Origin of the sequence: Polaromonas sp. CG_9.7 (genome assembly GCF_015752205.1) — a bacterium.
Taxonomy (GTDB): domain Bacteria; phylum Pseudomonadota; class Gammaproteobacteria; order Burkholderiales; family Burkholderiaceae_C; genus Polaromonas.
In genome coordinates this window covers 1-57406 of sequence record NZ_JADOVG010000019.1, presented here as the reverse complement: position 1 = coordinate 57406, position 57406 = coordinate 1, and the positions used below count along the sequence as shown (strand labels likewise).

Here is a 57406-nt window from a genome sequence, read left to right as displayed (position 1 = left end):
GTCGCCCATTGCCAAGATGGACTCCATCACCGAAAACGGCGGCGACGCATCAAGTATCTTTCGCTTCACGGCCACCGGACGCCTTTTCAATGTGGCTTCGGCCACGTCGCTGCAGTTTGGCGGCAGCGCCTATGCCCCTGATGTGCAGCGTGTCTTGTGTGTCAACCCCGGCGGGCGCGCCCGGATTGCCGGCAACGGGGCGGCGTCTTGCGGCGCCGACAGCGGATGAAGCCCGTCCGTTGTCGCCGCCAGCGTCAAGGCGGAGCTTTGCTAATCGAGGTGTTGGTCGCCATGCTGCTGCTGTCGTTTGGCATGCTGGCACTTGGGGCCATGCTGTCTTTTTCGGTGCAAATGCCCAAGCTGTCGGGTTATCGTTCGGCCGCCGTCAACTTGGCAAGCAGTCATATCGACCGCATGCGCGCCAACCCGGGTGCATTTGACCGTTATAAAACGCCCCTGCATGAAACAGCCTGGTCGTTCGAAAAAATCGAGTCCATAGACTGCCAATACCCCAACTGCAACGAAGCCACTTTGGCTGCCATGGACGACGCCGCCACCCGGCAAGCAGTCCGCAATGCGCTGCCTGCCGGCGACCTGCTTGTCACGTGCGGCGACACCACACCGTGCAATAAAGACTCGCATGGCAATTTGTGGATCGTCTGGCAGGACGCTTCCACGCATGAAAATCTTGACACCTCATCCTGGGACAACTGTCCGGCCGAGGCCACGAAGATTTATACCCAGCCCAAGCCGCGCTGTCTGTATGTGAGCTTCAAGCTATGAAAAGCCATCGCCATCTACACGCCTCGCGTTACCGCAAGGGCTTTTCGCTGATCGAGCTGATGCTTGCCATGGCCATCGGCCTGGTGATTGCCGCGGCGTCCTTTTCGGTCTATCTGGCGGCTTCGGGAACCAGCCGGATGGCCGAAGCGCAAGGCCGCATGAATGAAGACGCGCAGGCGGCGCTGAGCATTTTGACCCAGCAATTGCGCATGGCAGGAAGCAACCCCAATCAATCAGACCGCATCAATGATGCCAGTCGCCGCAACCCTGTTTATGGCGCCACCAGCTATCCAACCGGTGCCTACACCATGAGCAATTTCATCCTTCGTGGCTGTGACGGAAAGTTCAAGCCTACCGCAGGGTCAGGGCCTGAACGTCTTGACAACTTGGTCTGTGACGACCAGGTTGCCGAGCCCGATTCCCTTGCGGTCAGTTATGAAGCGGATCGCTTCAACACCATTCCCACGGCCTTGGGCGACCTTCCAAGCGACTGCCTTGGAAGCAGATTGAGCACGATCGTTGCGACGCTCCCGGCGCCTGGGGTTACGGTTCCCAAGGACTTTTCCTACGCCGTGGCAGTCAACCGGTTTTATGTGGATGTTTCCACCGCCCAAGTGCCCAGCCTGTACTGCAAGGGCAGCGGTCTCAATGACGACGGCAGCGCCAGCACGCCAAAACCGCTGGTCGAGAACATCGAGGATATTCAGCTCAGTTACGGCGCAGTAAAGGCTTCGACGGCCGCCGCTGATGTGGCGTCGGCTGTGATGGCCGGCTACTTGACGGCTCATGAAGTGGTGACCCAGGTCAACATGGCCGCATTGGCCAATGACGCCGAGCGCTGGGCCAAGGTCGTCACGGTTCGAATTTGCATCCTGGCACGCAGCGAAACAGCGGTTGTGTCCGACGCCGCGTCGGCACGCTACCTGAAGTGCGACGGGACGCTCGAAACCAACCCGCCAGACCTTCGGTTGCGGCGCGCTTACTTCGCCACAGTGGTCTTGAGGAACCGGCGGTCTCCATCATGACTGGCACGCGCTTTTTCAGTGCGAATGCTTGCCGTACAGCGAAAAAAAGGCATGCTCCAACGTCTGGATTCCCACGGCGCCAGGAAGGCGTGGTGCTGGTCATTGCCCTGATCCTGCTGGTGCTGATGTCGCTGCTGGCCGTGAGCAGCGTGCGAAATGCCGGTTCATCGGAAAGCGTCGCGGGCAACGTGCGAACCACCGAGCTGGCCACCCAGGCCGCTGACATAGCCTTGCGGCATTGCGAGGCTTCGGTTTTGATGCTTAAGGGCGGAACTGCCTACACCACCACTTTTGCGAATGTGAATATCCTGGCGGCCCAGGACCCGCCAAAGTGGAAGGACATGTCGCACGAGACCGGCTGGGACAGCAGTGCGAGCACGGCCTATCCCTTGTTACTGGCGTCAGTCAACCCGCCTGGCATGACCTATGACACCTACCAGCGTCCCCCTGAATGCATGGTCGAGAAACAGGCTGCCGTGACGACAGGCACATCGACTTTTTATGTCGTCACTGCACGCGGATTTGGCCCTGAAGTGGCGAAAGCCGATGCCGCGCGCAGTCGTCCGGCGGGCAGCGAGGTCTGGCTGCAGTCACATATTGAAATTCAATAGCCAAAATAAATGCTGCATGACTGATATTCACGCAGTGCCGGCATACCCACATCGTTACTTGCCATTAAGGGCAGACAGGAAGTTCATCATGATCAAGCACTTGAAGGCTTTTGAGTCCCTCACGGCCCACGAGGACTTGGCGGGACATTTCGGCGCTGGTTTACAGCGATCCACAGGACGGTTCAAGGATTGCTGGCTCAGGGTTGCCCGAGTGCGTTCATGGATGTCGGTGTTGGCGCTGCCTTTGTTGTTGCTGGCCGGGCTGCCTGCACAGGCAGCGAATTACACCTTTCCGGACGGTAAATTGCCTTCAAGTTGCACTGCGCAGCTTTTCAAGCCCAGCAGCTTCACCTGCCGGACGCTCACGCTTGGAGAAGGCGACACGATCAGCATTTCATCGCCCGTCACCATCATGGTGCTTGGCGCGCTCACGACAAGCGCTTCCAGCCGCATCAACGCAACGGGCTCATCCAACCTGACTCTGGTGGTTATTGGGGTAACGACCTTGGGCAAGGGCACACTAGTCAAGGCAGACCTGAGCAGCCCGCTTGGTGCGATCACCCTCGGGGAAGACAGCAGCTTCACCGGCACGATCGAGACCAGCATTGGTGCCATCAATGTGGAGAAAGGCAGCACCATCACAGGGTCAATCACCACGACTGCGGGAGCCGTGACCACATCCCCAGGCAGCTTGGTGAAAGGCGATATTGTCACCCAGGCAGGCGTCATCATGATTGGGGGGGAGGTAGACGGAAAGATTAACAGCCTGGGCAGCAGCCTGGCAGGCGCCGTGACGGTCAATGACGGCGGAGTCATCAACGGTTCCGTTGTGACTGGCGTCGGTGCCGTGCTGGTGGGGAGCAACTCAAGCATCAGCGGCTCCATTGTTACTGCCGCCGGTAGCGTCACGGTGGGGGTTGGTTCGAGTACAGGCGGCATCGCCACGAACGGCGGTGCCATCCTGGTAGGCCCTGACAGTAACGTGAGCGGCTCGCTGTGCAGTGGCACGGCAGGTGCCATTACTGTAGGGAACCGCACCACAGTCTCTGGTAATGTCACGAGCAAAAATATCGGTGTCGTCACCATTGGGGCCAATGCTCAGGTGGCCGGGGCAGTAACCGTTGTAAAGCACGGGGTCAAACTTATCTTTGATGGTGCGGTTGTTGGCGTATCTGAAAACAGCTCTCAATGTGCCGACGATGTTGTCGTCACGCCCCCAGTCCCAGATCCAAGCATCCAATCCCGCGAATGGCGCCAGATTTACATGCGCAAGCCTTAACTAAGCCGCTACAGGAAAAAATCGAGTGACCTCCAAATCCTCTCCCCGGGTCTCCGGCTTCACGTTGATTGAACTCATGGTCACCGTCCCCTTCGTCGCCGTGCTGGCCGCGATTGCCCTGCCTTCCTACGCAAGCTATGTTGCCCGGGCGAGGCGGGCCGATGCCAGAGGCCAACTGGTTCATGCAGCGCAGTTCATGCAGCGCTTTTATGCGGCCAATGACAGTTTCTCGAAGGATCGCGCTGGAAACGACGTAATCAACCAGGTTCCGGCAAGCCTGAAGCAGTCACCCTCGGACAGTCGTCCGGTGGGCCGCGAGGTCTGACTGCAGTCGCACATTGAAATTCAATAGCCACAAAAAATGCTGCATGACTGATATTCACGCAGTGCCGGCATGCCCTCCATCGTCACTTGCAATCAAGGGCAGACAGGAAGTTCCATCATGATCAAGCACTTGAAGGCTTTTGAGTTCCTCACAGCGCGCGAGGGGTTGGCGGCAGATTGCGACGCTGGTTTGCAGCGATTCACCGGAGGGTTCAAGGACCGCTCGTTCAGGATCGCCCAAGTGCGTTCATGGCTGCCGGTGTTGGCGCTGCCTTTGCTGCTGCTGGTCGGGCTGCCTGCACAGGCGGCGGACTATACCTTTCAGGGCGGTAACCTGCCTTCGGGCTGTACCGGTGGCAACGGCAGCTTCACCTGCGTGTCGCTCACGCTGAATGCAGGCGACACGCTCAGCATTTCATCGCCCACCACCATCACGGTCATTGGTGCGCTTACGGCTGGCGCTTCCAGCCGCATCAACGCAACTGGCTCATCCAGCTTGAACCTGGCGGTCAATGGGTTGACAACCCTGGGCGCCGACACCGTGGTGAAGGCCAACCTGAGCAGTACCGCTGGTGTCATCACCATCGGCGCACGCAGCAGCGTTACCGGCACGATCAAGACCGACAATGCCGCTATCAACGTGGGATTAGGCAGTACTGTCACAGGGTCGATCACTGCCACCATGGCGGGTGCCATTACCCTCGGGGCTAACACAGTGGTCAACGGCAACATATCCACTACTGCGGGCGTTGTCACCATTGGAGCCGACGCAGTGGTTAACGGCAATATCTCTACGGTTGTAGGGGCTGTGACCACGGGTGCGGGCAGCACAGTGACAGGCAGTGTGGTGACCCAGGTAGGGGCCATCACGATTGCAGGAAACGTGGGCGGAAAAATCAATAGCCTGGACACCAGCCTGGCGGGCGCTGTGACGGTCAGTGCCGGAGGAAGCATCAGCGGCTCGATCATCACTGGCGCCGGTGCCGTCACCATCGGGGCGGGTTCAAGTGCAGGCGGCATTGCCGCAAACACCGGTGCCATCACCGTGGGTGCCGACAGCAATGTGACCGGCTCGCTGTGCAGTGGATTGGCAGGCGCTATTACCGTCGGCGCTCGCGCCAAGGTCTCGGGCAATGTCACAAGTAAAACCGCCGGTGCCATCACCATCGGAGCCATGGCTCAGGTGGCCGGAGCAGTGACCGTCGTGAAGGCCGGGGCCAAAGTGATTGGCGCGGGTGCCGTTGTTGGCGTCTCTGAAAACAGCTCCCAATGTGCCGACGATGTCGTTGTCGTCACCCCCCCAGTTTCAGTTCCAGGCATCAAATCCCGTGAATGGCGCCAGATTTTCATGCACTAGCCTGAACAAAGCCGCTACAGGAAAAAACCAAATGACCTCCAAATCCTTTTCCCGGGTCCGTGGCTTCACGTTGATTGAACTCATGATCACCGCCGCCATCGTCGCCGTGCTGGCCGCGATTGCCCTGCCTTCCTACGCAAGCTACGTTGCCCGGGCGAGACGGGCTGACGCCAGAGGCCAATTGGTCCAGGCAGCGCAGTTCATGCAGCGCTTTTATGCGGCCAACGACAGTTTCTCGAAGGATCGGGCTGGCAACGACGTGATCAACCAGGTTCCGGCAAGCCTGAAGCAGTCACCTTCTGACAGCACCAAAATTTATGATCTTGTCATCCCCATGGGCGCTGCGCCATTGACGAGTCCCGTGGGTTTTACCCTTCACATGGAGCCCGTTGCCGACGGCGTCATGGCCAGGGACATTTGCGGTACCTTCACGCTGACCTCGACCGGCGTGCGTGGCGTTCTGGTGAGCGGTGTCGTGGGCACTGAAGCTTTGCGCGACACCTGCTGGAAGTGATGCGTTTGCCCCGGGGCCATGCAACTGTCCGGAGATTTAATCCCGAAAGTTGTCAAAACTCAGCGGCAAGTCCTTGATCTCGGCGCGAATCAGGGCCATGGCCGCCTGCAGGTCGTCGCGCTTGGCACCGGTGATGCGCACCTTGCCTTCCTGAATTGCCGCCTGCACCTTCATCTTGTTGCCCTTGATGAGCTGCTGGATTTTCTTGGCCTCTTCAGTCTCGATGCCGTCGCGCACTTTGGTGACCTGCTTGACCTTGTCGCCGCCGATTTTTTCGACCTTGCCGATGTCCAGGAAGCGTACGTCGACGCCGGACTTGGTCAGCTTGTTGCGCAAGATGTCGTGGATCTGCTCGATCTGGAAATCGCCATCGCCGATCAGGATGATTTCCTTGTCTTTTTCCTTCAGCTCGACCGAGGCCGCCGTGCCCTTGAAGTCAAACCGGGTGCCGATTTCCTTGGCGGTGTTTTCAACGGAATTTTTGACCTTGACCAGGTCGGTTTCAAGAACAGTGTCGAATGAAGGCATGGTGTGGATTTCCTGGAAAAAAAGAGGTGCCGCATGGGTGAGACAATCCCGGAATGTTAGTCGAGAAAAACATTCCCCTCCAGTCTTGCAACACCTTCGGCATCGTCGCCAAGGCGCTTCATCTTGTTCGCCTGGGCAGCGAAGCCGACATTCAAGCCGTGCTGCAAGACCCGGCCTTGCAGGCTGCTCCCAAATTCGTACTGGGTGGCGGCAGCAACATCGTGCTGACCGGCGACGTCAAGCCATTGGTGCTCAAAGTCGAGATCATGGGCAAGCGCCTGGCCCGTGAAACGCCCAAGGCCTGGATCATTGAGGCCGGCGCCGGCGAAGACTGGCACGAACTGGTCACCTGGACGCTGCAAAACGGCTTTCCCGGCCTGGAAAACCTGGCGCTGATTCCCGGCACCGTCGGTGCCTCGCCGGTGCAGAACATCGGCGCTTATGGTGTCGAGTTGCAAGACCGCTTCGACTCGCTTGATGCCGTCGATCTGACAACCGGCCAGAGCTTCACCCTGAACGCTGCGCAATGCGCATTTGGCTACCGCGATTCGGTCTTCAAGCACGCCAGCAAGCCCGGCGAAGCGTCGGGTGCGCAAGCCCTGGGATTGAAAAACAAGGCGCTGATCACCCGTGTGCGCTTTTTGCTGCCGAAAGCCTGGAAACCCGTGCTCGGCTATGCAGATATAGAGAAAAAGAGGCTCCAGCGCAATGTGGACGTGCCTGATGCGCTACAAATTTATGAGTGGGTTTGTGAGATTCGCCGCGCCAAGCTGCCTGACTGGAAAGTCATTGGCAACGCCGGCAGCTTCTTCAAGAATCCGACGGTGTCGCCCGAACAATGTGAAGACATCATCCAGCGGGATCCGAAAATCGTGCATTACCAACTGGCCGATGGTTCTGTCAAGCTCGCCGCCGGCTGGCTGATTGACGCCTGCGGCTGGAAAGGCAAGTCCATTGGCAATGCCGGTGTGTACGAGAAGCAGGCGCTGGTGCTGATCAACCGGGGAGGCAACGCCAACCCGGTGACCGGTGGGGAGGTGATGACGCTGGCCAAGGCGATTCAGACCAGCGTCTACGAGCGCTTTGGCATTCTGCTCGAGCCGGAGCCGGTGGTGGTGTGAACCGGATGTGACGCGCCGGCCGCGCTGGCATTGATGGAACGCTTCAGGCCGCTGCTCACCGGCGAAGAAACTGCGACTATTCAATTCGCAAAAAAGTGCGCTTTTTGCGGTCCACTTCACGCATATCAATTTGTTCTGCCCTTGGTATGGTTCGGATGCTGGGAAACTCCCGCGTCTTGAGACGAAAAGTGCTGGCAGGAGATAAAAAAAATGAAGTTTGAAAATCTTAACGTCCGTACCCGTCTGGGCATCGGGTTCGGCGCCATGCTGTTCCTGATGGCTTGCCTGATCGTGGTGGGGGTTACATGCCTGGCCGGTGCCACAGCGCTTAACCGGCAAATTGTCGGCTCCGACTGGGTGAAAGCCCAAGCGGCAGCAGCTGTCGAAACGGCGGCCCTGGCCAGTGGACGAAGCGGCATGGCGTTGTTTTTTGCGGCAGGCAAGGCGCAGACTGACGCCATTTCTCAGCAGATTGAAGCCAGCCGGCAATCCATGGCCTCTGCGCTTGACACCTTGGCGCAACAGGCGTCCACCGACGAAGAAAAGGCCCTGCTGGCAAGCCTGGAAAGCGCGCGTGTTGTGCATGCTGCGGCTTTTGGCAAGGTGGCCAAGCAGCTGGAAAGCGGCGACCGCGAAGGCGCCTCCCTTTCCCTGGTCGGTGAGGCCTTGCCCGCGCTGAAGCGACTTCAGCAGGAGGCTCAAGCGCTGGGCATCTTGCAGGCCCGGTCTGTCCAAGCCCATGGCGAAACGGCTGAACGAGACATCGGTTCAGCGCTTTACTGGATGTTTGGGCTGGGTCTGGTCGCGCTTTTGATCGGCAGCACCATGGTTTACCGGCTGGGGCGCTCCATTGCGGACGCGCTGAATGAGGCCATTCATATTGCAGAAACGGTCGCTTCTGGCGATCTCAGCCAGGAATTCGACAGCCAGCGTGGCGGGGACTTTGGCCGATTGCTGACGATCCTGGGCGGCATGGAAGACATGCTGACCGACCTGGTCACCCGCATCAAGCGCTCGACAGATTCGATCGGTGCCGTGTCGCAGGAGATTGCGCAGGCCAATGCGGAACTGTCGCAGCGCACGGCAGGCCAGGCCGCCTCGCTGGAGGAGACCGTTTCAAGCATGGAAGAGCTGACCTCCACGGTCAAGCTGAATGCCGCGCATGCACGATCCGCCAGCGGTTTGGCGAGCGGCGCTTCCGACATTGCCGAGCATGGCGGCAAGGTGGTGGCGCAGGTCGTCCAGACCATGGCCTTGATCAGCAACAGTTCAAAAAAGATCGTGGACATCATTGGGGTGATCGAGGGCATTGCCTTCCAGACCAATATCCTGGCGCTGAATGCCGCTGTCGAAGCCGCGCGTGCAGGCGAGCAGGGACGAGGCTTTGCCGTGGTGGCCGGAGAAGTCCGCAGCCTTGCCCAGCGCAGCGCGCAAGCCGCCAGGGAAATCAAGACGCTGATCGGGGACTCGGTGACGCATGTCGACAAGGGCTCGCAACTGGTTGTGGACGCGGGTCGAACCATGCAGGACATCGTGCAGGCCGTCAAACGTGTGAGCAGTTTGCTGGAACAAATCTCGACCGCCTCTGTAGAGCAAAGCATGGGCATTGAGCATGTGAACCAGGCCATGCTGCAGATGGACAAGGCCACCCAGCAAAACGCCGTGATGGTGGAGCAGGCCACCGGCACCGCAGAGACGTTGATCGAAGAGGCCAGGCAACTGCAGTCGGCCGTTGGCGAGTTCAGGCTGGAGTCCGCGCCGGCCCATGCACCTTTGTTGCGCATGGCGTAACCGGATCTACAGCGGACTTGGCTGTGCGGGGCCTGGGATCTGTGTGTTGCCGGGCTCCGGGGCCGCGCAAAAAATTTTACGGTCTGGTGGGCCACTGCCAGCCGAATTTCTGGCACGCGGCGTGTGACCCAACAAACCCGGAAGCTGGCCTGATCAACTGCTGTTGATCACGCGTTCTTGTCGCCTGACAACTTCAGCAAATTCCCGTCCGTGCCATGCGACAGCACGCCGCTCTTGGCGTAAATGCCCAGCTTGGCGCGCGTGTCCACGATGTCCAGGTTGCGCACGGTCAGCTGGCCTATGGGGTCGGGTGGCAGGACCGCTTCGACTTGCTGGGCGCCATTGACCTGACGACCGGCCAGTCCTTCACGCTCAATGCGGCGCAGTACGCATTTGGCTACCGCGACCCGGTGTGCAAGCACTACAGCACTGCCCGCAGTTCTGGCGCCCAGGGTTTCGGCCTGGCCGACAAGGCGCTGATCATCCGGGTGCCGTTTGCGCTGCCCAGGCCTGGTAGCCGGTGTTGGCCGAGCAGTGCGAAGACATCATTCAGCGCGAGCCCAGGATTGTTCAGTGCCGCCTGGCCGATGGCTCGGTCAAGCCTGCAGCGGGCTGGCTGATTGCCGCCAGCGGCTGGAAAGGCAACACCGTGGAAATGCCAGCGTGTATGACAAGCAGGCGCTGGTGCTGGTCAACTGGGGCGGCAATGCCAACCGGGTGACCGGTGGGGTAGGTGATCACGCTGGCCAAGGCGATCCAGACCAGTGTGTATGAGCGCTTTAGCCAGCGGCTGGAACCTGAATCCGTGGTGGTGCAAGTAACGCGCAGCTGCAGTTGCCTTTATTCGTAACCAGACTTTCCCCTGCAGCAAGCCTGACGACTTGCTGCAGGGGAATTCAAATGACCGGTCTAGCGCCCGCTGCTTACTGGCATTTCGGGTAATTGGCTTGAAAGCCTGCCCGTACTGCTGGCGGGGTGTAGTCTTCAGTGCTGGGTGTGTTGTTGGTGAAAGTACAGCCGTAGGTTGGGGCTGCCACGGTGGCAGCGGTCACCACGTCGTCGCCAGCCGGTTTGGGACCGCCAGCTTCCCACAGCACCATTGCATCAAACGCAGAAGTGGCCTCGGCTGCAGTGAACGCGCAGTGGCCGACATCCCGGATGGCGCGCTGTACAAGCCATTTGTCGCTGCCTTTGGCTTTGGCGCGCTCGTTGAATATTTGCTCCATCTTGAACGGTACGAACAGGTCGCCCAGCGTGTGCAGCGTCACCACCGGCACATTGAAGTCGGCACTCGTTGCCGGAATCCAGCGCAAGCCGTCGCGCCGCAGCCGGTTGGCCTCAGCCGTGGGCTTGATCTTGAAGATACTGGCGTTGAACGCATTGTCTGCGGCGGTGGTGGCCGTGCTTGAAGCATCGATCTTGTAGGTAAACGCAGTCGTGTCCAGGACGTTTTGCGTCAGGATGCCGTTGATGGTTCCGTCTCCCCCGAGCGAGGCCCAGATGTTGTTCTGGTTGCTGGCATTGGACCAGCCCTCGGCATAAAACGGCCGTGCCCCGCCGCTCAGGTTCATCATCACATTTTTCAGCTTGTCACCCTGGGCATTGGTCTGGGTCGGGTAGCTGCTCCACAGTGCGGCCCGGATGGTGGGCGTGAGGGATTCAAAGTTGGCGACCGGAAAGCTGGTGATCGGAACGCCTGCCAACTGCTGGGCAACCACCTGGTAGCCCGCAAAATAGTTGAACAGTTCGGTATCGCCGAGCACGCCGCACATTGGCACAGCGCCGGCATACTTCACCTTGTTGATGGCAGTTGCCTGCGCTTCGGCGTCGATCGCCGCAGCCGTGATATGCCCGCCCATCGAGATGCCGGTGATAAATATCTTGGTCGGCGCGGCAAGCACGCGGTTGTTGGCAGACGCTATGGAAGAAAAATTCAGTGCCAGTGCGTTGGTGTCTTCAACGCCGGCACGAACGTCGTAGTAGTTTTTTGAATAACTCGACGCTGCCCAGGCATAGCCTTTTTCAAGCAGATAACGCCGCATGATCGGTGTGTCCACCGTCAGGCTCGGTCCGGTTCCCCGATAGCCATGCGCCCACATGACCAGCTTGCCGTTCCAGCCTGTCTTGGGAACTTCAATACGGTAGGCCGCGCCCTTGAGCACGCCGGTCCAGCGGTCAGTCTCCACCGTGGTGTTGACAAGCGCAGCAAACGTCGCTTCAGCCGCAGGCGTGAACATGCGCGAATCCTGAGCTCGAAGCTCTTCCGGTACCTGTACGTTGTCTCCCCCGCCACACGCAGCAAGCGAAGCCAGGGCCAGCGCAACTGCTAAAGGTTTGAACGGGCGCATACAAGAATAATTTTTCATGGGTGTTTCCGGTTATCACCGCATTTGCGGCTTTTTTACTCCGGATGACAGCTTAAAGGTCAGTGCTTTTGGCCTTATGTCGCCTACAAGACAATATTTACCCCGTACAAACCATGAGGTCATTTGCCGAGAAATCCGGTATTGCTGCCCACCGTGGAATAACAAGCAACCACGGCTGGAAATTAATTTTGCACATGAAACTGGTGGACCTGCGACACGCCCATGTCCAAAAGTGCGAAACCACCCCTATTCCAGCAGTCGCCGGTGGGTTTTTCCGTGCCTGCGGCGAGGTGATCCTGTACCGGAAACTTTGCACTCGTCAGAGCGAGTTGATGGGGCTGTTTCAACGCCAGGCCAATGCCGCCTATGTCGATCGCGCCTATATCGTCAACGTGCGCCAGAATCTGGACCTGAATCAACGTCAGGCACCTGATATTTTTGGCGAAGCCGTGAACGCTTTTTACGCTGCGAAAACGGCAATACCAAGCCACCGCTGGCCTTGGTCAAATTGCCCAGGCTGCTTGATCGCCATCCTGAATTGCCGAATGAAATCAGGACAGCTTGAAAGTGATTTCTCTTCACTGAACAGCAGAAGAAGTGGTTCCAGGAGGCACCAATATCACTACAAATTCAATAGCAAACAGCGCCCGTCCTACAAGCGCCACCTGCTAAAAAAACCGTTATTCGCTCTTGCTGCCCGTCAGGTTCAGCAAATCCCCGCCCGTCCCCAGCGACAGCACGCCGCTCTTGGCGTAAATGCCCAGCTTGGCGCGGGTGTCGACGATGTCCAGATTGCGCATCGTCAGTTGGCCAATGCGGTCCAGCGGTGTGAACGCGCCTTCGACCTTTTCCATGCTCAGACGCTCGGGCTGGTAGGTCAGGTTGGCTGAGTCGGTGTTCAAAATCGAATAGTCGTTGCCCCGGCGCAGCTCGATGGTCACTTCGCCTGTGATGGCGCTGGCGACCCAGCGCTGGGCAGTTTCGCGCAGCATGATGGCCTGCGAGTCGAACCAGCGGCCCTGGTACAAGAGGCGGCCGAGGCGGCGTCCGCTGTCGCGGTACTGCTCGATCGTGTCTTCGTTGTGGATGCCGGTGACCAGGCGCTCGTAGGCGATGAACAGCAGCGCCAGGCCGGGGGCTTCGTAAATGCCTCGGCTCTTGGCTTCGATGATGCGGTTTTCGATCTGGTCGCTCATGCCCAGGCCGTGGCGGCCACCGATGCGGTTGGCTTCCAGGATCAGTTCGACCAGGTCGGTATATTCGACGCCGTTCAGGGCGACTGGACGGCCCTCTTCAAAGCGCACGCTGACTTCCTCGCGCTTGACTTCGACGTCGTCCTTCCAGAACGCCACGCCCATGATCGGGTTGACGATCTTCATGCCGCTGGAGAGGAATTCCAGATCTTTGGCCTCGTGCGTGGCGCCCAGCATGTTGGAGTCGGTCGAATAGGCTTTTTCCGACGACATCTTGTAGCCGAAGCCAGCCTCGGTCATGAAGGCCGACATTTCGGCGCGACCGCCCAGCTCGTCGATGAACAACTGGTCAAGCCACGGCTTGTAGATTTTCAGTGACGGGTTGGTCAGCAGGCCGTAGCGGTAAAAACGCTCGATGTCGTTACCCTTGTAGGTGCTGCCGTCGCCCCAGATGTTGACGTCGTCTTCCTTCATGGCGGCGACCAGCATGGTACCGGTCACGGCGCGGCCCAGCGGCGTGGTGTTGAAGTAGGTGACGCCGGCAGTGGTGATGTGGAAGGCACCCGCCTGCAGCGCGGCCAGGCCTTCGGCGGCCAGTTGTTTGCGGCAGTCGATCAGCCGGGCTTTTTCAGCGCCGTACTGCATCGCCTTGCGCGGGATGTCTTCGTAGTCGGGCTCGTCGGGCTGGCCCAGGTTGGCGGTATAGGCATAGGGAATCGCGCCCTTGAGCTTCATCCAGTGCAGTGCGGCGCTGGTGTCGAGTCCGCCGGAAAAGGCAATGCCGACTTTTTGGCCGGCAGGAAGGTTTTGGAGAATGGTGGCCATGGAGTGTTCCTGGTTGCTGCGTGATTCGGTGTTCAGGCGTAGTGGCAGATGTAGTGGTAGGCCTGCTCGACGCGAATGTCGAACTTGGAGTTGCCGGGCACGCTGAAGGATTCGCCGATGGATGACTTTACCCACGCGTCGCTGCCGGCCAGCTTGTATTCGCAGGCGCCGCCGACGCATTCCATGGTTTCGGGGGCGCCCGTGCCGAAGGTGAGGGTGGAAGGCAGCACCACGCCCACCGATTTTTGGGTACCGTCAGCCAGCGTGAAGCCGTGGCTCACGCATTTGCCGTCGAAGTACACATTGGCTTGGGTAGTGATGCTGACGTTGTCGATTTTTTCGGTAGTCATGAAGATGTGGTGCGGGTGTAAACGCTGCGCAGGGCAGGCGGGCGGATCAGGCCCGGATTTTAGGTCAGCCCGCAGACGGGTCCGACACCACGTGAATCCAATGGCCTCTCGGCGGCGTATGAATAGTGTGGACAATGCCGTTCATGAAACCAGAAAGCCCGGATACCCAATTGATAGCACTCCTTGACCGTGTGGCACTCGCCGATGAGTCGGCGCTCAAAGAGTTGTATGCCCTGACCTCTTCCAAGCTCTATGGCGTGGCCGTTCGCGTGGTGACGAACCGCGAATGGGCCGAAGACGTGTTGCAGGAGGCCTTCCTGAACATCTGGAAGATCGCGGGAACCTACAAGGCGTCGCTGTCGCCCCCCATGGCCTGGATGGGCTTGCTGGTGCGCAGCCGGGGGCTGGACTTTCTGCGCCGCCGGGCCTCCGACCGGGCCGACCGGATGCAGGAACTGGACGATGTGATTTCAGACACGGTGGCTGGCGATTCGCCTAACCCGATGGACACCACCCAGGCCAGCGAGCAGGCCTGGGCCTTGCACCAGTGCCTGGGGCAGCTGGAGAACAAGCAGCGTGAAGTGGTCAGCCTGGCTTACCTGCGCGACTTGAGCCATAGCGAATTGGCCGAGCAGCTCAAGCTGCCGCTGGGAACGGTGAAAACCTGGATTCGCCGGGGGCTGGAGCAATTGCGCGGCTGCATGGGAAGGTTTGCATGAATGTTGCCCCCACGCTCCCCACTGCGTGTGGTTCGCTGCCCCCCGAGGGGGCCGCTGCGCCTGCGGCCTGGCAAAGCCAGTTCCGCGGCCCCTGCTGGAGTGGGCGTACCCCCACGCTCCCCACTGCGTGTGGTTCGCTGCGCCTGCGGCCTGGCATAGCCAGTTCTGCGGACCTGACTGGTTTAAAGCGCCTTTGGCTGCCGGTTGGGCGCCTTCATTTTTTGAAACAGTTTCATGAATATTCATAAAAACCCATCCCTGATGGAACAATTGGCCGCCAGCTATGCGCTGGGCACTTTGCGCGGCGGTGCGCGGCGCCGTTTTGAAACCCTGGCACGGGACAACGCAACCCTGCGGGCGGCTGCGCTGATCTGGCAAAGCCGTTTGGTGTCGGTCGTGGAACTGCAGCCCGAAGTGGCGCCCAGCCAAGTGGTCTGGAAACGGATTGAAAACTTTATCCAGGCAGAAAAACAAGCCCAGACCATGCAGGCGGCCCGAAGTGCCCCTGCCGTGTCCGCGACTGCCGGAGGCGGCTGGTGGTCCAGTCTGGGCTTGTGGCGCGGCGCTACCGCAGCCGGTGCCTTTGCGACCCTGTTGGCCGTGGTGACTGGCGTGAATTTCACCAAGCAGTTGAACGGTCAGGTGCAGGAACTCAGCGCCAAACTTTCAGCCACCTCGGCCATTGAATACGTCGCCGTGCTGGCAGACGACAAGGCGAATGCCTCGATTCTGGTGACGTTTGACCCCAAAACCCAGAAATTGATGCTCAAGCGGGTGGGTGATTTCCGCGAACAGGCTGACAAGTCACTTGAACTGTGGGCCTTGCCCCCGGGTGCGGCACCCAAGTCCCTGGGTGTGATGAGCGGCGACGCGGTGATGAAATTGACCGCTGCCAACAGCGACATCCGCCAGTCGCCGGTCTTGGCGATCACGCTGGAGCCAAAGGGCGGTGTGTCGCCCGGATCAGGGCCTACCGGTCCTGTCCTCTTCAAGGGCGCATTGATCAAAACGCCTGAATAGGTGAAACCTGGCCGGCTCAGGGCCTGCAACGCAGGGTGGAAAATAACAAAAAGGGACGCTCACTGGAGCGTCCCTTTTTGTTTTCAGTATGAAGGATTCAGCGCCAGTGGCCTCGATGCCCGCCGCCAAAGCCACGGCTGTAGCCAAAGTTGAGCGACAGGCCGATGGGCGGGTAATACGGCGCGTAGTAGGGACGGGGGGCGTAATAGGCCGGGTAGCCAGAGTAATACACCGGCGCGGTGACCACCGGCTGCACATAAACCGGCTGAGGTTGCACGTAAACCTGCTGCACCTGCACCGGCGGGGAATAGCTTGGCTGCGGCGACTGGAAAGGTTGCGGTGCGGCTTCAATGGCGCCGACCGGCGTGACATTCAGCCGCACATGCAAGCCCGGATCGTTGGGCATTTGCGCGGTGTATTGCGTGCCCTGGTATTCGTACACCACGTTGAAGTAACTGGCGCGGTTCTCATAAAACGTCTGCGTGCTGCACTGCTGCACGTTTTGCAATTGGTTGTTCGGGCCCTCAATGCGGTCACCGAGGAGGGCGCCACCCACCAGGCCGATCATGGTGGCCGCTGCCCGGCCGCCGCCGTTGCCGATGGCATTGCCCGCCGCGCCGCCAGCGATGGCGCCCATCAGCGCGCCCGCACCAGAAGTGGGTCGCTGTACCAAGACGGCCTCGTTGTTGCACACCTGGCGCGGCACGGCCACTTGCTGGACCACCGGGGTGCTGGAAATCACTCGCGCCAAAATGTCCATGGCCGATGCGGGCGCCGACGCCAGTGCGGCTGTCGCCACCACTGAACCCATGCAGGTTTTGATGAAGATGTTTTTCATAGCCAGGCCTCTTTGTCCAACTTGCCAATCGCGCGCGCGTTGTGAAACTGCTGTGTTTTCAATTTTCCAGAAACTCCGATTTTAATGAATATGACCTGTTTCAAGGCACAAAGTTCGGTCGCTGTTCTGTAAAGCTGGTGACCATCGAGCGAGACCCGACCGGCTCAAACCCGCCCGGACCAGTCGGCTGCATCAAAGCCGACCGTGATGTCTGGACCCCAGTCCATCACCGGCCGCTTGATCACGCTCGGGTTGGCGCGCATTACGGCCTGGGCGCTGGCCGCATCGACCACGGTGGCCTGCGTCGCCGCGTCAAGCTTGCGCCAGGTCGTGCCCTTGCGGTTGAGCAGCTTTTCCCAGCCAGCAGCGTTTACCCACCGCGTCAGTTGATCCGGGGGAACGCCCTGATTTTTGAAGTCATGAAAGCTGTGGTCCTGGCCGTGTTCCGCAAGCCAGGTGCGGGCCTTTTTGACGGTGTCGCAGTTTGGAATGCCGTAGAGAATGGTCATTTTGTCATTTTCAGGTTTTTTATAAGGAAGTAGTATGCTTTGCGCAATACCCACGGGCTTAAGCAGCTATTGATTGTGTAGCATTCGGACCGCAGGCTGCGTGCTGGAATAATGCATGAATTCGCCGACGCCTTGACGCCGTGCCTTCGTTGCCTGACCTGTTTTGAGGAATACCGCATGATTTCTTCTGCACCCGCCATTGCTGCGCCTGCGCTTTACCCGCCGATCGAGCCGTTTCGCACCGGCACGCTCGACACCGGCGACGGCCATTCGATCTATTGGGAACTGTGTGGCAATCCGCAAGGCAAGCCGGCGGTGTTCTTGCATGGCGGACCGGGTTCGGGTTGCTCGCCAGACCACCGGCGGCTGTTTGACCCCGCGCGCTACTGCGTGCTGCTGTTTGACCAGCGTGGCTGCGGCCGTTCCACGCCGCATGCGTCGCTGGACAACAACACGACCTGGCACCTGGTCGCCGACATCGAACGGCTGCGCAGCCTGATTGGCGTGGAGCGCTGGCTGGTGTTTGGCGGCTCCTGGGGTTCGTCGCTGGCGCTGGCCTATGCGCAGACGCATCCGGCGCAGGTGTCCGAACTGATCGTGCGCGGCATATTTACATTGCGCCGCGCCGAGTTGCACTGGTATTACCAGGAAGGCGCGTCCTGGCTGTTTCCCGACCTGTGGGAGGATTTCCTGGCACCGATCCCGCCAGCCGAGCGTGGCGACCTGATGGCGGCCTACCGCCGGCGGCTGGTCGGCAGCGACCGGGCCGCGCAACTGGCCTGCGCGCGCGCTTGGAGCCTGTGGGAAGGGCAGACCATCACGCTGCTGCCAGACCCGACGGGCGAGGCCAGGCACGGTGGCGACGACTTTGCGCTGGCGTTCGCGCGCATCGAAAACCATTATTTCGTGCATGGCGGCTGGCTGGAAGAGGGCCAGCTGATCCGCGATGCAGGCAGGCTCGCCGGCATTCCAGGTGTCATCGTGCAGGGCCGCTACGACATGGCCTGCCCGACCAAAACCGCCTGGGACCTGCACCGCGCCTGGCCCGAGGCTGAATTCCACCTGATTGCCGACGCCGGCCATGCCTTCGACGAGCCCGGCATCCTGGCGCAACTGCTGGCCGCGACTGACCGCTTTGCCCGCTGAAGCACTTCCGGACACGGGTCTTGCGCCTTGCGCGACAATGCAAATCTCTATGCAAAATCTCACCACTTTGGACGACTGGCTGGCGCATTGCGAGCGCCTGCACCCCACAAGCATCGACATGGGCCTGGACCGCGTCCGGACCGTGGCAGAACGCATGGGGCTGAAGTTTGACTGCCCGGTCATCACCGTGGCGGGTACCAACGGCAAGGGCTCGACCTGCGCCATGCTGGAAGCCATCCTCATGGAGGCAGGCTACAAGACCGGCGTCTACAACTCACCGCATCTGGTGCATTTCGAGGAGCGTTGCCGGGTGCGGGGCGACATCGTCAGTGCTACTGATTTAATAGCTAACTTCGCTTTTGTGGAAAGCGCAAGATGCCAAAATGGCAATGAAATATCGCTGACCTACTTTGAATTCACCACCCTGGCCATCCTGCAGCTGCTGGCCAATGCGAAGCTCGACGTGGTGATCCTGGAAGTGGGCCTGGGCGGCCGGCTCGACGCCGTCAACATCCTGGACGCCGACTGCGCCGTCATCACCAGCATCGACCTGGACCACATGGAATTGCTCGGATCGACGCGGGAAGCCATCGGCTTCGAGAAAGCCGGCATCATGCGCGCCGGCCGGCCGGTCGTTGTCAGCGACCCGGTGCCGCCGCAAAGCGTGCTCGACCATGCTGCCGCCCTGGGCGCCGATTTATGGCGCTTTGGCCACGACTTCAATTTTTCCGGCGACAAGCTCCAGTGGAGCTGGGCCGGACGCGGCCGCCGCTATGCCGGTATGGCTTATCCAGCGCTGCGCGGTGCCAACCAGCTGGTCAATGCCTCGGGTGTGCTGGCGGCGCTGACCGCCTTGCGCGACCGTCTGCCGGTCACCGCGCAGTCGGTACGCAATGGCCTGTCGCTGGTCGAATTGCCGGGAAGATTCCAGATCATTCCCGGCCAGCCGACGCTGGTGCTCGACGTGGCGCACAACCCGCATTCGGTGGCCGCGCTGACCGAAAACCTCGACGCCATGGGGTTTTATCCGTGCACGCATGCCGTATTTGGCGCCATGGCCGACAAGGACGTCGGCCCCATGCTGGCGCGCATCAGCCCGCTTATCGATAAATGGTATTTTACCGACCTGCCGACGCCGCGGGCTGCCTCAGGCGAAGCGCTGCGCCTTGCCTGGCAGGCCGGCAACACCCGGCCGGACGTGACAGCCGCTGCTTACAAAAGCCCTGATTTGGCATTGCAAGCAGTTGTCAAGGCGGCAAACCCGACTGATAGAATTGTGGTTTTTGGCTCGTTTTACACCGTGGGCGGAATCCTAAAGAACGGCGTGCCGCGACTTTCGGCGCCGCATTTGTCGGCCTGAGGCCGAATAAACCGGCTTAACCGGCTTAACCGGCTCAGCCGCCTGCGTCAGAACCGCAAACGGTTTGCAACCCCTACCTGGCCTTCAACGGACTCTCAACACACCATGGCGTTTTTCAAGTTCCGTCGGGGCGACACCAGTCCAACCCCTCCTGTCGGTTCAGCCACCCAGGCGCTTAGCGTCGAAGTGCTGCGCAAGCGTGCCAAGCACCGGCTGATCGGTGCATCGGTGCTGGTACTGCTGGGCGTTATCGGCTTTCCAATGCTGTTTGAAACCCAGCCACGTCCGGTGGCTGTCGATATTCCGATTGAAATTCCAGGGAAAAATAACGTCAAGCCGCTGGTGGTTCCCGTGCCTGCGCCTGCAGTGGCCACCGCGCCGGCTCCAGCCAAGACGACTTCGTCTGCAGCGCAAACGGTGACGGCGGCCACGAGCTTGTCACCTACCGAAGAAATTTATCCATCAGAACCGGCTGTACCGCTTGCCGAGCCTGCTTCTCCAGCTATTAAAAAAGAAGTGAAGCCAGAACCCCGGCAGGAGGCAATAGTTGAAGCCAGGCCGGAGGTCAGGTCACGCCCTGAACCCAAACCTGAACCCAAGCCCGTCGAAAAAGTGGAAGCCCAGCCAGCGGTCAAGCCCGAACCTGTGCCTGCCAAGCCGGCTCCTTTGAGCAATGACGGCGCGCGGGCGTTGGCGTTGCTCAACGCCAGGCCTGCTGTACAACCCCCCAAGGTGGAAGCACCGACCAAGCCGGCGACTGTCGAAGAAAACAAGGCCGCTGCCGCCGAAACCAAGGGCCGCATGGTGGTGCAGGTGGGTGCTTTTGCCGATGCCGCCAAGGCCGAGGAAACACGCCGCAAGCTGGAAAAAGCCGGCCTCAACACCTACACCCAAGTGGTCGACACCAAGGAGGGCAAGCGTGTCCGCGTTCGCGTCGGGCCGTTTGCCAACAAGGCGGAGGCTGAAAAGGCGGTGAACAAGATCAGGGCGCTTGATTTGCCGGTTGCCGTCCTGAGTTTCTAGTCTAGCGGGCCGCACTGTGATGCCGCTTGACTGGATTTTGGCAGGGGTTTTGTTTTTTTCACTGTTGCTGGGCGCCTGGCGCGGCCTGGTTTATGAAGTGTTGTCGGTGCTGGGCTGGGCCGCTTCGTTTTATGTGGCGCAATGGTTTGCGCCGCAGGTGGCTCTGCTGCTTCCCTGGCAGTCGGTCACCGAGCCGGTGCGTTATGCAGCGGCTTTCGTGCTGGTGTTCATCGCCGCGCTGTTTGCCGCCGGTTTGCTGGCCGCCTTGTTGAAGCGGCTGGTGGACGCCATCGGCTTGCGGCCTGTGGACCGCACGCTGGGTGCGGCGTTCGGCATCCTGCGCGGCATGATTTTGCTGCTGGCCGCCACTGTTGTCATCGACATGACGGCGCTCAAGTCGAGCGACTGGTGGCAGGAGTCCATCGGCGCGCAAACGCTGACGGCGACTCTTGTCAGCCTGAAGCCATTGTTGCCGGAGCCGTTTGCCAGGTATCTGGGTTGATTTTTTTGTTTTGTCTTTACGTTGAGAAATCGACACACCATGAGTAAAAAACCATGTGCGGAATAGTTGGAATCGTCAGCAAGGCGCCGGTCAATCAGCTGATCTACGACGGACTGTTGCTGCTGCAGCACCGGGGCCAGGATGCCGCCGGCATCGTCACCCAGCAGGGACGCAAGTTCTACATGCACAAGGCCAAGGGCATGGTAAGGGACGTGTTCCGTACCCGCAACATGCGGGCGCTGCCAGGCAATGTGGGGCTGGGCCAGGTGCGCTATCCAACGGCGGGCAATGCCTTCAGCGAAGACGAAGCGCAGCCCTTTTATGTGAATGCGCCGTTTGGCCTGGTCTTGTCGCACAACGGCAACCTGACCAACGCAGCCGAGCTCAAGGCCGAGCTGTTCAACACCGACCACCGCCACATCAACACCGACAGCGACTCCGAAGTACTGCTCAATGTGCTGGCGCATGAGCTGGAAAAAACCACCCGTGGCCTGCCGCTGACGCCGGCCGACGTATTTGCCGCCGTGCGCGGTGTGCACAAGCGCATCAAGGGCTCGTATGCGGTGGTGGCGCTGATTGCCGGCCATGGCCTGCTGGCATTTCGCGACCCGTTCGGCATTCGCCCGCTGTGCATCGGTCATGGCCAGAACGAAGACGGCAAGACCGTCATGGTGGCCAGCGAATCGGTGGCGCTGGAAGGTACCGCGCACCAGTTCGAGCGCGACATTGCGCCCGGCGAAGCCGTGTACGTGGACCTGGACGGCAAGGTGCATGCCGAACAGTGCGCCGAAAATTCGCAACTCAAGCCGTGCATTTTCGAGTTTGTGTATTTGGCGCGCCCGGACTCGGTGCTTGACGGCATTTCGGTTTATCAGGCGCGCCTGAATCTGGGCGAGACGCTGGCCAAGCGTGTGATTTCCACAGTGCCGCCGAACGAGATCGACGTGATCATCCCGATTCCCGAGTCCAGCCGCCCCAGTGCCACGCAACTTGCGCACCTTCTGGGCATTCCCTACCGCGAAGGGTTCGTCAAGAACCGCTACGTCGGCCGCACCTTCATCATGCCGGGGCAGGGCGTTCGCAAGAAATCGGTGCGCCAGAAGCTCAACGTGATCGCCAGCGAATTCAAGGGCCGCAACGTGCTGCTGGTCGATGACTCCATCGTTCGCGGCACCACCAGCCGTGAAATCGTGCAGATGGCACGCGATGCCGGCGCGCGCAAGGTGTACCTGGCCAGCGCCGCGCCGCCGGTGCGTTTCCCGAACGTCTATGGCATCGACATGCCGACGCCGGGCGAGCTGGTCGCACATGACCGCACCATCGAGGAAATCCGCCAGGTGATTGGCTGCGACGCCCTGATTTACCAGGATGTCGAAGGCATGAAGCGCGCCATCTGCTCGTTGAATCCGGAACTCGACGGCTTTGATGCGTCCTGCTTCGACGGCGTGTACGTCACCGGCGACGTGACAGCCGAGACCATTGCCGCTATGAATGCGGGGCGCGGCGACACCGCCGAAAAAATTGGCGAAGACGGCGACGTCGATGTCTCGCGTCTGGCGCTGCCCAATCCGCAGGAAGCTTGAAATGACCCAACGACCACTGCCCGAAAACCTGCACCCTGACACGCTGGCCGTGCGTGTCGGCGTCGAACGCAGCCAGTATGGCGAGAATTCCGAAGCGCTGTACCTGACCAGCGGCTTTGTGCAGCCCGATGCTGAAACCTCGGCACGCCGCTTTGCCGGCACCGAGGAAGGCTTTACCTACGCCCGCACGTCGAATCCAACCGTGGCTGCCTTTGAGCAGCGGCTGGCCGCGCTGGAAGGCACCGAAGCGGCCATTGCCGCATCCAGCGGCATGGGTGCCATTTTGATGATGGGCATGGGGCTGCTCCGGGCCGGGGACCATGTGGTGTGTTCGCAGTCGGTGTTCGGCTCGACGCTGAACCTGTTCGGCAAGGAATTCGCCAAGTTCGGCGTTGAAACCACGTTTGTCTCGCAGACCGACATTGGGCAATGGCAGGCAGCCATGCGCCCGAACACCAAACTGCTGTTTGCCGAAACCCCGACCAATCCGCTGACCGAAGTCTGCGACATCCGGGCGCTGGCCGACGTGGCGCATGCGGGTGGCGCGTTGCTGGCGGTGGACAACTGCTTTTGCTCGCCCGCGCTGCAGCGGCCCGCCGAAATGGGCGCCGACCTGATCATCCATTCGGGCACCAAGTACCTTGACGGCCAGGGCCGCGTCATGGCGGGTGCGATCTGCGGACCGTCGAAGCTGATCGTCGATGTGTTTGGCCCGATCGTGCGCACCGCCGGCATGGTGCTGGCGCCGTTCAATGCGTGGGTTGTGCTGAAAGGCATGGAAACGCTGCGCATCCGCATGCAGGCGCAAAGTGCCACGGCGCTGGCGATGGCGCAATGGCTGGAAACGCACCCGGCGGTGACGCGCGTACATTACCCGGGCCTGGTTTCGCACCCCCAGCACGAACTGGCCATGCGCCAGCAGGGTGGGCTGGGCGGCGCGGTGCTGTCCTTTGACGTGCGCGGCGGCGACCCGGAAACGGCGCGCGCCAATGCTTTTCACGTCATCAACAGCACGCAGGTGGTGAGCATTGCCACCAACCTGGGCGACACCAAGTCCATCATCACCCACCCCGGCACCACCTCCCATGGCCGGCTCACCGAAGCGCAGCGCCAGGCCGCCGGCATCAAGCAAAGCCTGATCCGCTTTGCGGCGGGACTTGAATACATTGACGACCTGAAAGCCGACCTCTCGCGCGGCCTGGACACTCTGGCATGACATCCAAAACAAGAACCCGCTTCGCCCCTTCGCCCACCGGCTTCATCCACCTGGGCAACATCCGCTCAGCCCTGTACCCGTGGGCCTTCGCCCGTGCCACCGGTGGCGATTTCATCCTGCGCATTGAAGACACCGACGTGGAGCGTTCCAGCCAGGCGGCTGTCGATGTGATCATCGAAGGCATGCGCTGGCTGGGCCTGGACTACGACGAAGGCCCGTTTTACCAGATGCAGCGCATGGACCGCTACAAGGCGGTGCTGGCCGAGATGGTGGTTGCAGGCCATGTCTACCCGTGCTACATGAGCATGGGCGAGCTGGACGCGCTGCGCGAAGCACAAATGGCGGCGAAAGAAAAACCCCGCTACGACGGCACCTGGCGGCCCGAGCCTGGCAAGACGCTGCCGTCCATTCCCGAAGGCGTGCAGCCCGTGTTGCGCTTCAAGAATCCGCAGGGCGGCGCGGTGGTCTGGGACGACAAGGTCAAGGGCCGCATCGAAATCAGCAATGACGAACTCGACGACCTGGTGATTGCCCGGCCCGACGGAACGCCGACCTACAACTTCTGCGTCGTCGTCGATGACATGGATATGGCCATCACCCATGTGATTCGCGGCGACGACCATGTCAACAACACGCCGCGCCAGATCAACATCTTGCGCGCACTTGGCCGGGACGTGCCGGTTTATGCCCATCTGCCGACCGTGTTGAACGAGCAGGGCGAGAAGATGAGCAAGCGCAGCGGCGCCAAGCCGGTGACGCAATATGCCGCCGAGGGTTATTTGCCAGACGCGATGGTGAACTACCTGGCGCGCCTGGGCTGGAGCCATGGCGACGACGAGATTTTCAGCCGTGAGCAATTTTTGCAGTGGTTCAGCCTCGACCACCTTGGCAAGAGCGCCGCGCAGTTCGACGAGGCCAAGCTGCGCTGGGTCAATGCCCAGCACCTCAAGGCCATGGCCGATGAAACACTGGCGGGGCTGGTAGCGCCTTTCCTGGCGCTTGACGGTGTAACGGGTCTGGATGCAGTATGGCTGGCGCGCGGCTGCGCGCTGTTCAAGGACCGATGCAGCACGCTGGTCGAACTGGCCGCGTGGCTCAAACTGCTCATCACCGGCGGGCAGGCGAGCGCCGAAGACGTCGGCAAGCATGTCACCGACGCCGTGCGGCCTGCGCTGGCCAAGCTGTCCGATGCGTTGGCGGTTTGCGAATGGAACAAGGCGGCGGTTGCCGCAGTCATCAAGCAGGTGCTGCTGGACACCGGCCTGAAAATGCCGCAACTGGCCATGCCCGTGCGCGTCCTGCTTTTGGGAACGCCGCAAACACCATCACTTGATGCAGTTGTCGAACTCATGGTTCGAGAAAAAGTCATCGCCAAATTGAATTTAGTTTGAAATTTTTTAAAAGCCTGATTTTTGTCGATATAATTTGAGGCTCGACAGGTTACTGAGAAATTGGTGACTAAGGGGGTATAGCTCAGCTGGGAGAGCGCTTGCATGGCATGCAAGAGGTCATCGGTTCGATCCCGTTTACCTCCACCAACTGTCTGAGAATTTTTGAAGTTTTTTTGCAAGCCTTAAAAAGCCTGCGCCGGAAGTCACCAGGTTAAGACCCCATCGTCTAGAGGCCTAGGACACTACCCTTTCACGGTAGGTACCGGGGTTCGAATCCCCGTAGGGTCGCCAAATTTCCTTGCCGCAAGGCAAAGAGAAGAAGCACAAGTTGTTAAGCACTTGGCTCGCAAGAGCAAACGCTTTTCTACCAGGAGTGGTAGTTCAGTTGGTTAGAATACCGGCCTGTCACGCCGGGGGTCGCGGGTTCGAGTCCCGTCCGCTCCGCCAGATTGAAGCCCTTGCAATTCTATGAATTACGAGGGCTTTCCTCTTAAATCCGTTTTGTGATTTAAAAGATTGTCGAGATTTTTGCAGGCCTTGAAAAGCCTGCGCCGGAAGTCACCAGGTTAAGACCCCATCGTCTAGAGGCCTAGGACACTACCCTTTCACGGTAGGTACCGGGGTTCGAATCCCCGTAGGGTCGCCAAATTTCCTTGTCGTAAGGCAAAGAGAACAAGCACAAGTTGTTAAGCACTTGGCTCGCAAGAGCAAACGCTTTTCTACCAGGAGTGGTAGTTCAGTTGGTTAGAATACCGGCCTGTCACGCCGGGGGTCGCGGGTTCGAGTCCCGTCCGCTCCGCCAAACCTTCAAAAGGCTCGAGTAATCGGGCCTTTTGTCTTTTAGGCTGCTTTCGAGGTGAGGCCATTGCAGTGGACCATTCAAGGACCACCACAATGCGTATTCCTGCCGACATCCGTCGCTTTCGCCACGGTATTTATTATTTCCATGTCGTTATTTCCAGATCCCTGCCCCCGCGATGGAGTGAACGGCCCGAGATCAAAATGTCGCTCAAAACCCGGGATCAGCTCTAAGCATTGGTTCGTGCTGGTCTTTAATTAGCGAAGTTCCCTACGGTATTGCGAAGCCGGGCGCCTCGTACCTCGCGCCTCGCGCTTCTTCCATACGAAGGCTACTGGGTTCTGGTTGTAGCCCTTGAGGCAGGCGCTAATGTGCGCCACCAACCCAAAATCACTGGCGAAGCTGGCTCTCTTGAGGGACTTGCGGATGAGTAGGGCAAGCCAGCTTTCGACCTGGTTGAGCTAACTTGCCGAAGTCGGGATGTAGTGAAATTTCTCGCTCGGGTGCCGGGCCAGCCAATTCATCGCACTTCTTGTAGGTCAACAAGTTGTCCAATTCGACGTGCAGGAGCCTAGTTCGTAACTGTAGAGGCCACGACCTCAATCCATGAAGCTCATAAAAACTTTGCGCGTCTTCTTTTTGTTCGCCCGGCCAATCACCTTGCCAGTCGCGACTTCCAAAGCCGCAAAGAGGGTGATAGTGCGGTTGCACTTATTGGTGCCCTTGTCACCTTGAACCACCTTGTTACCAGCTGGAAAAAAGCCCGCAGGACGTGTGATAGTCTGGATTGAAGGCTTCTCATCCACACTGAAGATGATGGCGTTTTCCGGTGCAGACAGATAAAGTCCCATCACATCTGCCGCCTTGGCGGAAAAGTCGGGATATTGGTTGACACACCAAGAACGCCTGCGCGACAGACCGATGCCTTCGGCACGCAGAGTTTCCCAGACATGCCACATGGCCATCCCCAACGTGCTCGCCAGCAGGCAGCCGTCCCAGTGGCCAAATCCTCATGAGGGCACCAGTTCGAGTGGGGCCAGGATACGCTTGCGCAGTTCCGGGTCGTGCATGCGCGGCGCTCCCCAGCTAGGCCGGCCCTGCAGGCCCGCCACGCCAGCGGTCAAAAAAACCACAGTGCCACGGAGACAAAGTGTCTTTATTGAGTTTCATTTGCTTTGCCGTATCTTCAACCCCGACTCCGTCAATGCCTAGCAACACAATGCGAGCTCGTTCTTTCAGGCGCGCTTCAATCTTTTTGCCTCGGGCCAGAGAGGTCAACATCTCGCGTTGCTCGGGGGTGCAGGGCAAAGCAGACAAAACCCGGGGCATGATGGTTCTCCACTGAAAAACCAGGGAAGATCCAAATTGAGGCGGAAATTCTTCCTCAATCAAGCACTAGGGTTTTCAGTGATGGGTAACCGGAATTTCTTATTGAAAATAAGCATATTGGAATGTTGCCAATGTGGTTCGGAGCTTGGCCGAAGACATGTCTCAATGCTTATCCGGGGCATTAAAGGGACAGATGACATGGCGCTCTTTACGGAACATGCGCCTTCCAATAAAACTTTTAACAAGGAGAAGGACCATGCTTCGCTGCAAAATCGGTGATCTGGCTTACATCATTAAAGGAACAAATGTGGGAAGGCTGGTGGATATCCTCCCCTCACCCTCTCCCCATGGGTATGGATGGTGGGCTGTTCGAGTGGTGGGTCCGGCGGTGCCGGCATCCTATGACAGCGGTATTAAAAACACCAGCACGGGAAGTGTTGAAGACTACCGACTGCGGCCTATCCGCGACAACAACGGGAAAGATGAAATGCTGGCCCTCACGGGCAGGCTTTCCGCTGGCGGCTGATGGTTAGTTGACGATGCTTGCGACTTGTACTCACACCAATTGGGGTTGCCTGAACGAGTCCTAGAGTTCAAACTGACGGGTGCTCGCTTTTTTATTCACGTGGCCCCAAAGAATAAGAGGGTTTGGTCAGCAATTTTGCCTGTCGACCGGTTGATCCTGCCGCGCTCCGTCTGTAGGCGCATGGCTTCCAGACCGAGGAGCTTTAGACTGCTATCGCCGTCATTGAGAAAATTTCCCGCATGCGAGCATTTGTTCGAACAGAATATTTCGGATATGGTTTCCATCGCAATGCATAAAAGGAGCTTTGATATGAGTAACGAAAATGCCCAGGCCAAATGCCCATTCAGCGCAGCTGCTGCAGTTGGTACAACCAACCGTGATTGGTGGCCCAACCGGTTACCGCTGGAACTGCTGCATCAACACTCAGCAAAGTCGGACCCGATGGGACAGGACTTCGACTACGCCCAGGCATTTAACAGCCTGGATCTGGCGGCAGTAAAGACCGATCTCGCTGCGTTGATGACGGATTCCCAGGAATGGTGGCCGGCGGACTTCGGACATTACGGAGGATTGTTCGTCCGCATGGCATGGCACAGCGCAGGCACTTACCGGATAGGCGATGGCCGGGGGGGGGCGGGGCGCGGTCAACAGCGTTTTGCGCCGCTGAACAGCTGGCCGGACAATGTGAGTCTGGACAAGGCTCGACGCCTGCTTTGGCCAATCAAGCAGAAATACGGCGAGAAAATTTCTTGGGCCGACCTGATCATCCTCACGGGCAACGTGGCACTGGAAACCATGGGTTTCAAAACGTTCGGCTTTGCAGGCGGTCGCCAGGACGTATGGGAGCCGGATCAGGATGTGTACTGGGGTCGCGAGACGAAATGGCTCGGCGGCGACGTGCGTTATTTAAAAGGATCGCCCGGAGTTGAAGAAGGTCATGGCGTTCTGGTCAAGGACGACGACAGCGAAGTGACCCACACGCGCGACCTCGAAAACCCGCTCGCCGCGGTTCAGATGGGTTTGATCTATGTCAACCCTGAAGGTCCGGACGGCAAACCCGACCCGCTTGCCGCCGCCATTGACATACGCGAGACATTCGCCCGTATGGCCATGAACGACGAAGAAACTGTGGCGCTGATCGCCGGCGGTCACAGTTTCGGCAAGACCCACGGTGCCGCACCTTCGGAGCATGTAGGCAATGAGCCCGAGGCGGCTGGCGTGGAGGCCCAAGGCTTCGGCTGGACCAATAGCTTTGGCAGCGGCAAGGGCCGCGACACCATTACCAGCGGGCTGGAAGTAACATGGACCAGCACTCCGACGAAGTGGAGCAACAACTACTTTGAAAACCTGTTCGGCTTTGAATGGGAACTGACCAAGAGCCCGGCTGGCGCGCAGCAGTGGGTGGCCAAGAACGCTCCCGACATTATCCCGGACGCGCATGACCCCTCCAAGCGTCACCGTCCGACAATGCTGACCACAGATCTTTCGCTGCGAATGGATCCGGCGTACGAAAAAATCTCCCGGCGCTTCCATGAAAATCCCGACGAGCTCGCCAATGCCTTCGCACGTGCCTGGTTCAAGCTCACCCACCGCGATATGGGGCCGCGTGCTCGCTATCTTGGCCCCGAGGTGCCGGCTGAGGTGCTCATCTGGCAGGACCCAATCCCGGAAGTCAACCACGCCCTGGTGGATCAGCAGGATGTGGCATCCCTGAAGAAAAAGGTACTTGCATCGGGACTGACAGTGGCCGAACTTGTTTCGACCGCCTGGGCGTCAGCGTCCACGTTCAGGGGCTCCGATAAGCGGGGCGGTGCAAACGGTGCCCGAGTCCGGCTTTCGCCGCAGAAGGACTGGGCTGTCAATCAGCCAGAGCAACTGGCCAAGGTGCTGCAGATATTGCAGGGGATTTGCAAGGAGTTCAATGCTCAGTCCGGTGGCAAGAAGCTTTCAATGGCTGATCTGATCGTTCTGGCAGGCAGCGCAGCGGTGGAGCAGGCAGCTCAGAACGCAGGGTATGAAGTCATTGTTCCTTTCGCGCCGGGGCGCATGGACGCGTCGCAAGAGCAGACCGACGTGCATTCCTTTGCGCCACTCGAACCAATCGCTGATGGCTTCCGCAACTACCAAAAGACCCGCTACAGCGTGCCTGCAGAAGCTCTGCTGCTCGATAGGGCACAGCTGTTGACACTGACGGCTCCGGAGATGACCGTGCTCGTCGGTGGACTTCGGGTGCTTGGAGCGAATGTGGGCCAGACCCTGGATGGCGTTTTCACCAGCAAGTCGGGCACGCTGAGCAACGATTACTTTGTCAATCTGCTCGACATGGGCACTCAATGGAAGTCACTTTCAGAGGCAGGGGACCAGTTCGAAGGGGTGGACCGCAAGACCGGCCAACGTCGTTGGACCGCCACGCGGGTCGATCTTATTTTTGGTTCGAACGCGCAGTTGCGAGCGATAGCCGAGGTTTATGGCAGTGCGACTGCGCAAAAGAAGTTTGTCAGTGACTTCGTGACTGCCTGGACCAAGGTGATGAATCTCGACCTTTTTAACTAAAAAGGTGCTGTCCATTTACCACCATCGCAAGTCTCAGTCCAAGCGGGTTGTCTGGCTTTGCGAGGTGCTCGGCTTGCTTTATTCCACGCGGGATCGGGTTTTATGAGGGATTTCTTTGTATGGTCTATCTGCTTGTGGGAGCTCTGACGCTCCAGCGCAGAAAACGCGCCGCACAGCACACGACTCGGATCCATCAGCTGCTTGATGAGCGCATCTGACAGGTTCGCAAGAGGATACGCATCAGGGGCCCGTGCCAAGAACGTAGACTTGGCCGGTCATGGCGCCTGGCCCGCACGCGAAGCGATTGCGACCAAGATTGCGACGTTGTCACAACAGATGGACAAGTCATTGAAGTGTGATCAGGGTACGGTGATGGCCCAGACACGATGAGCTTCCTCGCCGATGGCGCGCCATCCATGATTGGCAGGACAGCATGGGTGGATTCCAGGGCTTTCCATTCAATTGGCTTAAGACAACGGTGCAGTACGGCTAGCGTTTTGCTGTCATGCATAGGCCCCAGCCTTGCCAAGGCACGAACTGCGACACAGGCCTGATCCATGTCCAAAGCAAGCGTCAATCGGGGGGCATGCTTGACCATGATTTTGGAGCAACCGAGTGTGAATTTGCGGGTGCGCCCTGAGGTCAGGTAGACCTCACAGATCGGGAACTGCTGGTTCAGGCCCAGTGCGTTCGCCGCATTGGCGCCATGTGGCGCAACGATATTGCCGCTTTGGCTTGCAAGGGCCTCAACCACTTTTTCCAGGGCGGTAGAGCGCGTGCCAAAACGGTTGGAGGTGGGGGCGATATAAGCACTACGGACTACCCTTGGCACCTTTTTCCTCCTTGGCCAGCCGCGAAAAAACCTGATCGACCGCAGCCCATGAACCTAAGTGTAAGAACTCTTTGGGCGAAACCAGGCCTCCCTCGGGAAGGGCTAAGCTATTGCTGTGGGCGAAGGGAGACTACCGTCGGTGCGGTAGCCGGCACCAAAATCAACAGCGTTTCCTGCGCGTTGGATGATGAACACCCATTCACACCCATTCACACCCATTCACACCCATTTTTGGCGGTATCCGGCGCATGCCCACAAATGGTCGTACAGGCCCAATAAAACGCCCATCAACACCCATTTCTGAGGCTGCGTGGTCACGGGTACGAATTTCAAACAGAAACTTGAATCCGCGCTACAGTAGCGGCTCGCTTGCCCATTGGAATGAGCCATTCTTGAAGAATGGCCTTGCAGTGTGAATCGACCGCAAAGCCGTATGAACACTTGGTTTGCATAGAGATTGACCAATCTCCAATCTCCAGTCCGCTCCGCCAGCATCCAAGGGTTTGCCACCATGAAAATAGCGGCAACCCTTTTTTTTATCCAAAAATTGGAACTGGCCCTTACCACAGGGCTCAATTGGCAACCACCTCCCTGTCACCCGGTATTTATTGATGCCGGGCTTTCGCTGGCCTCTTGCACAAGCAATCTCGAGCCATGATTCTTTTTGAAAGTACAAAAAACACCCATGCCCGACCAATTTACAAACAACCTTGAACGCCTGACAAACTATTTGTTGACGTACGGAATGAACGTGCTGGGGGCGATTGCCACGTTGATTGCGGGTTACATCGTGGCAGGCTGGCTCAGCCGCATGGTCAACGGTGCCGTCAAAAAAATAGACAAGATAGATCCGGTTTTTCACCAGTTGCCGGGAAAAATTGTCCGCGTCGCGGTGCTTATTTTTACGCTGATTGCCGTATTGAACCGCTTCGGCGTCGAGACCACCAGCCTGATTGCCCTGCTGGGTGCGGCCGGCCTGGCCATCGGGCTGGCCTTGCAGGGAACGCTGAGCAATGTGGCTGCAGGCGTCATGATTTTGTTTTTTCGTCCGTTCAATATTGGCGATGCTGTCCAGCTTGACGGCAAGGTTTATATCATTGACGCGCCAGGATTCTTTATCTGCAAGGCGCATCTGCCGGACGGCCCTATTGTTTTTATTCCAAACTCGAAAATCTGGGGCCAAACCATCGTCAATCTGTCGGTCACGGACAAAGACATCCGCCGCATTGACGAGTCCTACGGCATTGCCTATGGCGACAACATTGACACTGCGCTGGCCATCCTGAATCAGATAGCGCGAGAGGAGTCACGCATCCTGCAGGACCCGGCCCCGCTGATCAAGGTCGACAGCCTGGGCGACAATTCGGTCAACATCCTGTTCCGTGTCTGGACCTCACGTACCGACTGGTGGGGCACCAAGCTCGACCTCATCCAGCGCTGCAAGGAAAAACTGGAGCAGGGCGGCTGCTCGATCCCCTTTCCGCAGCGCGAAATCCACGTTATCCAGGAGGCGGCCAAGGTCGAGGACCTTCGCCCTTAAGCGAAAGTCAGTCGTTTGCCTTCTTTGTTTTCACGGGTGGCGCTCGCTTTGCTTTTGGTGTGCTCGCCGTTGACTTTCCCTGCTTCGTAACAGACTTGGCTGTTACTTTTGCCGATTTTTTTGCCGCTGCCTTGAGCATTGCAGGCTTGGCTGGCAGCGCCGGCTCTGCCATTTCGATACCAAACACATTCCCCAGCAGCGCGTCGTCAAGCACCTTGCCCGGCGCCATGCGCTTGGCTGAAGGCCTTAGTCCCCCCTCTGCTTGCTGGACCAGGTCCTTGGTATCGACCCGGCGCAGGCTGAAAAGCATCTCGGGTTGTTGGTCCAACCGGGTCGCTATACCGTACAGCACGGCAGCGACATGTTTGCACATGAATGCGTAATCCGGACAGTCGCAGTCAAATGTGATCTCTTCGGGTGAGGGGAAAAGTCCGGTTCCTGGTTTGCAGATGCGCTCCATCACCGCACCTGACAGCTTGCCTTGCAGCAACTCGACCAGTGAATCAATCGAACCCGAACAATCGGTGCAGATGGTTTTCCACTGCTTTTCAGGCACGGCCGTCACGCTGACAGACACTTTGTAAAGGCTCGAACCCATCACCTGCGCGCGTGCCTCGGCGGGCGTGACCTGCAGGTCAATCACCGAACCGTTGCGCACATAGCTGCTGCCGCGCTGCAGGCGGTTGGTGTAATCGCTGTAGTTGGCCAGGTTGTCGCACCAGGCCTTGCTCCAGAAAGTCTTGGCGAGGACGCCACGAAAAGGCATGATCGGCGTCAAGACAGCGCCGGCTTTTTTCGCCTTGCCAGCAGCTTTCTCGGCTTTTACCCGCCGTTCGGCGACCGATACATAAGCGGGCCACCCGTAGTTGTCGTCACGCATTATTTCTCCTTCCTGACTTCAGTTTTCTTTGGCAGCGTGAATATCCAGCTTGACCAAGTCCAGCAGTTCGCGGTCGCTCATCTCCGTCAGCAACAGTTCAGCGCCGCCCTCCAGCACATCTCGAACCAGTTGCTGCTTGGATTCAATCAACTGGTCGATGCGGTCTTCCACCGTGCCCTGGCACACAAACTTGTGCACCAGCACGTTGCGCTGCTGGCCGATGCGAAAGGCGCGGTCGGTGGCCTGGTTTTCGACAGCCGGATTCCACCAGCGGTCAAAGTGAATCACATGCGACGCTGCCGTCAGGTTCAGGCCTGCACCGCCGGCCTTGAGCGACAGCACGAAAAACGGCGTCTGCTCGTCTTCCTGAAAGCGCCTGACCAGTTCGCGGCGTTTGGCCACCGGCGTAGCGCCATGCAGCACCAGGCCTTCGCGGCCAAAAATGCTGCCAAGAAACGCCGCCAGCGGCTCGGTGGTTTCGCGGAACTGGGTAAAAACCAGCACTTTTTCCTGTTTGGCGGCAATCACCTCGGCGAGTTCTTTCAATCGGGCGAACTTGCCGCTGTCGGGCGCTTTCCAGGCGCCGTCGCCCAGCCATTGCGAAGGGTGATTGCAGATCTGCTTGAAGCGCATCAAGAAGGACAGCACGACACCCTTGCGGCCAATGCCTTCGGCGTCTTCGAGCGCATTGGCCAGGTCTTGCACCGACTGCTGGTAGAGCGCCGCCTGCAGCGGACTCAGCAGGCACCAGGCCTTGACTTCGGTCTTGTCGGGCAGGTCGCTGATCACCTGCTTGTCTGTTTTCAGGCGGCGCAGGATGTACGGCTGCACCAGCGCGCGCAAGGGGCCGAAATGTTCGGCGGCGGCCAGCCGCTTGGTGAACTTGGCAAACACCTTGTCCGTGCCCAGCAGGCCGGGGTGGGTGAAGTCAAAAATCGACCACAGGTCGGACAGGCGGTTTTCCACCGGCGTTCCTGTCAGGGCGATACGCGACTGCGCCTTGATTTTTTTGACCTGCCGCGTCTGCCGGGTGCCCGGGTTCTTGATCGCCTGCGCTTCATCGATCACGAACAGCCGCCAGTCAAAACCCTGCAGCAGCGGCTGGCGCAGCAGTGAGCCGTAGCTGGTGATGACCAGGTCTGCACCGGCCAGCCGCGCTGCATCCAGCGCCTTGAAATCGGCGGGTGGCATGGCTGACGGATGGGCCACCAGCACGCGCAGGTTCGGGGCGAAGCGCCCGGCTTCGGCTGCCCAGTTGGCCAGCAGCGAGGCCGGTGCCACCAGCAGACTGGGCTGGTGGGCAGAAGCGGTGGCGCTGGCGCTGCCTTCGCGCTTGAGCACCAGCAGCAGCGCGAGCACCTGAATCGTCTTGCCCAGTCCCATGTCGTCGGCCAGGCAAGCGCCCAGTCCGAGCCGGGTCAGCAGGTACAGCCAGCGCACGCCGGCCTGCTGATAGGGCCGCAATGTGGTCTTGAGCTCCGGCCCCGGATCGATTTGCGCCAGGCCCTCGGGCTTGCGCAGCCCGGCCAGGGTGTCGGCCAGCCACGGGCCGGCGGCCAGTTCGGACCAGTCGGCGTCCAGCGGCTCGCCGCTTTCGTCAAGCGAAGCGCCGGCCAGCAGCCGCATGGCCGGGGCAAAGGACAGGCCGTTCTCGGCGGCGGCTTCAATCGCTTTAAAGCGCTCCAGCAGGCGGCCGATGGCCTTGCGATCGACTTCGACCCAGCGACCACGAATGAACTGCAGGCCATCTCCGCGCTGGAGCAGCGCCTCAATTTCAGTGTCGTTCAGGTTTTCGCCGTCAAGGCAGACATGCATGCTGAAGTCCAGCAGCGCATTCTGGCCCAGCAGCGATGGCGCTCGCGTGCCGACACTGACCTTGACCACCGGGCGCAACGGTTTGCCGGCTTTCCAGACCTTCGGCGTTCGCACGATGATGCCGGCGGCTTCCAGTTTCGCAAGGTCGGACAGGAAACGAAAGGCATCCAGCGCGGTCCAGCGCAGCGGGTGGTAGATGTCGCCGGTCTCGACCATTTCGCGCAGCCAGCCACAGTGTTCGGCCGCACGCTTCACCGGCAGCAGCAGCGACAGCAGTTGCGCCCGGCTCTTGCTGTCAGAAAATTCTGCCAGCGCTTGCGACAGGGGCTGGTGCTGCGCCGTTCCATGTGCCGACAGGCGCGCGGTGTAGGTAGCCAGAAAGGCGAACGGCGCGTCCGGATCCTTGCGGTTTTCCGCCAGGTTGAAATGCACGCGGCCGACCAGGTTCCAGGCCGGATGGCGCGATTTCAGAAAGGCCTGCAGCGGCAACCCGGCCGCTGCCAGTTCCAGCTTCAGGGCGCCATCCATTGCTTTCCACAACACCGCCAGCCCTTGGGCTGTCACATACTCGGCCCCTGTCATGGGCGGCAGGTCGGCGATCAGCGCGTCAAATTCTGCGGACTCGGGCATGGAAAGTTCGATCTTGCCGTCCTCGGGCACGGCGCACAGGGCGGTGACATAAAGCGTTGCCACGGCGCGCCACCAGGCCCAGGCTGGCGGCAGGGCTTGGCCGACATGCTTTGTTCCCAGCAGCAGCAGTCCATGCCCGCTGCCCAGCGCAAAAGCCTCCTGCAGTTCCTGGCTGACGTGCGGCGCCAGTGGCGGCGCATCGTCCTGCGGCGTGGCCAGCAGGTGGCCACGGGGCGTCAGCTTCGGCGCCAGCTTGTGCAGGCTGTCGAGGTGATGCACGTTGTCCAGCGTGTCGGGAGCGTTCAGGGCGTCCATTGTTCAATCGGTTGAATCGCCCATCGGGGTGGCATGGGACTGAGGAAAATCGCTAATTTCGCGGGCTGTCGGCTTGATTCCATCAGGACCGGCCGGATTTTTCGCGCTGGATGTCAAGGCGCAGCGACTGCACTTCCTCGCGCAGTTGCCTGATCTCGTGCATCAGCTGGTGCTCAATGTGAAGTTCTTCGCCTTCCTCGACATCCTTCTCCACGAAGATGGCCGCCAGCGAGGCGGTGGCCAGTGACAGCACTGCCAGCCCCAGCAGCACCACGATGACGGCGAACATGCGCGACGCATGCGTGCTGGGCACTACATCGCCATAACCCACCGTGGCTGCCGTGGTGAACGCCAGCCACAAACCTTCGGCCATGGTGTGCACACCGGGGTCAAGCATCCAGAAGCCAAAGCCGCCCAACAGCAGGATCACTGCGCACAGGACCAGCGAATAAAAAACTCCCTGTCGGGCGATATGGACTTTTCTGGGGTGCTTCTTGAACGACATGGGCGGTCTGGTTATGGCGAATGGGAAGGCGAATAGAAATATCGATTATTGTCCGCACCCGCCGGGCTGCACAATGGCGCCATGCGTCATTCTCTTTCCGAAACCACCGGGCCGCAGCGGCTGTTGTATGGCCTGCTTGCGGGCCTGGCAAGCGCTGGCCTGCCGCTGCCGCTGGTCTGGCAGTTTCGCGGACTGCTGGGCTGGAGCGTCGGCGTGGCGGTGTACCTGGCGCTGGCCTGGTGGCTGTGCGAGCGCTTCGACGCCCAAAAAACCCGCGAGCGCGCGCAGGCGCAGGACGAACCCAGCGTGGTGCTGTTTTTGCTGATGCTGCTGGCCACGATGGCTTGCGTGGCCGCCATCGTGGTCATGATGCAGCAGGGCAAAGCATTCTCCGGAACAACGCGTGCGCTTCATCTCGCGCTGTCAGTGGTCGCGCTGATCACGTCCTGGCTGTTTATCCAGACGATTTTTGCGTTTCGCTATGCCCATCGTTATTACCAGGAAGAAAAGCTGAAAGAGCCCGATGGACCGGGCCTGGCGTTTCCGGGCGGGCAGGACCCGGACTATTTTGACTTTCTGTACTACGCCCACGTGGTCGGCATGACGTCGCAGGTCTCTGACGTGCAGGTCACCTCGCGAGAGATGCGCCGGCTCACGCTGGTGCACAGTGTGCTGTCGTTCGGCTTCAACATGCTGGTGCTGGCGCTCAGCATCAACGTGGTGGCCGGCGTGTTGCAATAACTCAGGGCAGCATGGCGCGCCGGCGTCCTGGCCGAAGCAGTCCGGTGGACAGTGCCGTGCCGCAAACAATGACCGCAGCGCAGCCCAGCATCCACGGCGTGATTGACTCGCCCAGAAACAGCACGCCGTAGAACACCGCAAACACCGGCACCACAAACGTCACCGACAGCGCGCGCGCCGGACCGGCGTTTTCAATCAGCCTGAAAAACAGGATGTAGGCGATGCCGGTGCAGACCACGCCGACGGCCAGCAGCGCCAGCCAGGCCGACGCACCCGGCATGCGCGCCGGCCACAGCCACCAGGCCGGCAGGGACAAGCCCAATGTGGCACCGATCTGGCTGCCGGCGGCCGTCACCAGTGGCGGCAAACCGGAAAGATAACGTTTGGTGTAGCTGGCCGAAATGCCGTAGCAAACACAAGCGAGCAGGCACGCCAGCACGGCCCAGAATGGCGCCACGCCCGAAGCGTTCGGCTTGAAGCTGGCCTGGTCCCCCGCCAGCAGCGCGACGCCGGAAAAGCCGATGAACAGCCCCGCGAAGCGCCAGGCGGTAGGTTTGTCCTTGAGCCAGAGCCAGGCAATCAGCGCGCCAAACATCGGCACGGTGGCATTCAGGATCGAGGCCAGTCCGGTGCTGATGGACAGCAGCGCAAACGAAAAGCAGGCAAACGGAATACCCGAATTGATGATGCCGATGAAAAAAACCCGTTTCCAGTTCTTCTGCAGCACGGGCAGCAAGCCACGCAGCCACACCAGCGGCAGCAAAAACAGCGCCGCAATCGTCACCCGCACAGCGGCGGTTGGCAGCGGTCCAAACTCGACCGCACCCATCCGCATGAACAAAAATGACGAGCCCCAGATAGCCGCCAGCAGCACGAAGTCAGTGGTCCAGCTTTTGGGGCTGGCTGCCGCAACACAGTTGGCAGCCCCCATCGCGGGCGACCGCGCGTTCAAAGAAGGCTCTCGGCCAATGCGCCTTCAAGCCGGAGCAGGGCGGTCTTGCGGTCCAGCCCGCCGGCGTAGCCGGTCAGTGCGCCGCTGCTGCCCGTCACCCGGTGGCAGGGCACGATGATGCTGATGGGGTTGCGCCCGATGGCGCCACCCACGGCCCGCACCGCCGCCGGTTTGCCGATGCGCCGGCTGATTTCTGCGTAACTGGTGACCTCGCCCTGGGGAATATCGAGCAGCGCCTGCCACACCGATTGCTGGAACGCCGTGCCACAGCCCAGGTCCAGCGGCAGGTCAAACTGGTTGCGCTGGCCGGAGAAATATTCGCCGAGTTGCTGGCGGGCCTGCTGCAAAACCGGATGGCTGGCGTCATCTTGCCAAGCCGTCGGGCCTGTGAGTTCAGGCGGCAGAAAGCGCTGGTTTTCCGCAAACCACAGCCCGGCCAGCCCTTTGCCGGTGGCGGCGATGACGACAGGCCCGAGCGGGCTGGCAACGGTGGTTTGAACAGGGGAGGGGTCAAATTTCATGATGCTCTCTTTAGCGTGTGGCTTGTTGGCTTTCGCGCGGATGGGCAGGATAACTGCAAAAATTTATGGTTTTTACAGGCTTTTCGCCCGCTGAGTATGCGTTTTAAGCTATTTTTTTAATAGCATTCATGGTATTTCCAATGAAGGCAGCTTGTCTGGCGCGGCGGCCAGCAAGCCGCTCCAGGCGCGTATGACGGCGTAGCTGCGCCACGGTTTCCACGCCAGCGATGCCTTTTCAGCTTCCCGGGCCGGCGACTTGAGTGTCTGCACACCGAGCATTTTATGCAGCGCCACGTCGCCGGCCGGAAACGCATCGGGCCAGCACAGGGCGCGCATGGCGATGTATTGCGCCGTCCAGTCGCCAATGCCGGGCAGCGCCTTGAGTTGGGCGATTGTTGCGTTGACATCGGCGCCACCATGCAGATGCAGCCGCTTTTCGGCGACCCCCTGCGCAATGCCGTTAATGGCCGCCTGGCGCTGCCTGACGATGCCCAATTGTCCGAGCGCATCACTGCTGGCAACGGCCAGTACGGCGGGCGCGGGAAACAGCCGGGTCAGCTGCGGCCACGGCGTTTCAATCGGCTCGCCGAATCGGTCCACCAGCCGCTGCGCCAGCGTTCGCGCCGCCGCGACGGTGATCTGCTGGCCCAGCACCGCCCGCACGGCCAGCTCGTAGCCATCGAGCGCGCCGGGAACCCGCAGCCCGTCGCCCTCCGGAAAGCTGGTGTGCAGCACGCTGTTGATGGCGGCCGGGTCGGCGTCCAGGTCAAACAGCGCGCGGACCCGGCGAATCACCAGCGGCAGCACCTCGCGCAGCGAATCGCTCACCTGCAAGACCAGCTGGTTGTGCGGCTCGTCAAAACGGGCGAGCAGCCAGCCCGCATGTGTTTTTCCGCTAGATTCGATGGCTAATGTCCTTCCTGTGCTTGTCTGGTGGTTGTCAGTAGCTATGAATTCGATAGCGTTTATGCGGTGTGTTTCAATAAACTTCAGCATGGAGGCCACGTCGTAAGGCGGGCGGTAACCCAGGCGAACGGTGATGCCTTCATGCTGTGGGCTCTCTTGCTGCCGGCGCATCTCGCTTGGGTTGAGCCGGTAGTGCTGCATGAACGCGGCGTTGAAACGGCGCACGCTGGCAAAGCCGCTGGCCAGCGCCACCTGCGTCACGGGCATGTCGGTATCGGCCAGCAACTGCTTAGCTGTCAGCAGGCGCCGGGTTTGCAAATACTGCAACGGCGACACGCCGAACTGCGCCTCGAAGATGCGCCGCACATGGCGGCTGCTCACGCCCAGACGCGCGGCCAGCTTTTCAACGGAGACGGCTTCATCGGTCCAGCTGTCGGGCTCATCTAACAGCCGGGCCGCCTGATGCGCCAGGATGTAAGACGCATCCTGGATCGACCAAGCCACCGAATGCGGCGCCAGTTCGGGCCGGCAGCGAAGGCAGGGCCGGAAACCGGCGCTTTCGGCCTGCGCCGCATGGCTGAAAAAGCGGCAGTTCTGGCGCAGCGGTGTCTTGACGCTGCACACCGGCCGGCAGTAGATGCCGGTGGATAGCACGCCGGTGAAGAAGCGGCCGTCGAAACGCGCGTCCCTCGCCTTCAGCGCGATATAGCAATCGTCGTCGGCCAGCAGGGAATTTTTCGTCGTCATGCGGCAATGATACGGCGCATGCGGCAGGCTGACTGGCCGTTTCCGGACTTGTTAAATTGCGGCTTGACCGATTGGCCCGCCCGTCACTCGCGCCGGTAGAGGCTGCCAAACCGGGCCAGTTGTTCGGCGTGCGCAGGCTGCACTTGTGCCCAGCTGAAACGCCATTCCCAATGGCTTTCGCCCTGGCCCGGCAGGTTCATGCGGTGGTCGCTGCCCAGGCCCAGCACGTCCTGCATCGGGTGGATCGCCGTGTCGGCCACGCTGGCGCTGGCAGCGCGGATCAATTGCCAGTGGATGTCGTGGCCGTCACCGGTGCCCAGGTAGTCCAGCACCTGCTGGCGCATCGCGGGCGAGGCCTCGGCCCACCAGCCCTGCGTGGTATTGTTGTCGTGCGTGCCGGTGTAGACCACGGTGTTGCTGTCGTAGTTGTGCGGCAGGTAGGCATTGGTGTTGTCGCCGTCTTCGCTGAACGCAAACTGCAAAATCCGCATGCCGGGCAGGCTGAATTCATGCCGCAAGGCGTCCACGTCGGGGGTGATTTGCCCCAGGTCTTCGGCAATGATGGGCAATTCGCCCAGTGCTGCTTCGATGGCATGGAACAGCGCCGCACCGGGGCCGGGCAGCCAGCGTCCGCGGATGGCGTTGGGCTCGCTGGCCGGGATTTCCCAATAGCCGGCAAAGCCCCGGAAATGGTCAATGCGCACGATGTCCACCAGCTCGAAAATGCGCCGTACGCGTTCTGTCCACCAGGCGTAGCCTTCGGCCGCATGGGCGCTCCAGCGGTACAGCGGGTTGCCCCAGCGCTGGCCGGTGATGCTGAAATAGTCCGGTGGCACGCCGGCGATGACGGTGGCGCGGCCGTCGGCATCCAGCTCGAACAATTCCTGGCGCGCCCAGACTTCGGCGCTCTGGTAGGCGATGAAGATGGGTGCGTCGCCGACGATCTTCACGCCGCGCTCGTTGGCATGGGCGCGCAGTTTTTTCCATTGCCGGTAAAAGCACCACTGGCTGAATTTCCAGAAGGCAATGCGTTCGGCATGCGCGCTGCTGGCTTCCTGCAGGGCCTGCGGCGCGCGCTGGGCAAGCGGCGCCGGCCAGTCGCTCCAGTCGCGCCCGTTGTGGAGTTCATCCAGCGTCATGAACAGCGCGTAGTCTTCCAGCCAGCCGGCGTGGTGCAGGCAAAAATCGGCGAAGTCCGCCTGGTCGGCTGCGCTGATGTGTTGCGCAAAGCGGGCGGCGGCTTTTTGCAGCCGCGCCATGCGCCACGGCACGACGGCGCCAAAGTCAACGCGGGCTTCGCTGAATGCGGCGTCCGGCTGCAGGTCGGCATCAATCAGCCAGCCATGCTGGCGCAGCTCGGCCAGGTCGATCAGCAGCAGGTTGCCGGCAAAGGCCGAACTGCTCATGTAAGGCGAGTTGCCGGGACCGATGCCGCCCAGTGGCAAAATTTGCCAGAGCCTTTGCCTGGCCGTGACCAGCCAGTCAACAAAGTGATAAGCGCCCGGTCCCAGGTCGCCGCAGCCATGTGGGCCGGGCAGGGATGTGGGGTGGAGCAACACGCCGCTGGAACGGGGAAAGGTCATGGGTTGTCCATTCAAAAATGCAGAAGGCTTTTGTCGTTCGCCGTGGCCAGGAAGTAGCTTTCAAAGTAACTGCTCAGCTTTCTCGAAGCTCTCCGTCATCTCTTTTGTCATTGCGGACAGAGCCTGTCCCGGACTTGATCCGGGAATCCGAAATCCATGACCCCGCTGGGGAGAAGTCATGGTTCCCGGGTGCTGAAACCCCGGGCTTGATCCGGGGCCAGGATGACAAAGGCTGATGTCATTGCGCTTTCAGAGTATGCGTAAGCAGCTATGAATTAAATAGCAAAAAAAGGCATCCAGTCTGCGGATTGCCTGTTCGTCATGGTGAAAGTGAAAGGAAATTTTTTCTAGAACTGCACTTCGGTGCCCGCGACAACCAACAGCATCAGGCTGTTCGCCGCCACCTTCAAGGGCGCCTCGCCCTGGCCCTGCCAGCGGGTCACGCCGCTTGGATCGGCCGTGTCCAGCACCGCCTGCCAGACGCCGGCTGGCAGCAGGAACTCGTGGTCTTCGGCCTCCGGGTTGACCAGCAGCAGCAGCGGGGCGACTGCCTTGCCCGGCTGGCCGATCAGGCAGCCGAGCACGCGCTGGCTGTTGTCGCCCCAATCCTGGTCTTGCAAGCCCTCGCCGCTGCTGTTCAACCAGTGCAGGTCGTGCAGGCCGAGCGTGTCGCTCAGTCCGCTGTACCAGTGGTTGCCCAAGGGCAGCAACTGGCGGCGCAGCGACAGCACCCAGGCGGTGAAGTTGATCAGCGTGTCGTCGGCTTTTGTCCAGTCGATCCAGGTGATCTCGTTGTCCTGGCAATACGGGTTGTTGTTGCCGTGCTGGCTGTGGCCGAGTTCGTCGCCGGCGCAGAGCATGGGCGTGCCCTGGGCCAGCAGCGTGGTGGCCAGCAGGGCGCGCCGCATGCGGCCGCGCAACTCGTTGATGGGCGCATCGTCGGTCGGGCCTTCGGCGCCGCAGTTGTTGCTCAGGTTGTTGCCGTGGCCATCGCGGTTGTCCTCGCCGTTGGCCTCGTTGTGGCGCTCGTTGTGGCTGACCAGATCCGCCAGGGTGAAACCGTCGTGCGACACCAGGTAGTTCACCGAGGTGGCCGGGGGCCGTCCGCTGCCCTGGTACAGATCCGCCGAGCCGCACAGCCGCCGGGCGAAGTCGCCGAGCGAGGTGGCATGCTCGCCGGACTGCAGCCAGAAGCTGCGCATGCCGTCGCGGAAATGGTCGTTCCACTCCAGCCAGCCTTTGGCAAAACCGCCGACCTGGTAGCCGCCCGGGCCGATGTCCCATGGCTCGGCGATCATCTTGACGCGCGACAGCACCGGGTCTTGCGCCACGGCGGTGAAAAATGCGCCTTCGCGCTCGAAGCCTTCGCTGCCCCGGCCCAGCACCGGTGCCAGGTCGAAGCGAAAACCATCGACATGCATCTCGCTGACCCAGTAGCGCAGGCTGTCCATCACCAGTTGCAATACCCTCGGCTGGCGGATGTCCAGCGTGTTGCCGCAGCCGCTGTGGTTCTCGAAGCCGACCGGCGGCTCCGGGCTGAGGCGGTAGTAGCTGGCATTGTCCAGGCCGCGAAAGCTGATGGACGGGCCGCCGCCGTCGGCCTCGGCGGTGTGGTTGTAGACCACGTCCAGAATGACTTCCAGGCCCTCGGCATGCAGCGCCTTGACCATGGTCCGGAATTCATCGCGCGGGTTGACGCCGTCCTGCTGCGACGCCAGCCGCACGCTGGGCGCAAAGAAGGCCAGCGTGTTGTAACCCCAGTAATTGCTCAGGCCCATGCCGGCCAGCCGCTCTTCGTCCAGCGCGTAATGCACCGGCAGCAGGCTGACGCTGGTGATGCCCAGGCGCTTGAGGTGCGCCAGCGACGCCGGATCGGCCAGGCCGGCATAACTGCCGCGCAGCGCTTCGGGCACCGCCGGGTTGCGTTTGGAAAAACCCTTGACGTGGGCTTCGTAGAGCACCGTGTCCCGCAGCGGCACACCCGGCGGCTGGTCGCCTGACCAGTCGAAACTGTCCACTTGCACCACCCGCGCCTTCAGCGCACCGGCGGCGTTGTCGCGGCTGTCCATCTCGGGCGGTTGTTCCGGTGGTGTGTCCGGCGGACTCGGGTGGACATAGGGAAAGTTTTCGTCGCGCCACTCGAAGGTGCCGACGACTTCGCGGGCATAGGGGTCGAGCAGCAGCTTGTTTGGATTGAAAAAGTGGCCGTGCTCGGGCTGCCAGTCGCCTTGTGCCCGCAGGCCATAAATCAGGCCGGGTGCGGCGTTCGGCAGGTAGCCGTGCCAGATATCGTCCGTGTGGCCAGGCAGGCATTCGCAGCGCGTCTGCAGCGTTCCGGCATCGTCGAACAGGCACAGCTCGATGGCTGAAGCATGGGCTGAAAAAACGGCAAAATTCACGCCCTGGCCGTCCCAGCTGGCGCCCAGTGGCCAGGGTTTTCCGATCAGAAGTGGGTCCGTCGTCCTCATGCCGTCCACTCCAGAAAAACCGTTGCCAGCGGCGGCAGCGTCAGCACGATGGACTGCGTGTGGCCGTGCCAGCCGACCGGCTCGGTGCTGGCCATGCCCAGCGGCGTGCCAGCGTTGCTGCCGCCGTAGTGCGCCGAGTCGGTATTGAGCCGCTCTCGGTAGTCGCCGGGCTGCGGCACGCCAATGCGGTAGGACGTTTGCACGGCCGGTGTGAAATTGCAGATCACCACGTTGAAAGTCCCTGGGTTGTTGCTGCGCCGGATGAAGCTGAGCACCGAATGCGCGGCATCCTGGTGGTCTATCCATTCAAAACCAGCGGGTGTGAAGTCCAGCGCATGCAGCGCCGGGGTGGTTGTATAAAGCTGGTTCAGGTCGCGCACCAGCCGCTGCACGCCGGCATGTTGCGGCTTGTCCAGAAGGTGCCAGTCCAGGCTCTGGTCGTGGTTCCATTCGCGCACCTGCGCAAACTCGCAGCCCATGAACAGCAGCTTCTTGCCGGGGTGGCCGAACATGAAGCCCAGGTAGGCGCGCAGGTTGGCGAATTGCTGCCAGTCGTCGCCGGGCATCTTGTCCAGCAGCGAGCCTTTGCCATGCACCACTTCGTCATGCGAAATGGGCAGCACGAAGTTTTCGCTGAAGGCGTAGCTCAGGCCGAAGGTCATTTCGCCCTGATGGTGCTGGCGATGCACCGGGTCGCGCGCCATGTACTGCAGCGTGTCGTGCATCCAGCCCATGTTCCATTTGTAGTGAAAGCCCAGCCCGCCCTCAGAGGTGGGACGCGACACGCCTGGAAACGAGGTCGATTCTTCGGCCATGGTGACGGCTTGCGGCCGCTCGGTGCCAATCACTTCGTTCATGCGTTTCAGAAAGGCGATGGTTTCCAGGTTTTCGCGGCCACCGTGTATGTTGGGAATCCATTCGCCCGCTTTTCGGCTGTAGTCTCGGTAGAGCATCGACGCCACCGCATCGACACGCAGGCCGTCAATGCCAAAACGCTCCAGCCAGTACAGCGCATTGCCAATCAGGAAGTTGCGCACTTCGGTGCGGCCCAGGTTGTAGATCAGCGTGTTCCAGTCGTTGTGGAAGCCTTCGCGCGGGTCGGCGTATTCATACAGCGGCGTGCCGTCAAAATTGCCCAGGCCATGCGCATCGGTCGGAAAGTGCGCCGGCACCCAGTCGAGCAGCACGCCAATGCCCGCCGCATGGCAGCAGGCAATGAAGCGCACCAGTCCGTCGGCATCGCCAAACCGCGCGGTCGGCGCGTACAGGCCGACGGGCTGGTAGCCCCAGGAGCCGTCAAACGGATGCTCGCTGACAGGCATCAGCTCCAGGTGGGTAAAACCCATGTCTGCTGCGTAAGGGACGAGTTGCGCCGCCAGTTCGTCCCAGGTCAGCCAGCGCGGCAAGCCACTTGCCGGGTCGTCGATGCGCCGCCAGGAACCGAGGTGGACTTCATAAATGCTCAGGGGTGCCTCCAGCGAATTGGCTTGCTGGCGCGCACTGGATGCCGGCTGGCGGGCGGGCATGCCGGCCACGATGCTGGCGGTGGCGGGCCGCAGTTCGCCCTGGCGCGCATACGGGTCGGCGCGGGCTGGCAGCACCTGGCCATCGGCTGCGAGAATTTCGAACTTGTAGCGCGCGCCTGTTGTTACGCCGGGCAGGAAGATTTCCCAGACGCCGCACTCGCGCCGCAGCCGCATCGGGTGGCGCCGACCGTCCCAGAGGTTGAAGTCGCCCACCACGCTGACGCGGGCGGCATTGGGCGCCCACACGGCAAAACTGGTGCCGTCCACGCCGTCCCGGCTGCACGGGTTGGCGCCCAGGATTTCATAGGGCCGAAGGTGCGTGCCTTCGCTGAGCAGCCACACGTCCATTTCGCCGAGCACCGGCCCGAATCGGTACGGGTCTTCCAGCACGGCGGTCTGGTAGTTGTCCCACTGCACCTGCAGGCAGTAAGCCTCCGGGGCCGGCAGCGCCAGCAGGCCTTCAAAAAATCCGTCGGGGTGGTGCCGCTCCAGTGTGCCGACCGGGTGGCCCGAATCGGCATCGAGCACTTCCACCCGCCGGGCGCCTGGCAAAAAAGCGCGGACCGACACGCCGCCGTCGTCCGCATGCGGCCCCAGTACCGAGAACGGGTCGCCGTGGCGGGCGCTGCAAATCAGTTCGACATCTTCGGGCTTCAGCATGGCACGTGTCCTCGGGTGCGGTCAATAAGCGCGCTCAGTGCGCGGCGGGCTCGATGTTCCAGATCTGGCGGGCATATTCCCGAATCGTCCGGTCGGACGAAAAAACGCCCATGCCCGCCACGTTGGCAATCGCCTTTTCGCACCAGGGTCCCGGCCGGCGGAACAACGCATCGACCCGCAACTGCGTGGCAACGTAAGACTCGTAATCGGCCAGCAGCAGGTAATGGTCGCCGCCCCACAGCAGTGAATCGACCAGCGCGCGGTAACGGCCCGGTTCCTCCGTGCTGAACTGGCCGCCGGCAATTGCGTCCAGCACATTTTTCAGCGCCGGCAGGCTTTCGTAGTAGCGCATCGGCTGGTAGCCGGTTTGCCGCAGCGCATGCACCTCGGGCGTCTTCAGGCCGAAGATGAAGATGTTGTCGTCGCCGACGTTCTGGCGAATCTCGATATTCGCCCCGTCATCGGTGCCAATGGTCAAGGCGCCGTTCAACGCCAGCTTCATGTTGCCGGTACCCGAGGCTTCGGTGCCGGCTGTTGATATTTGCTCTGACAGATCAGCGCCGGGCATGATGACCTCGGCCACGGACACGCCGTAGTTGGGAATGAACACCAGTTTGAGCTTGTCTGCAATGCGCGGGTCGTGGTTGATGACGTTGCCGACGTCGTGGATCAGCTGGATGATGGACTTGGCCGTGTGGTAGCTCGACGCCGCCTTGCCGGCAAAGATCACCGTGCGCGGCACCCAGTCGCCTTCAGGATTCGCCAGAATCGCCTGGTAGCGCGTGACGACGTGCAGCACATTGAGCAATTGGCGCTTGTACTCGTGGATGCGCTTGACCTGCACGTCGAACAGGCTGTCGGGGCTGACGACAATGCCCGTCGTCTTATCGATGTAAGCCGCCAGCCGCGCCTTGTTGGCGCGCTTGATAGCCATGAATTTCCCCTGAAAGTCAGCGTCGCTGCGGTATTCACCGAGCCGCTTGAGTTCCTCCAGGTCCAGCCGCCAGCGGTTGCCCAGTGTGCTGTCGAGCAGCCCCGACAGGCCGGGGTTGGCCTGCGCCAGCCAGCGCCGGGGCGTGACGCCGTTGGTCATGTTGGTGAAGCGTTCCGGCCACAGGTCGGCAAAGTCGGCAAAGATGGTCTGCACCAGTAAATCCGAATGCAGCGCTGACACGCCGTTCACCTTGTGGCTGCCCACCACCGACAGGTGCGCCATGCGCACGCGCCGCTCGCCATGCTCGTCGATCAGCGACAGCCGTGACAAAAATGCGTTGTCGCCGGGGCGGTGGCGCGCCGCCATTTCCAGGAATTCCTTGTTGATGCGAAAGATGATTTCCAGGTGGCGCGGCAGCACATGCTGGATCAAGGCGACCGGCCAGGTTTCCAGTGCCTCAGGCATCAGGGTGTGGTTGGTGTACGAGAACGTCTTGCCGCACAGCGCCCAGGCCTGGCTCCACGGCATGCCGTGCTCGTCGCACAGCAGCCGCATCAACTCGGCCACGCCGATGGCCGGGTGGGTGTCGTTCAGGTGAATGGCGACCTGGTCGGCCAGGTTGTCCAGCGTCGGGTGTTCGTCTAAATGACGCTTCACCAGGTCCTGGATCGACGCAGCGACAAAGAAATACTCTTGTTTCAAACGCAACTCTCGTCCGGCCGGCGTGCTGTCGTTGGGGTAAAGCACCCAGGAGATGTTCTCGAATTCGTTCTTGGCTGTCGCCGCCCGGGCATAGTCGCCGGTGTTGAAGGCATTCAGGTCAATATGCGCTGGCGCCACGGCTTTCCACAAGCGCAGGGTGCTGACCAGCGGCGTGCCATGGCCGGGCACCACCATGTCGTAGGCCTTGGCGGCGACTTCGCCGGCGTGGCGCCAGACCGGGGTGCCGTCCACATGCTCGACCCAGCCGCCGAAGCGAACCGGGTAGCTGATGCCGGCCCGCGGAAACTCCCACGGCGTGCCGTCCTGCAGCCAGGGATCGGGGTATTCGACCTGCGCGCCGTCCTGGATTTCCTGCGCGAACATGCCGTATTCATAGCGGATGCCGTAGCCGAAAGAGGGCAGGCCTAGCGTCGCCATCGAGTCAAGAAAACACGCCGCCAGCCGGCCCAGGCCGCCATTGCCCAATGCCGCATCGGCCTCGCGGTCCGCCACATCTTCCAGGCTTTGCGCATGCTGCGTCAAGCCCTGGGCCGCGCCGCTGGTCAGGCTGAGCGCGGCCAGCGCATTCGACAGGGTGCGGCCCATCAGGAATTCCATCGACAGGTACACCACCCGTCGCGCCTTGGCGGCGCGTTGCAGCGCCTGGGTTTCAACCCAGCGCTGTGACAGTTGTTCGCGCGCCACCTGGGCGACAGCCTGCATCAGGTCGGTGGGCGTGGCGTCTTCCGAGGCCACGCCGACGGTGCACAACAAATGCGTTTCGATTTGTGCGGCCAGGGCATGTTTGGCAATGGGAAAGCTTGAATTCACGGCGTTGATCTTTCAGGTGCGGCAGACCGGGGCGACTATCAGCAAGGAGCGCGCCATCTGCCAGTTTTTTGTTGATTCTCGCATGTGAAAAAGACTGCAGGACCGACTTTGAAACGGGCGATAGCCACACTGTCAGTGGCTGTTGACAGACGGTACATTTGGCGCTTGATTCCCTGTTTTATGCCCCGCAAAGCCCTTGCCTGCGCGGTTTGCGGTATTAAGATGGTGGCGCCCTTCATCACTCCCACCGCTGGAAACAATGAAACCTAACGAACTTGCCCAAAGCCTTGATTTGCCAAAACGCGCGGTTGCCCTGGTGCTCGCTGGCGGCCGCGGCAGCCGGCTGATGAACCTGACCGACAGCCGGGCCAAACCGGCGGTGTATTTCGGCGGCAAGTTCCGAATCGTCGACTTTGCGCTGTCAAATTGCCTCAATTCGGGCATACGGCGCATTGGCGTTATTACCCAATACAAGTCGCACAGCCTCTTGCGTCATTTGCAACGCGGTTGGGCCTTTTTGAAAACCGAGATGAACGAGTTCGTCGATCTGCTGCCGGCCCAGCAGCGCAGCGGCGACGAAAGCTGGTACCGGGGAACGGCCGACGCCGTGTACCAGAACCATGACATTCTGGAGAGCTACGGCGCCGACTACATCGTGGTGCTGGCCGGCGACCATATCTACAAGATGAACTACGCGCTGATGCTGGCCGACCATGTGGCCAAGGGCCGCGACTGCACCGTGGGCTGCATTGCCGTGCCGCGCATGGAGGCCACCGCTTTTGGCGTGATGGCGGTGGATGAAAACAGCATGGTGACCGACTTCCTTGAAAAACCGGCCGACCCGCCGTCCATGCCGGGCCGTCCCGACATGGCGCTGGCCAGCATGGGCATCTATATCTTCAACGCCGAGTACCTCTACAAGGAACTGGCGCGTGACATCAATGACCCCGACTCAACGCACGACTTTGGCAAGGACATTATTCCGCGCGCCGTGAAAAACGGTGAAGTGGCAGCGCACCCGTTTGCGCTGAGTTGTGTGCCTTCCAGCGATGTGGCCGAGCCCTACTGGCGCGATGTCGGCACCATCGACGCCTATTGGGAGGCCAATATCGACCTGACGGCGACCGACCCGGACCTCAACCTGTACGACCAGCACTGGCCGATCTGGACATACCAGGCGCAATTGCCGCCGGCCAAGTTCGTGCATAACCAGGAAGACCGGCGCGGCATGGCGATTGAGTCAACCGTGTCCGGCGGCTGCATCGTGTCGGGCTATGTGTTCCGCTCGGTGCTGTTTTCCAGCGTGCGCGTGCATTCCCATGCCCAGGTGAACTGGGCTGTGCTCTTGCCTGGCGTTCAGGTCGGGCGGGGCGCCAGCCTGAACCGCGTGGTGGTGGACCGGGGCTGCACCATTCCCGATGGCATGGTGATCGGCGAAGACGCCGAACTCGACAGCCAGCGCTTTCACCGCAGCCCGAACGGCATCACGCTGGTCACCCGGAACATGCTGGAGAAGATCGGCGCATGAAGGTCCTGCATGCTGCTGCCGAAATTTTTCCGCTGGTCAAGACCGGTGGCCTGGCCGATGTGGTCGGCGCGCTGCCTGAAGCCCTGATCGCTGTCGGAGCCGATGTCCGGCTGGTGCTGCCGGGCCTGCCCGACATTCTGAAAGGCGTCAAAGGCCAGCAGGTGGTGTGCGAACTGGGGGCGATTTTCGGCGCCGGTCGCGTCACGTTGCGACTGGGCCGGCTCGCGCACAACGGCGTTGCCGCCTATGTGATTGACGCGCCCTACCTGTACCAGCGGCCGGGCAACCCCTACCTGGCACCTGACGGCACTGAGTGGCCTGACAACCTGCAGCGCTTTGGCCTGCTTGGCTGGGTGGCGGCGCACCTGGCTGCCGGCGAGCTGGACCCCGGCTGGACGCCCGATGTGCTGCACGCCCACGACTGGCATGCCGCCATGGCTTGCGCCTATGTTGCCTGCCACCCGGCCACCCGGGCAGCCACGGTCTTCACGGTTCACAACCTGGCTTATCAGGGCCTGTTTGACGAACGCGACTTTCACCTGCTGGGCCTGCCGTCGCGCCTGATGGTGCCGGTCGGGCTCGAATTCCATGGCCAGCTGTCCTTCATGAAAGCCGGGCTGAAATATGCCCGCCACATCACCACGGTCAGCCCGACCTATGCACAGGAAATCGCCACCGATGCCTTTGGCTGCGGCCTGGACGGCGTGATTCGCGCCCGTGGCGCGGACGTGTCCGGTATCCTGAACGGTGTTGATGGCAACGTCTGGAACCCGGCCACCGACCCGTTGACCGCCGCGCCGTATTCACCCAACAAGCTTCAAGGCAAGGCGCTGTGTAAGGCGGCCCTGCAGCAGGAACTGGGCTTGAACGTTGATGCCAGCGCGCCGCTGTTTGCCGTCGTCAGCCGGCTGACATCGCAAAAGGGGCTGGATTTGCTGCTCGACGCCTTGCCCGCGCTGCTCGATTTTCCGGCGGTGGGCGGCCCCCAGCTGGCCGTCGAAGGCAATGGCGACCCGGCGCTGGAAGCGGCCTTTGCCCAAGCGGCGGCCATGCATCCGGGGCGAGTGGCCGTGCGGCTGGTGTATGACGAGGCGCTGGCGCACTGCATGATGGCGGGTGCTGACGCCATGCTCGTGCCGTCCCGCTTCGAGCCTTGCGGCCTGACCCAGCTTTACGCGCTGCGCTATGGCACGGTGCCGGTGGTGCGGCAGGTCGGCGGCCTGGCCGACACCGTGGTCGGCGCCACGCAGGACACGCTGCAAAGCGGCCTGGCCACCGGTTTCAGTTTCGGCCCGGCCACGCCCGTTGCCCTGGCGCAGGCGCTGCAGCAGGCGGTCGCTGCTTACGGCCAGCCTGCGCTGTGGCGCCAGATGATGCGGCGCGGCATGGCGCAGAATTTTTCATGGGAAACCGCCGCCGCGCAGTACATGGCGCTGTACCAAGGCACACTGGCAGCGTCTGCCACCGGGGCGCGTGTATAAATAAGGCCTGTAACGTGCGTAGCGTCCGTTTGGCCCGCCGCCTGCGGTTTACTTGTGGCGCCAGCCGCTGTATAAAATTTCCCGGTATTGTTTTTCCTTTTCCTTTTCCTTTTTCTGTACTCCGGCCCTGTAGCGCCATCGCCCTCAACAACATTTTAAAAAGAACCCCACCATGCAAGTAGCCGCTTCGATTTTCAAGGCCTATGACATCCGGGGCGTCGTGCCCGCCACGGTGACCGAGGACGTTGCCGAGGGCATCGGCAAGGCTTTTGGCAGCATCGCGCTGGCGCAGGGCGAGTCCAAAGTAGCCGTGGGCCGCGACGGCCGGCTCAGCGGCCCGTCGCTCAGCGCCGCGCTGATGCGCGGCCTGCAGGCGGTCGGCATCGAAGTGATCGATGTCGGCATGGTAACCACGCCGATGCTGTACTTCGCCGCCAACACGCTGTGCAACTCCGGCATCCAGGTCACCGGCAGCCACAACCCCAAGGACTACAACGGCTTCAAGATGGTCATGGCCGGTCGCGCCATCTACGGCGACGATATCCAGGCAATCCGCGCCATGATGGACGGAGAAACCTGGTCGCTCAAGGACGGCGGCACGCGGCGTACCGAGGACGTGACGCAGGCTTACCAGGCGCGCATCGTGTCCGACATCAAGCTGGCGCGGCCGATGAAGATCGTCGTCGATTGCGGCAACGGCATTGCCGGCGCGACGGCGCCCGATATTTTCCGCGCCATCGGCTGCGAAGTGACCGAGCTGTTCAGCGAGGTCGATGGGAACTTTCCCAACCACCATCCCGACCCCAGCAAGCCCGAGAACCTGCAGGACCTGATCAAGGCGCTGCAGGCCGGCGACGCCGAACTCGGACTGGCCTTCGACGGCGACGGCGACCGCCTGGGCATCGTTACCAAGGACGGCCAGAACATCTACCCCGACCGCCAGATGATGCTGTTTGCCCGTGACGTGCTGAGCCGCGTGCCGGGCGGCACGATTGTCTATGACGTGAAATGCTCGCAGCGCCTGGCGCCCGAGATTGAAGCGGCCGGCGGCGTGCCGTTGATGTACAAGACCGGCCATTCCCTGATCAAGGCCAAGATGAAGGAAGTCGATTCCCCGCTTGGCGGCGAGATGAGCGGCCACATCTTCTTCAAGGAACGCTGGTACGGTTTCGACGACGGCACCTACGCCGGCTGCCGGCTGCTGGAAATCGTCAGCCAGGCGCTTGACGCCGGGGAGCTGCTCAACAGTCTGCCGACCAGCTTCAGCACGCCCGAGTTGAACGTGCCGTGCGCCGAAGGCGAGCAGCACACGGCCGTGACCGCGCTCATCAAGGCCGCGCATTTCGACGCGCCCGCCAAGGTCAACACCATTGACGGCGTGCGCGTGGACTGGCCGGACGGCTTTGGCCTGATTCGCGCCTCCAACACCACGCCGGTGCTGGTCTTGCGCTTCGAGGGGCAGACGCAGGCGGCGCTTGACCGCATCCAGGCCGACATGCTGGTGCTGCTGCGCAGCGTCAAGCCCGATGCGGTGTTTGCCGCGCCGGCGCATTGAACAAAGAAGTGCACAGCGCAATACAGGGCGCGGGGAGCGTGGGGGTTCGAATCCTTCTTGTCAAGCTGTCTTCTCTCGGCGATGTGGTGCATGCCCTGCCGGTGGTGCAGGACATTCTCGCGGCCCTGCCGGGCGCGCACATCGACTGGGTGGTTGAAAAATCGTTTGCGCCTGTGCTGGCGCTGCACCCCGGCGTGCGGCGCGTCATTCCGTGCGAAATCCGGCGCTGGCGCAAGTCGCCGCTGTCCGCCGTCACGCGCCAGCAGTGGAACGCCTTCAAGGCCGACCTGCGCCAGACAGGCTACGACGCGGTCATTGACCTGCAGGGCCTGACCAAATCTGCTCTTGTGGCGCGGCTGGCGCGGCTGGCGCCTGGCGGCAAGCGTTTCGCGCTGGCCAACCAGACCGATGGTTCCGGCTATGAAGCCCCGACGCGCTGGGTGGCCGACGTGGCGATACACATCCAGCCGCACATCCACGCCGTGCAGCGCTCGCGCGAGCTGGTGGCCCGGGCGCTGGGCTATTGCCTTACGCCCCGCCCGGACTACGGACTAAAAAGGCCTCTTGCGCAAACAGGACTTGACCATTTGGCTACTGAAAAAGTAGCAAACAGGGTGGCTTTCGTGCATGGCACATCGCGTGCCGACAAGGAGTGGCCGCTGGGCCACTGGACGGCACTGGGCCAGCGCCTGAATGCCGCCGGTTATCAGATTGCGCTGCCCCATGGCAATGAAAAAGAAAAGCTTAAAAGCCAGGCGATTGCCCGGTCGTTGAATGATGGCGCGCCTGGCCAGGCGGTCGTCTGGCCGCTGCTGGCGCTTGACGCGCTGACGCACGAACTGGCCCAGTGCGCCGGCGTCATTGGCGTGGACAGCGGCGTCAGCCACATCGCCGTGGCGCTCGACCTGCCGCATGTGCAGCTCTACAACTTTGACACCGCCTGGCGTACGGGGCCTGACGCGGCCAGCGCCCGACAGGTCAGCGTTTACGCCGCGCCCCAGCCCAGCGTGGACGCGGTCTGGCAGGCCTGGCTGGGCTGCCTGGCAACCGTGCAGGGCGTACCCGGCCAGGCGTCCGAATCCCTGGAATCGTCCATGCGCGGGGCCGACGGCGCATGAGCAGATGGGCGCGCGCGCTGTATTCGGTGTTCACGACGCTCGTCCAGCCGCTGCTGCGGCGCAAGCTGGCGCGGCGCGGTCGGCAGGAGCCCGGCTACCTTGAAGCGGTCGATGAACGCTTTGGCCACTATGCCCAGCCGGCTGAAGCCGTGTCCGAACTGGTCTGGGTGCATGCTGTGTCGCTGGGCGAAACCCGCACCGCCGCCATGCTGCTCAAGGCGCTGCACAAGCAGTATCCGGCGCTGCGGCTGCTGCTGACGCATGGCACCGCCACCGGCCGCGAGGAGGGGCGGGCGCTGCTTAAATCCATAGGCCAGCCCGGCGACGTGCAGGTCTGGCAGCCGTGGGACAGCCCGGCTGCGGTGGCGCGTTTTTTCAGCCACTTCAAGCCGCGCCTGGGCCTGCTGATGGAAACCGAAATCTGGCCCAACACCGTGGCCGGATCCAAACAACGCGGCATGCCGCTGGTGCTGGTCAATGGCCGGCTGTCGGCCAAGTCGCTGAAGCAGGCGCTGCGTTTGTCGGCCTTGTCGCTGCCCGCCTATGGTGCGCTGTCGGCCGTGTACGCGCAAACCGAAGGCGACGCCGGGCGTTTTCACCAGCTGGGCGCGCCGGTCGCCGGCGTGTTCGGCAATCTGAAGTTCGACGCGACGCCAGACGCCGCCCAGCTGGAAAAAGGGCGGGCCTGGCGCCAGTCGCTGGCGCAGCCGGTGCTGATGTTCGCCAGCTCGCGTGAAGGCGAGGAAGACGAGTTTTTCAAGCAAATAAAGGCGTTTGCGCATATCCCACAAGCGCAGGTAGCTATGAATTCAGTAGCAATTCCGTTGGACTGCAGATTCAAGACCCTGGTCGTGCCACGCCATCCCCAGCGGTTTGACGACGTGGCCGCGCTGGCAGCGCTGCACGGCCTGCGCGTGTCGCGCCGCTCGCAATGGACCGGCAGCCCGGCCGACAGCGCCGAGGCAATGAACGCCGATGTCTGGCTTGGCGACTCGCTGGGCGAAATGGCGCTGTACTACGGCCTGGCCGACGCGGCCCTGCTGGGCGGCAGCTTTGCGCCGCTGGGCGGGCAGAACCTGATCGAAGCCGCCGCCTGCGGCTGCCCGGTCGTGATGGGGCCGCACACCTTCAATTTCACCGAAGCAGCCGAACTCGCCGAGGCCGAAGGCGCTGCGCTGCGCGTGGCCGACATGGCTGAAGGCGTGCAGGCCGGCCTGGGGCTGGCTGAGGATCCGGCTGCGCTGGCGAAAGCGGTCGCAGCCGGATTGGCCTTTTCTGCCAGGAACCGGGGGGCGACAGCGCGGACGGTGCAGGCGTTGCGCGAATACCTGCAGCCAGGGTGAACAGATAAAAAAACCAGCCCACCGGGCGCATGGCAGCGCCTGCCTTAAACCACCGTCATGACGACCAGCCACAGTGCAGAAGTCCAGGCCATGGCCCGGCTGCATCGGGGGGTGCGCCACAAGGACACGACCAAAAAAGCGTTGTAAGGCAGCGGGGCGAAATGCACCGCCGCCGCAATTGCCAGGTGAACGCCCTGCGCTGCCAGCATCAGCGCGGCAAAGCCGGTCAGCAGGTTGATGATGCTGCCGACGACCACAATGTCGTGCCAGTACAGCACCGCCAGTGCGGTTTCGCCGCGCCACCGGCGGCCTATAAAGCCGCAGCCGTTCGCTTGATTCACGAAAAAAGCGGTGAAAAAAAATACATGCCTGCCATGACCCGGGTCAACACCACGCCATCGCCTCAAGCCGCCACGATGTCAAGCGTTGACTCCAGGGGCGCACTGGCAAGGCGGTTGGCCAGCACCTTGTCAAGGGTCTTGCCATCCATGACCACAATCTTGAACTTCCATTCCTGGCACTGCAGCCCGCCAGCCGCTGCGCCAGCGGCGGGGCGAGGGCTGCCTCGATGACGATGCCGCTGAGCAAGATGAAGGCGAAAAGCATGGCTATTTCCATAACAGGCTGCTGAAATACTCTGCGGGTAAACGCAACACCCTGCCCGGGTGGGTTGATTTTTCACTCAGCGCACTCGCATTATGAAATTTTTGCT

At 61.2% G+C, this 57406-nt stretch carries 48 protein-coding genes, 5 tRNA genes and 3 pseudogenes (1 of these 56 cut by a window edge); 35 read left to right on the top strand and 21 right to left on the bottom strand.

The window, feature by feature from the left end; genetic code table 11:
• The 8 genes from IWX87_RS16380 to IWX87_RS16345 form a co-directional block, all read left to right on the top strand.
• Positions 1 to 229, top strand: the final stretch of a protein-coding gene (locus IWX87_RS16380; RefSeq protein ID WP_231376560.1) for a GspH/FimT family pseudopilin. The gene continues 416 nt to the left of window position 1, outside the view; the window shows 229 of its 645 coding nt (coding positions 417-645); its start codon lies beyond the left edge, outside the window; the stop codon is at positions 227 to 229.
• 38 nt (positions 230 to 267) lie between these two features.
• Positions 268 to 783: a type IV pilus modification protein PilV gene (pilV, locus tag IWX87_RS16375; RefSeq protein WP_196864592.1), complete on the top strand. Its 516-nt coding sequence runs from the start codon at positions 268 to 270 to the stop codon at positions 781 to 783.
• Positions 780 to 1808, top strand: coding sequence for a PilW family protein (locus IWX87_RS16370; RefSeq protein ID WP_196864607.1), 1029 nt, complete (start codon positions 780 to 782; stop codon positions 1806 to 1808). The genes pilV and IWX87_RS16370 overlap by 4 nt, the downstream gene beginning before the upstream one ends.
• A gap of 92 nt (positions 1809 to 1900) precedes the next feature.
• Positions 1901 to 2419, top strand: coding sequence for a PilX N-terminal domain-containing pilus assembly protein (locus IWX87_RS16365; RefSeq protein WP_196864591.1), 519 nt, complete (start codon positions 1901 to 1903; stop codon positions 2417 to 2419).
• A gap of 88 nt (positions 2420 to 2507) precedes the next feature.
• Positions 2508 to 3698, top strand: coding sequence for a hypothetical protein (locus IWX87_RS16360; RefSeq protein WP_196864590.1), 1191 nt, complete (start codon positions 2508 to 2510; stop codon positions 3696 to 3698).
• Between the two features lie 25 nt (positions 3699 to 3723).
• Positions 3724 to 4023, top strand: a complete 300-nt coding sequence (locus IWX87_RS19925) for a type IV pilin protein (RefSeq protein WP_196864589.1) — start codon at positions 3724 to 3726, stop codon at positions 4021 to 4023.
• A 117-nt stretch (positions 4024 to 4140) separates the two neighbouring features.
• Positions 4141 to 5379 carry a hypothetical protein gene (locus tag IWX87_RS16350; RefSeq protein WP_196864588.1) on the top strand — a complete coding sequence of 413 codons (1239 nt, stop codon included), beginning with the start codon at positions 4141 to 4143 and terminating at the stop codon, positions 5377 to 5379.
• A 31-nt stretch (positions 5380 to 5410) separates the two neighbouring features.
• Positions 5411 to 5893, top strand: coding sequence for a type IV pilin protein (locus tag IWX87_RS16345; protein WP_196864587.1), 483 nt, complete (start codon positions 5411 to 5413; stop codon positions 5891 to 5893).
• 36 nt (positions 5894 to 5929) lie between these two features.
• Here IWX87_RS16345 and IWX87_RS16340 read toward each other — a convergent pair whose 3' ends face one another.
• Positions 5930 to 6421 carry a YajQ family cyclic di-GMP-binding protein gene (locus tag IWX87_RS16340; RefSeq protein ID WP_196864586.1) on the bottom strand — a complete coding sequence of 164 codons (492 nt, stop codon included), beginning with the start codon at positions 6419 to 6421 and terminating at the stop codon, positions 5930 to 5932.
• 53 nt (positions 6422 to 6474) lie between these two features.
• Between IWX87_RS16340 and murB the strand changes: the two genes are divergently transcribed.
• Both murB and IWX87_RS16330 read left to right on the top strand, forming a co-directional pair.
• Positions 6475 to 7542, top strand: coding sequence for a UDP-N-acetylmuramate dehydrogenase (gene murB / locus IWX87_RS16335; RefSeq protein ID WP_196864585.1), 1068 nt, complete (start codon positions 6475 to 6477; stop codon positions 7540 to 7542).
• 210 nt (positions 7543 to 7752) lie between these two features.
• The gene (locus tag IWX87_RS16330; protein WP_196864584.1) at positions 7753 to 9333 is read left to right on the top strand and encodes a methyl-accepting chemotaxis protein; all 1581 of its coding nucleotides are present in this window, start codon (positions 7753 to 7755) and stop codon (positions 9331 to 9333) included.
• Positions 9334 to 9500: 167 nt separating this feature from the next.
• Here the strand turns inward: IWX87_RS16330 and IWX87_RS16325 are convergent.
• Positions 9501 to 9647 (bottom strand): annotated as a pseudogene (locus tag IWX87_RS16325) (argininosuccinate synthase); the annotation flags it as partial.
• On the opposite strand from IWX87_RS16325, the pseudogene IWX87_RS19745 reads away from it, so the two are divergent.
• Positions 9630 to 10183, top strand: a pseudogene (locus IWX87_RS19745) (UDP-N-acetylenolpyruvoylglucosamine reductase); the annotation flags it as partial. The pseudogenes IWX87_RS16325 and IWX87_RS19745 overlap by 18 nt on opposite strands.
• Positions 10184 to 10256: 73 nt before the next feature.
• On the opposite strand, the gene IWX87_RS16315 reads toward IWX87_RS19745, so the two are convergent.
• Positions 10257 to 11681 (bottom strand): alpha/beta hydrolase, encoded by a 1425-nt coding sequence (locus IWX87_RS16315; protein ID WP_196864606.1) that lies wholly within the window; start codon positions 11679 to 11681, stop codon positions 10257 to 10259.
• Between the two features lie 131 nt (positions 11682 to 11812).
• On the opposite strand from IWX87_RS16315, the pseudogene IWX87_RS16310 reads away from it, so the two are divergent.
• Positions 11813 to 12264: pseudogene (locus IWX87_RS16310) on the top strand (type II TA system antitoxin MqsA family protein).
• A gap of 115 nt (positions 12265 to 12379) precedes the next feature.
• Here IWX87_RS16310 and argG read toward each other — a convergent pair.
• Both argG and IWX87_RS16300 read right to left on the bottom strand, forming a co-directional pair.
• Positions 12380 to 13717 carry an argininosuccinate synthase gene (gene argG / locus IWX87_RS16305; RefSeq protein WP_196864582.1) on the bottom strand — a complete coding sequence of 446 codons (1338 nt, stop codon included), beginning with the start codon at positions 13715 to 13717 and terminating at the stop codon, positions 12380 to 12382.
• A gap of 32 nt (positions 13718 to 13749) precedes the next feature.
• Positions 13750 to 14067, bottom strand: a complete 318-nt coding sequence (locus tag IWX87_RS16300) for a pyrimidine/purine nucleoside phosphorylase (RefSeq protein ID WP_196864581.1) — start codon at positions 14065 to 14067, stop codon at positions 13750 to 13752.
• A 143-nt stretch (positions 14068 to 14210) separates the two neighbouring features.
• Between IWX87_RS16300 and IWX87_RS16295 the strand changes: the two genes are divergently transcribed.
• Together IWX87_RS16295 and IWX87_RS16290 are read left to right on the top strand one after the other, a co-directional pair.
• On the top strand, positions 14211 to 14786 hold the full coding sequence (locus tag IWX87_RS16295; protein WP_196864580.1) for a sigma-70 family RNA polymerase sigma factor: 576 nt from the start codon (positions 14211 to 14213) through the stop codon (positions 14784 to 14786).
• A gap of 234 nt (positions 14787 to 15020) precedes the next feature.
• Entirely contained in the window at positions 15021 to 15806 is a 786-nt protein-coding gene (locus tag IWX87_RS16290; protein WP_196864579.1) for an anti-sigma factor domain-containing protein, read from the top strand.
• Between the two features lie 97 nt (positions 15807 to 15903).
• Here the strand turns inward: IWX87_RS16290 and IWX87_RS16285 are convergent, their stop codons facing one another.
• Both IWX87_RS16285 and IWX87_RS16280 read right to left on the bottom strand, forming a co-directional pair.
• Positions 15904 to 16644 carry a glycine zipper 2TM domain-containing protein gene (locus tag IWX87_RS16285; protein WP_196864578.1) on the bottom strand — a complete coding sequence of 247 codons (741 nt, stop codon included), beginning with the start codon at positions 16642 to 16644 and terminating at the stop codon, positions 15904 to 15906.
• 164 nt (positions 16645 to 16808) lie between these two features.
• Positions 16809 to 17153: an arsenate reductase gene (locus IWX87_RS16280; RefSeq protein WP_196864577.1), complete on the bottom strand. Its 345-nt coding sequence runs from the start codon at positions 17151 to 17153 to the stop codon at positions 16809 to 16811.
• 177 nt (positions 17154 to 17330) lie between these two features.
• Here IWX87_RS16280 and pip point away from each other — a divergent pair, with 177 nt between their 5' ends.
• The 12 genes from pip (at position 17331) to IWX87_RS16220 (ending at position 26176) form a co-directional block, all read left to right on the top strand.
• A complete protein-coding gene (gene pip / locus IWX87_RS16275; RefSeq protein WP_196864576.1) occupies positions 17331 to 18299 on the top strand; it encodes a prolyl aminopeptidase in 969 nt (322 codons plus the stop codon).
• A gap of 49 nt (positions 18300 to 18348) precedes the next feature.
• Positions 18349 to 19659 carry a bifunctional tetrahydrofolate synthase/dihydrofolate synthase gene (folC, locus tag IWX87_RS16270; RefSeq protein WP_196864575.1) on the top strand — a complete coding sequence of 437 codons (1311 nt, stop codon included), beginning with the start codon at positions 18349 to 18351 and terminating at the stop codon, positions 19657 to 19659.
• A 105-nt stretch (positions 19660 to 19764) separates the two neighbouring features.
• The gene (locus IWX87_RS16265; RefSeq protein WP_196864574.1) at positions 19765 to 20682 is read left to right on the top strand and encodes an SPOR domain-containing protein; all 918 of its coding nucleotides are present in this window, start codon (positions 19765 to 19767) and stop codon (positions 20680 to 20682) included.
• A 16-nt stretch (positions 20683 to 20698) separates the two neighbouring features.
• A complete protein-coding gene (locus IWX87_RS16260; RefSeq protein ID WP_196864573.1) occupies positions 20699 to 21184 on the top strand; it encodes a CvpA family protein in 486 nt (161 codons plus the stop codon).
• Between the two features lie 53 nt (positions 21185 to 21237).
• Positions 21238 to 22767, top strand: coding sequence for an amidophosphoribosyltransferase (purF, locus tag IWX87_RS16255; protein WP_196864572.1), 1530 nt, complete (start codon positions 21238 to 21240; stop codon positions 22765 to 22767).
• A 1-nt stretch (position 22768) separates the two neighbouring features.
• The gene (locus tag IWX87_RS16250) at positions 22769 to 23983 is read left to right on the top strand and encodes an O-succinylhomoserine sulfhydrylase (protein WP_196864571.1); all 1215 of its coding nucleotides are present in this window, start codon (positions 22769 to 22771) and stop codon (positions 23981 to 23983) included.
• Positions 23980 to 25374: a glutamate--tRNA ligase gene (gene gltX, locus IWX87_RS16245; protein ID WP_196864570.1), complete on the top strand. Its 1395-nt coding sequence runs from the start codon at positions 23980 to 23982 to the stop codon at positions 25372 to 25374. Before IWX87_RS16250 ends, gltX begins: the two co-directional genes overlap by 4 nt.
• Positions 25375 to 25445: 71 nt before the next feature.
• Positions 25446 to 25521: transfer RNA gene (locus IWX87_RS16240), tRNA-Ala, on the top strand.
• 68 nt (positions 25522 to 25589) lie between these two features.
• A tRNA-Glu gene (locus IWX87_RS16235) sits at positions 25590 to 25665 on the top strand.
• Positions 25666 to 25744: 79 nt separating this feature from the next.
• A tRNA-Asp gene (locus tag IWX87_RS16230) sits at positions 25745 to 25821 on the top strand.
• 123 nt (positions 25822 to 25944) lie between these two features.
• Positions 25945 to 26020, top strand: a tRNA-Glu gene (locus IWX87_RS16225).
• Between the two features lie 79 nt (positions 26021 to 26099).
• Positions 26100 to 26176: transfer RNA gene (locus IWX87_RS16220), tRNA-Asp, on the top strand.
• 596 nt (positions 26177 to 26772) lie between these two features.
• Here the strand turns inward: IWX87_RS16220 and IWX87_RS16215 are convergent.
• Positions 26773 to 27138, bottom strand: a complete 366-nt coding sequence (locus IWX87_RS16215) for a hypothetical protein (RefSeq protein WP_231376559.1) — start codon at positions 27136 to 27138, stop codon at positions 26773 to 26775.
• Positions 27139 to 27259: 121 nt separating this feature from the next.
• Positions 27260 to 27565: a helix-turn-helix domain-containing protein gene (locus tag IWX87_RS19740; RefSeq protein ID WP_196868291.1), complete on the bottom strand. Its 306-nt coding sequence runs from the start codon at positions 27563 to 27565 to the stop codon at positions 27260 to 27262.
• 193 nt (positions 27566 to 27758) lie between these two features.
• Between IWX87_RS19740 and IWX87_RS16210 the strand changes: the two genes are divergently transcribed.
• Together IWX87_RS16210 and katG are read left to right on the top strand one after the other, a co-directional pair.
• Positions 27759 to 28028, top strand: a complete 270-nt coding sequence (locus IWX87_RS16210; RefSeq protein ID WP_196864568.1) for a hypothetical protein — start codon at positions 27759 to 27761, stop codon at positions 28026 to 28028.
• Between the two features lie 309 nt (positions 28029 to 28337).
• Positions 28338 to 30581, top strand: coding sequence for a catalase/peroxidase HPI (katG, locus tag IWX87_RS16205; RefSeq protein WP_196864567.1), 2244 nt, complete (start codon positions 28338 to 28340; stop codon positions 30579 to 30581).
• Between the two features lie 193 nt (positions 30582 to 30774).
• On the opposite strand, the gene IWX87_RS19735 is transcribed toward katG, so the two are convergent.
• A complete protein-coding gene (locus IWX87_RS19735; RefSeq protein ID WP_370583934.1) occupies positions 30775 to 31413 on the bottom strand; it encodes a DUF6088 family protein in 639 nt (212 codons plus the stop codon).
• Positions 31414 to 32098: 685 nt separating this feature from the next.
• On the opposite strand from IWX87_RS19735, the gene IWX87_RS16200 reads away from it, so the two are divergent.
• Positions 32099 to 32953, top strand: a complete 855-nt coding sequence (locus tag IWX87_RS16200; RefSeq protein ID WP_196864566.1) for a mechanosensitive ion channel family protein — start codon at positions 32099 to 32101, stop codon at positions 32951 to 32953.
• 7 nt (positions 32954 to 32960) lie between these two features.
• Here the strand turns inward: IWX87_RS16200 and IWX87_RS16195 are convergent, their stop codons facing one another.
• The 3 genes from IWX87_RS16195 to IWX87_RS16185 form a co-directional block, all read right to left on the bottom strand.
• Positions 32961 to 33833: an SWIM zinc finger family protein gene (locus tag IWX87_RS16195; RefSeq protein WP_196864565.1), complete on the bottom strand. Its 873-nt coding sequence runs from the start codon at positions 33831 to 33833 to the stop codon at positions 32961 to 32963.
• Positions 33834 to 33851: 18 nt separating this feature from the next.
• Positions 33852 to 36593, bottom strand: a complete 2742-nt coding sequence (locus tag IWX87_RS16190) for a DEAD/DEAH box helicase (protein WP_196864564.1) — start codon at positions 36591 to 36593, stop codon at positions 33852 to 33854.
• Positions 36594 to 36675: 82 nt separating this feature from the next.
• Positions 36676 to 37098, bottom strand: a complete 423-nt coding sequence (locus tag IWX87_RS16185) for a potassium channel family protein (protein ID WP_196864563.1) — start codon at positions 37096 to 37098, stop codon at positions 36676 to 36678.
• 81 nt (positions 37099 to 37179) lie between these two features.
• Between IWX87_RS16185 and IWX87_RS16180 the strand changes: the two genes are divergently transcribed.
• Positions 37180 to 37839 (top strand): DUF1345 domain-containing protein, encoded by a 660-nt coding sequence (locus IWX87_RS16180; protein WP_196864562.1) that lies wholly within the window; start codon positions 37180 to 37182, stop codon positions 37837 to 37839.
• Between the two features lies 1 nt (position 37840).
• On the opposite strand, the gene IWX87_RS16175 is transcribed toward IWX87_RS16180, so the two are convergent.
• From IWX87_RS16175 to IWX87_RS16145, 7 genes are all read right to left on the bottom strand, one after another.
• Positions 37841 to 38770, bottom strand: coding sequence for a DMT family transporter (locus IWX87_RS16175; RefSeq protein ID WP_196864561.1), 930 nt, complete (start codon positions 38768 to 38770; stop codon positions 37841 to 37843).
• Between the two features lie 17 nt (positions 38771 to 38787).
• The gene (locus IWX87_RS16170; protein WP_196864560.1) at positions 38788 to 39312 is read right to left on the bottom strand and encodes a methylated-DNA--[protein]-cysteine S-methyltransferase; all 525 of its coding nucleotides are present in this window, start codon (positions 39310 to 39312) and stop codon (positions 38788 to 38790) included.
• A gap of 126 nt (positions 39313 to 39438) precedes the next feature.
• Positions 39439 to 40965 (bottom strand): DNA-3-methyladenine glycosylase 2 family protein, encoded by a 1527-nt coding sequence (locus IWX87_RS16165; protein WP_196864559.1) that lies wholly within the window; start codon positions 40963 to 40965, stop codon positions 39439 to 39441.
• 83 nt (positions 40966 to 41048) lie between these two features.
• The gene (gene malQ / locus IWX87_RS16160) at positions 41049 to 42548 is read right to left on the bottom strand and encodes a 4-alpha-glucanotransferase (RefSeq protein ID WP_196864558.1); all 1500 of its coding nucleotides are present in this window, start codon (positions 42546 to 42548) and stop codon (positions 41049 to 41051) included.
• A gap of 347 nt (positions 42549 to 42895) precedes the next feature.
• Positions 42896 to 45016: a glycogen debranching protein GlgX gene (glgX, locus tag IWX87_RS16155; RefSeq protein ID WP_196864557.1), complete on the bottom strand. Its 2121-nt coding sequence runs from the start codon at positions 45014 to 45016 to the stop codon at positions 42896 to 42898.
• On the bottom strand, positions 45013 to 47202 hold the full coding sequence (glgB, locus tag IWX87_RS16150; protein ID WP_196864556.1) for a 1,4-alpha-glucan branching protein GlgB: 2190 nt from the start codon (positions 47200 to 47202) through the stop codon (positions 45013 to 45015). Before glgB ends, glgX begins: the two co-directional genes overlap by 4 nt.
• Positions 47203 to 47236: 34 nt before the next feature.
• Positions 47237 to 49669, bottom strand: a complete 2433-nt coding sequence (locus IWX87_RS16145; protein ID WP_196864555.1) for a glycogen/starch/alpha-glucan phosphorylase — start codon at positions 49667 to 49669, stop codon at positions 47237 to 47239.
• 259 nt (positions 49670 to 49928) lie between these two features.
• Between IWX87_RS16145 and glgC the strand changes: the two genes are divergently transcribed.
• The 5 genes from glgC (at position 49929) to IWX87_RS16120 (ending at position 56694) form a co-directional block, all read left to right on the top strand.
• The gene (glgC, locus tag IWX87_RS16140) at positions 49929 to 51197 is read left to right on the top strand and encodes a glucose-1-phosphate adenylyltransferase (RefSeq protein ID WP_196864554.1); all 1269 of its coding nucleotides are present in this window, start codon (positions 49929 to 49931) and stop codon (positions 51195 to 51197) included.
• Complete coding sequence (glgA, locus tag IWX87_RS16135) at positions 51194 to 52678, top strand: glycogen synthase GlgA (protein WP_196864553.1); 1485 nt, start codon at positions 51194 to 51196, stop codon at positions 52676 to 52678. Before glgC ends, glgA begins: the two co-directional genes overlap by 4 nt.
• 172 nt (positions 52679 to 52850) lie before the next feature.
• Positions 52851 to 54233 carry a phosphomannomutase/phosphoglucomutase gene (locus IWX87_RS16130; protein ID WP_196864552.1) on the top strand — a complete coding sequence of 461 codons (1383 nt, stop codon included), beginning with the start codon at positions 52851 to 52853 and terminating at the stop codon, positions 54231 to 54233.
• A gap of 38 nt (positions 54234 to 54271) precedes the next feature.
• On the top strand, positions 54272 to 55351 hold the full coding sequence (gene waaC, locus IWX87_RS16125) for a lipopolysaccharide heptosyltransferase I (protein ID WP_196864551.1): 1080 nt from the start codon (positions 54272 to 54274) through the stop codon (positions 55349 to 55351).
• Positions 55348 to 56694 carry a 3-deoxy-D-manno-octulosonic acid transferase gene (locus IWX87_RS16120; protein WP_196864550.1) on the top strand — a complete coding sequence of 449 codons (1347 nt, stop codon included), beginning with the start codon at positions 55348 to 55350 and terminating at the stop codon, positions 56692 to 56694. The genes waaC and IWX87_RS16120 overlap by 4 nt, the downstream gene beginning before the upstream one ends.
• A gap of 44 nt (positions 56695 to 56738) precedes the next feature.
• Here the strand turns inward: IWX87_RS16120 and IWX87_RS16115 are convergent, their stop codons facing one another.
• Positions 56739 to 57035 (bottom strand): hypothetical protein, encoded by a 297-nt coding sequence (locus IWX87_RS16115; protein WP_196864549.1) that lies wholly within the window; start codon positions 57033 to 57035, stop codon positions 56739 to 56741.
• Positions 57036 to 57406: the final 371 nt, after the last annotated feature.

Coding starts and splice junctions, on each gene's coding strand:
- IWX87_RS16370 (WP_196864607.1), top strand. CDS start 780: ATGAAAAGCCATCGCCATCTACACGCCTCGCGTTACCGCAAGGGCTTT.
- IWX87_RS16360 (WP_196864590.1), top strand. CDS start 2,508: ATGATCAAGCACTTGAAGGCTTTTGAGTCCCTCACGGCCCACGAGGAC.
- IWX87_RS16350 (WP_196864588.1), top strand. CDS start 4,141: ATGATCAAGCACTTGAAGGCTTTTGAGTTCCTCACAGCGCGCGAGGGG.
- IWX87_RS16345 (WP_196864587.1), top strand. CDS start 5,411: ATGACCTCCAAATCCTTTTCCCGGGTCCGTGGCTTCACGTTGATTGAA.
- IWX87_RS16340 (WP_196864586.1), bottom strand. CDS start 6,421: ATGCCTTCATTCGACACTGTTCTTGAAACCGACCTGGTCAAGGTCAAA.
- murB (WP_196864585.1), top strand. CDS start 6,475: ATGTTAGTCGAGAAAAACATTCCCCTCCAGTCTTGCAACACCTTCGGC.
- IWX87_RS16330 (WP_196864584.1), top strand. CDS start 7,753: ATGAAGTTTGAAAATCTTAACGTCCGTACCCGTCTGGGCATCGGGTTC.
- IWX87_RS16315 (WP_196864606.1), bottom strand. CDS start 11,681: ATGCGCCCGTTCAAACCTTTAGCAGTTGCGCTGGCCCTGGCTTCGCTT.
- argG (WP_196864582.1), bottom strand. CDS start 13,717: ATGGCCACCATTCTCCAAAACCTTCCTGCCGGCCAAAAAGTCGGCATT.
- IWX87_RS16300 (WP_196864581.1), bottom strand. CDS start 14,067: ATGACTACCGAAAAAATCGACAACGTCAGCATCACTACCCAAGCCAAT.
- IWX87_RS16295 (WP_196864580.1), top strand. CDS start 14,211: ATGAAACCAGAAAGCCCGGATACCCAATTGATAGCACTCCTTGACCGT.
- IWX87_RS16290 (WP_196864579.1), top strand. CDS start 15,021: ATGAATATTCATAAAAACCCATCCCTGATGGAACAATTGGCCGCCAGC.
- IWX87_RS16285 (WP_196864578.1), bottom strand. CDS start 16,644: ATGAAAAACATCTTCATCAAAACCTGCATGGGTTCAGTGGTGGCGACA.
- IWX87_RS16280 (WP_196864577.1), bottom strand. CDS start 17,153: ATGACCATTCTCTACGGCATTCCAAACTGCGACACCGTCAAAAAGGCC.
- pip (WP_196864576.1), top strand. CDS start 17,331: ATGATTTCTTCTGCACCCGCCATTGCTGCGCCTGCGCTTTACCCGCCG.
- folC (WP_196864575.1), top strand. CDS start 18,349: ATGCAAAATCTCACCACTTTGGACGACTGGCTGGCGCATTGCGAGCGC.
- IWX87_RS16265 (WP_196864574.1), top strand. CDS start 19,765: ATGGCGTTTTTCAAGTTCCGTCGGGGCGACACCAGTCCAACCCCTCCT.
- purF (WP_196864572.1), top strand. CDS start 21,238: ATGTGCGGAATAGTTGGAATCGTCAGCAAGGCGCCGGTCAATCAGCTG.
- IWX87_RS16250 (WP_196864571.1), top strand. CDS start 22,769: ATGACCCAACGACCACTGCCCGAAAACCTGCACCCTGACACGCTGGCC.
- gltX (WP_196864570.1), top strand. CDS start 23,980: ATGACATCCAAAACAAGAACCCGCTTCGCCCCTTCGCCCACCGGCTTC.
- IWX87_RS16215 (WP_231376559.1), bottom strand. CDS start 27,138: ATGGCCATGTGGCATGTCTGGGAAACTCTGCGTGCCGAAGGCATCGGT.
- IWX87_RS16210 (WP_196864568.1), top strand. CDS start 27,759: ATGCTTCGCTGCAAAATCGGTGATCTGGCTTACATCATTAAAGGAACA.
- katG (WP_196864567.1), top strand. CDS start 28,338: ATGAGTAACGAAAATGCCCAGGCCAAATGCCCATTCAGCGCAGCTGCT.
- IWX87_RS16200 (WP_196864566.1), top strand. CDS start 32,099: ATGCCCGACCAATTTACAAACAACCTTGAACGCCTGACAAACTATTTG.
- IWX87_RS16195 (WP_196864565.1), bottom strand. CDS start 33,833: ATGCGTGACGACAACTACGGGTGGCCCGCTTATGTATCGGTCGCCGAA.
- IWX87_RS16190 (WP_196864564.1), bottom strand. CDS start 36,593: ATGGACGCCCTGAACGCTCCCGACACGCTGGACAACGTGCATCACCTC.
- IWX87_RS16185 (WP_196864563.1), bottom strand. CDS start 37,098: ATGTCGTTCAAGAAGCACCCCAGAAAAGTCCATATCGCCCGACAGGGA.
- IWX87_RS16180 (WP_196864562.1), top strand. CDS start 37,180: ATGCGTCATTCTCTTTCCGAAACCACCGGGCCGCAGCGGCTGTTGTAT.
- IWX87_RS16175 (WP_196864561.1), bottom strand. CDS start 38,770: ATGGGGGCTGCCAACTGTGTTGCGGCAGCCAGCCCCAAAAGCTGGACC.
- IWX87_RS16170 (WP_196864560.1), bottom strand. CDS start 39,312: ATGAAATTTGACCCCTCCCCTGTTCAAACCACCGTTGCCAGCCCGCTC.
- IWX87_RS16165 (WP_196864559.1), bottom strand. CDS start 40,965: ATGACGACGAAAAATTCCCTGCTGGCCGACGACGATTGCTATATCGCG.
- malQ (WP_196864558.1), bottom strand. CDS start 42,548: ATGACCTTTCCCCGTTCCAGCGGCGTGTTGCTCCACCCCACATCCCTG.
- glgX (WP_196864557.1), bottom strand. CDS start 45,016: ATGAGGACGACGGACCCACTTCTGATCGGAAAACCCTGGCCACTGGGC.
- glgB (WP_196864556.1), bottom strand. CDS start 47,202: ATGCTGAAGCCCGAAGATGTCGAACTGATTTGCAGCGCCCGCCACGGC.
- glgC (WP_196864554.1), top strand. CDS start 49,929: ATGAAACCTAACGAACTTGCCCAAAGCCTTGATTTGCCAAAACGCGCG.
- glgA (WP_196864553.1), top strand. CDS start 51,194: ATGAAGGTCCTGCATGCTGCTGCCGAAATTTTTCCGCTGGTCAAGACC.
- IWX87_RS16130 (WP_196864552.1), top strand. CDS start 52,851: ATGCAAGTAGCCGCTTCGATTTTCAAGGCCTATGACATCCGGGGCGTC.
- IWX87_RS16120 (WP_196864550.1), top strand. CDS start 55,348: ATGAGCAGATGGGCGCGCGCGCTGTATTCGGTGTTCACGACGCTCGTC.